This is a genomic window from Flavobacterium sp. (assembly GCF_046153165.1).
In the GTDB taxonomy this organism is placed as follows: domain Bacteria; phylum Bacteroidota; class Bacteroidia; order Flavobacteriales; family Flavobacteriaceae; genus Flavobacterium.
Map to the genome: position 1 here is coordinate 1 of NZ_JBJXEN010000015.1, position 57,671 is coordinate 57,671.

The 57,671-nt window shown below is 31.5% G+C and carries 58 protein-coding genes, 1 tRNA gene and 1 pseudogene (1 of these 60 running past the window's edge); 9 read left to right on the top strand and 51 right to left on the bottom strand.

Features of this window, described 5'->3' with window-relative positions:
- From ACKVOV_RS02230 to ACKVOV_RS02245, 4 genes are all read left to right on the top strand, one after another.
- On the top strand, nt 1–395 hold a 395-nt coding region (locus ACKVOV_RS02230), incomplete at its 5' end, for a hypothetical protein (RefSeq protein WP_409205152.1).
- A gap of 14 nt (nt 396–409) precedes the next feature.
- Nucleotides 410–724 carry a hypothetical protein gene (locus tag ACKVOV_RS02235; protein ID WP_409205153.1) on the top strand — a complete coding sequence of 105 codons (315 nt, stop codon included), beginning with the start codon at nt 410–412 and terminating at the stop codon, nt 722–724.
- A 256-nt stretch (nt 725–980) separates the two neighbouring features.
- Entirely contained in the window at nt 981–1,931 is a 951-nt protein-coding gene (locus tag ACKVOV_RS02240) for a hypothetical protein (RefSeq protein WP_409205154.1), read from the top strand.
- The gene (locus ACKVOV_RS02245; RefSeq protein WP_409205155.1) at nt 1,931–2,659 is read left to right on the top strand and encodes a hypothetical protein; all 729 of its coding nucleotides are present in this window, start codon (nt 1,931–1,933) and stop codon (nt 2,657–2,659) included. The genes ACKVOV_RS02240 and ACKVOV_RS02245 overlap by 1 nt, the downstream gene beginning before the upstream one ends.
- 278 nt (nt 2,660–2,937) lie before the next feature.
- Here the strand turns inward: ACKVOV_RS02245 and ACKVOV_RS02250 are convergent.
- A tRNA-Ile gene (locus ACKVOV_RS02250) sits at nt 2,938–3,011 on the bottom strand.
- A 101-nt stretch (nt 3,012–3,112) separates the two neighbouring features.
- Nucleotides 3,113–3,517 (bottom strand): methylmalonyl-CoA epimerase, encoded by a 405-nt coding sequence (mce, locus tag ACKVOV_RS02255; protein WP_409205156.1) that lies wholly within the window; start codon nt 3,515–3,517, stop codon nt 3,113–3,115.
- A gap of 236 nt (nt 3,518–3,753) precedes the next feature.
- Between mce and rbfA the strand changes: the two genes are divergently transcribed.
- The 3 genes from rbfA to ACKVOV_RS02270 all read left to right on the top strand — a co-directional run bounded on the left by rbfA (nt 3,754) and on the right by ACKVOV_RS02270 (nt 6,571).
- Nucleotides 3,754–4,146, top strand: a complete 393-nt coding sequence (gene rbfA, locus ACKVOV_RS02260; protein ID WP_091475307.1) for a 30S ribosome-binding factor RbfA — start codon at nt 3,754–3,756, stop codon at nt 4,144–4,146.
- A 1-nt stretch (nt 4,147) separates the two neighbouring features.
- Nucleotides 4,148–5,347 carry an ABC transporter permease gene (locus ACKVOV_RS02265; protein WP_409205157.1) on the top strand — a complete coding sequence of 400 codons (1,200 nt, stop codon included), beginning with the start codon at nt 4,148–4,150 and terminating at the stop codon, nt 5,345–5,347.
- Nucleotides 5,348–5,551: 204 nt separating this feature from the next.
- Complete coding sequence (locus tag ACKVOV_RS02270; protein ID WP_409205158.1) at nt 5,552–6,571, top strand: type I restriction enzyme HsdR N-terminal domain-containing protein; 1,020 nt, start codon at nt 5,552–5,554, stop codon at nt 6,569–6,571.
- Nucleotides 6,572–6,576: 5 nt separating this feature from the next.
- On the opposite strand, the gene dusB is transcribed toward ACKVOV_RS02270, so the two are convergent.
- From dusB to hutH, 34 genes and pseudogenes are all read right to left on the bottom strand, one after another.
- Nucleotides 6,577–7,569, bottom strand: coding sequence for a tRNA dihydrouridine synthase DusB (gene dusB / locus ACKVOV_RS02275; RefSeq protein ID WP_409205159.1), 993 nt, complete (start codon nt 7,567–7,569; stop codon nt 6,577–6,579).
- A 196-nt stretch (nt 7,570–7,765) separates the two neighbouring features.
- Nucleotides 7,766–9,064: a phenylacetate--CoA ligase gene (locus tag ACKVOV_RS02280; protein ID WP_409205160.1), complete on the bottom strand. Its 1,299-nt coding sequence runs from the start codon at nt 9,062–9,064 to the stop codon at nt 7,766–7,768.
- Nucleotides 9,061–10,731 carry a C45 family autoproteolytic acyltransferase/hydolase gene (locus ACKVOV_RS02285; protein ID WP_409205161.1) on the bottom strand — a complete coding sequence of 557 codons (1,671 nt, stop codon included), beginning with the start codon at nt 10,729–10,731 and terminating at the stop codon, nt 9,061–9,063. Before ACKVOV_RS02285 ends, ACKVOV_RS02280 begins: the two co-directional genes overlap by 4 nt.
- Nucleotides 10,732–10,737: 6 nt before the next feature.
- Nucleotides 10,738–12,255 (bottom strand): phytoene desaturase family protein, encoded by a 1,518-nt coding sequence (locus ACKVOV_RS02290; RefSeq protein ID WP_409205162.1) that lies wholly within the window; start codon nt 12,253–12,255, stop codon nt 10,738–10,740.
- Nucleotides 12,255–15,929 carry a 1-acyl-sn-glycerol-3-phosphate acyltransferase gene (locus ACKVOV_RS02295; protein WP_409205163.1) on the bottom strand — a complete coding sequence of 1,225 codons (3,675 nt, stop codon included), beginning with the start codon at nt 15,927–15,929 and terminating at the stop codon, nt 12,255–12,257. Before ACKVOV_RS02295 ends, ACKVOV_RS02290 begins: the two co-directional genes overlap by 1 nt.
- A 3-nt stretch (nt 15,930–15,932) precedes the next feature.
- Nucleotides 15,933–17,116: pseudogene (locus ACKVOV_RS02300) on the bottom strand (DUF2062 domain-containing protein).
- A 13-nt stretch (nt 17,117–17,129) separates the two neighbouring features.
- Nucleotides 17,130–17,615, bottom strand: coding sequence for a hypothetical protein (locus ACKVOV_RS02305; RefSeq protein WP_409205164.1), 486 nt, complete (start codon nt 17,613–17,615; stop codon nt 17,130–17,132).
- A 21-nt stretch (nt 17,616–17,636) separates the two neighbouring features.
- Complete coding sequence (locus ACKVOV_RS02310) at nt 17,637–18,008, bottom strand: 3-hydroxyacyl-ACP dehydratase (protein WP_409205165.1); 372 nt, start codon at nt 18,006–18,008, stop codon at nt 17,637–17,639.
- A 6-nt stretch (nt 18,009–18,014) separates the two neighbouring features.
- Nucleotides 18,015–18,653 carry an outer membrane beta-barrel protein gene (locus ACKVOV_RS02315; RefSeq protein WP_409205166.1) on the bottom strand — a complete coding sequence of 213 codons (639 nt, stop codon included), beginning with the start codon at nt 18,651–18,653 and terminating at the stop codon, nt 18,015–18,017.
- Between the two features lie 2 nt (nt 18,654–18,655).
- Nucleotides 18,656–19,285 (bottom strand): hypothetical protein, encoded by a 630-nt coding sequence (locus ACKVOV_RS02320; RefSeq protein ID WP_409205167.1) that lies wholly within the window; start codon nt 19,283–19,285, stop codon nt 18,656–18,658.
- Nucleotides 19,254–19,886, bottom strand: a complete 633-nt coding sequence (locus ACKVOV_RS02325) for a LolA family protein (RefSeq protein ID WP_409205168.1) — start codon at nt 19,884–19,886, stop codon at nt 19,254–19,256. The genes ACKVOV_RS02320 and ACKVOV_RS02325 overlap by 32 nt, the downstream gene beginning before the upstream one ends.
- Complete coding sequence (locus tag ACKVOV_RS02330; RefSeq protein ID WP_409205169.1) at nt 19,876–20,652, bottom strand: polysaccharide deacetylase family protein; 777 nt, start codon at nt 20,650–20,652, stop codon at nt 19,876–19,878. Before ACKVOV_RS02330 ends, ACKVOV_RS02325 begins: the two co-directional genes overlap by 11 nt.
- Nucleotides 20,646–21,710 carry a beta-ketoacyl synthase N-terminal-like domain-containing protein gene (locus tag ACKVOV_RS02335; protein ID WP_409205170.1) on the bottom strand — a complete coding sequence of 355 codons (1,065 nt, stop codon included), beginning with the start codon at nt 21,708–21,710 and terminating at the stop codon, nt 20,646–20,648. The genes ACKVOV_RS02330 and ACKVOV_RS02335 overlap by 7 nt, the downstream gene beginning before the upstream one ends.
- Entirely contained in the window at nt 21,707–22,906 is a 1,200-nt protein-coding gene (locus ACKVOV_RS02340; protein ID WP_409205171.1) for a beta-ketoacyl-[acyl-carrier-protein] synthase family protein, read from the bottom strand. Before ACKVOV_RS02340 ends, ACKVOV_RS02335 begins: the two co-directional genes overlap by 4 nt.
- A gap of 33 nt (nt 22,907–22,939) precedes the next feature.
- Nucleotides 22,940–23,494, bottom strand: coding sequence for a hypothetical protein (locus ACKVOV_RS02345; protein ID WP_409205172.1), 555 nt, complete (start codon nt 23,492–23,494; stop codon nt 22,940–22,942).
- A gap of 172 nt (nt 23,495–23,666) precedes the next feature.
- On the bottom strand, nt 23,667–23,924 hold the full coding sequence (locus ACKVOV_RS02350) for a phosphopantetheine-binding protein (RefSeq protein ID WP_409205173.1): 258 nt from the start codon (nt 23,922–23,924) through the stop codon (nt 23,667–23,669).
- Nucleotide 23,925: 1 nt separating this feature from the next.
- On the bottom strand, nt 23,926–24,543 hold the full coding sequence (locus tag ACKVOV_RS02355) for a 3-oxoacyl-ACP synthase (RefSeq protein ID WP_409205174.1): 618 nt from the start codon (nt 24,541–24,543) through the stop codon (nt 23,926–23,928).
- Nucleotides 24,543–25,679: a beta-ketoacyl-[acyl-carrier-protein] synthase family protein gene (locus ACKVOV_RS02360; protein ID WP_409205175.1), complete on the bottom strand. Its 1,137-nt coding sequence runs from the start codon at nt 25,677–25,679 to the stop codon at nt 24,543–24,545. The genes ACKVOV_RS02355 and ACKVOV_RS02360 overlap by 1 nt, the downstream gene beginning before the upstream one ends.
- Before the next feature lie 2 nt (nt 25,680–25,681).
- Entirely contained in the window at nt 25,682–26,131 is a 450-nt protein-coding gene (locus ACKVOV_RS02365; protein ID WP_409205176.1) for an acyl-CoA thioesterase, read from the bottom strand.
- The gene (locus ACKVOV_RS02370; RefSeq protein ID WP_409205177.1) at nt 26,106–27,389 is read right to left on the bottom strand and encodes an ABC transporter permease; all 1,284 of its coding nucleotides are present in this window, start codon (nt 27,387–27,389) and stop codon (nt 26,106–26,108) included. Before ACKVOV_RS02370 ends, ACKVOV_RS02365 begins: the two co-directional genes overlap by 26 nt.
- The gene (locus ACKVOV_RS02375) at nt 27,379–28,077 is read right to left on the bottom strand and encodes an ABC transporter ATP-binding protein (protein ID WP_409205204.1); all 699 of its coding nucleotides are present in this window, start codon (nt 28,075–28,077) and stop codon (nt 27,379–27,381) included. The genes ACKVOV_RS02370 and ACKVOV_RS02375 overlap by 11 nt, the downstream gene beginning before the upstream one ends.
- 61 nt (nt 28,078–28,138) lie before the next feature.
- Nucleotides 28,139–29,137 carry a BtrH N-terminal domain-containing protein gene (locus ACKVOV_RS02380; RefSeq protein ID WP_409205178.1) on the bottom strand — a complete coding sequence of 333 codons (999 nt, stop codon included), beginning with the start codon at nt 29,135–29,137 and terminating at the stop codon, nt 28,139–28,141.
- Nucleotides 29,137–29,541 carry a hypothetical protein gene (locus ACKVOV_RS02385; RefSeq protein WP_409205179.1) on the bottom strand — a complete coding sequence of 135 codons (405 nt, stop codon included), beginning with the start codon at nt 29,539–29,541 and terminating at the stop codon, nt 29,137–29,139. The genes ACKVOV_RS02380 and ACKVOV_RS02385 overlap by 1 nt, the downstream gene beginning before the upstream one ends.
- Before the next feature lie 6 nt (nt 29,542–29,547).
- Nucleotides 29,548–30,009 (bottom strand): ABC transporter permease, encoded by a 462-nt coding sequence (locus ACKVOV_RS02390; RefSeq protein WP_034099446.1) that lies wholly within the window; start codon nt 30,007–30,009, stop codon nt 29,548–29,550.
- A gap of 12 nt (nt 30,010–30,021) precedes the next feature.
- Nucleotides 30,022–30,456 carry a hypothetical protein gene (locus tag ACKVOV_RS02395; protein WP_409205180.1) on the bottom strand — a complete coding sequence of 145 codons (435 nt, stop codon included), beginning with the start codon at nt 30,454–30,456 and terminating at the stop codon, nt 30,022–30,024.
- Nucleotides 30,457–30,462: 6 nt separating this feature from the next.
- Entirely contained in the window at nt 30,463–31,596 is a 1,134-nt protein-coding gene (locus ACKVOV_RS02400) for a beta-ketoacyl-ACP synthase III (protein ID WP_409205181.1), read from the bottom strand.
- A 17-nt stretch (nt 31,597–31,613) separates the two neighbouring features.
- Nucleotides 31,614–32,516, bottom strand: coding sequence for a dialkylrecorsinol condensing enzyme DarA (locus tag ACKVOV_RS02405; protein ID WP_409205182.1), 903 nt, complete (start codon nt 32,514–32,516; stop codon nt 31,614–31,616).
- A 49-nt stretch (nt 32,517–32,565) separates the two neighbouring features.
- Complete coding sequence (locus ACKVOV_RS02410; protein WP_409205183.1) at nt 32,566–34,221, bottom strand: phytoene desaturase family protein; 1,656 nt, start codon at nt 34,219–34,221, stop codon at nt 32,566–32,568.
- 38 nt (nt 34,222–34,259) lie between these two features.
- The gene (locus tag ACKVOV_RS02415) at nt 34,260–35,141 is read right to left on the bottom strand and encodes a lipid A biosynthesis acyltransferase (protein WP_409205184.1); all 882 of its coding nucleotides are present in this window, start codon (nt 35,139–35,141) and stop codon (nt 34,260–34,262) included.
- Between the two features lie 104 nt (nt 35,142–35,245).
- Nucleotides 35,246–35,497 (bottom strand): acyl carrier protein, encoded by a 252-nt coding sequence (locus tag ACKVOV_RS02420; RefSeq protein WP_409205185.1) that lies wholly within the window; start codon nt 35,495–35,497, stop codon nt 35,246–35,248.
- The gene (locus ACKVOV_RS02425; RefSeq protein WP_409205186.1) at nt 35,490–36,725 is read right to left on the bottom strand and encodes a beta-ketoacyl-[acyl-carrier-protein] synthase family protein; all 1,236 of its coding nucleotides are present in this window, start codon (nt 36,723–36,725) and stop codon (nt 35,490–35,492) included. The genes ACKVOV_RS02420 and ACKVOV_RS02425 overlap by 8 nt, the downstream gene beginning before the upstream one ends.
- A gap of 16 nt (nt 36,726–36,741) precedes the next feature.
- Nucleotides 36,742–37,473, bottom strand: a complete 732-nt coding sequence (gene fabG / locus ACKVOV_RS02430; protein WP_409205187.1) for a 3-oxoacyl-ACP reductase FabG — start codon at nt 37,471–37,473, stop codon at nt 36,742–36,744.
- Nucleotides 37,474–37,484: 11 nt separating this feature from the next.
- Nucleotides 37,485–38,594 (bottom strand): WG repeat-containing protein, encoded by a 1,110-nt coding sequence (locus ACKVOV_RS02435; protein ID WP_409205188.1) that lies wholly within the window; start codon nt 38,592–38,594, stop codon nt 37,485–37,487.
- A 39-nt stretch (nt 38,595–38,633) separates the two neighbouring features.
- The gene (gene hutH, locus ACKVOV_RS02440) at nt 38,634–40,154 is read right to left on the bottom strand and encodes a histidine ammonia-lyase (RefSeq protein WP_409205189.1); all 1,521 of its coding nucleotides are present in this window, start codon (nt 40,152–40,154) and stop codon (nt 38,634–38,636) included.
- Between the two features lie 98 nt (nt 40,155–40,252).
- On the opposite strand from hutH, the gene ACKVOV_RS02445 reads away from it, so the two are divergent.
- Nucleotides 40,253–41,512: an NAD(P)/FAD-dependent oxidoreductase gene (locus ACKVOV_RS02445; RefSeq protein WP_409205190.1), complete on the top strand. Its 1,260-nt coding sequence runs from the start codon at nt 40,253–40,255 to the stop codon at nt 41,510–41,512.
- Between the two features lie 52 nt (nt 41,513–41,564).
- On the opposite strand, the gene ACKVOV_RS02450 is transcribed toward ACKVOV_RS02445, so the two are convergent.
- The 15 genes from ACKVOV_RS02450 to ACKVOV_RS02520 form a co-directional block, all read right to left on the bottom strand.
- The gene (locus ACKVOV_RS02450) at nt 41,565–42,935 is read right to left on the bottom strand and encodes an NADH-quinone oxidoreductase subunit N (protein ID WP_409205191.1); all 1,371 of its coding nucleotides are present in this window, start codon (nt 42,933–42,935) and stop codon (nt 41,565–41,567) included.
- A 54-nt stretch (nt 42,936–42,989) separates the two neighbouring features.
- Nucleotides 42,990–44,429: a NuoM family protein gene (locus tag ACKVOV_RS02455; RefSeq protein ID WP_409205192.1), complete on the bottom strand. Its 1,440-nt coding sequence runs from the start codon at nt 44,427–44,429 to the stop codon at nt 42,990–42,992.
- 12 nt (nt 44,430–44,441) lie between these two features.
- A complete protein-coding gene (gene nuoL / locus ACKVOV_RS02460) occupies nt 44,442–46,331 on the bottom strand; it encodes an NADH-quinone oxidoreductase subunit L (protein ID WP_409205193.1) in 1,890 nt (629 codons plus the stop codon).
- Between the two features lie 6 nt (nt 46,332–46,337).
- Nucleotides 46,338–46,658, bottom strand: coding sequence for an NADH-quinone oxidoreductase subunit NuoK (nuoK, locus tag ACKVOV_RS02465; RefSeq protein WP_394759891.1), 321 nt, complete (start codon nt 46,656–46,658; stop codon nt 46,338–46,340).
- A gap of 1 nt (nt 46,659) precedes the next feature.
- Nucleotides 46,660–47,172, bottom strand: a complete 513-nt coding sequence (locus ACKVOV_RS02470) for an NADH-quinone oxidoreductase subunit J (RefSeq protein WP_409205194.1) — start codon at nt 47,170–47,172, stop codon at nt 46,660–46,662.
- On the bottom strand, nt 47,172–47,723 hold the full coding sequence (locus tag ACKVOV_RS02475; protein ID WP_409205195.1) for a NuoI/complex I 23 kDa subunit family protein: 552 nt from the start codon (nt 47,721–47,723) through the stop codon (nt 47,172–47,174). Before ACKVOV_RS02475 ends, ACKVOV_RS02470 begins: the two co-directional genes overlap by 1 nt.
- Nucleotides 47,724–47,731: 8 nt before the next feature.
- Nucleotides 47,732–48,763: an NADH-quinone oxidoreductase subunit NuoH gene (gene nuoH, locus ACKVOV_RS02480; protein ID WP_409205196.1), complete on the bottom strand. Its 1,032-nt coding sequence runs from the start codon at nt 48,761–48,763 to the stop codon at nt 47,732–47,734.
- Nucleotides 48,756–49,811 carry a 2Fe-2S iron-sulfur cluster-binding protein gene (locus ACKVOV_RS02485; RefSeq protein ID WP_409205197.1) on the bottom strand — a complete coding sequence of 352 codons (1,056 nt, stop codon included), beginning with the start codon at nt 49,809–49,811 and terminating at the stop codon, nt 48,756–48,758. The genes nuoH and ACKVOV_RS02485 overlap by 8 nt, the downstream gene beginning before the upstream one ends.
- 65 nt (nt 49,812–49,876) lie before the next feature.
- Nucleotides 49,877–50,455: a hypothetical protein gene (locus ACKVOV_RS02490; RefSeq protein WP_409205198.1), complete on the bottom strand. Its 579-nt coding sequence runs from the start codon at nt 50,453–50,455 to the stop codon at nt 49,877–49,879.
- An 11-nt stretch (nt 50,456–50,466) separates the two neighbouring features.
- Nucleotides 50,467–51,834, bottom strand: coding sequence for an NADH-quinone oxidoreductase subunit NuoF (gene nuoF / locus ACKVOV_RS02495; protein ID WP_409205199.1), 1,368 nt, complete (start codon nt 51,832–51,834; stop codon nt 50,467–50,469).
- A 1-nt stretch (nt 51,835) separates the two neighbouring features.
- Nucleotides 51,836–52,366, bottom strand: coding sequence for a complex I 24 kDa subunit family protein (locus tag ACKVOV_RS02500; protein ID WP_409205200.1), 531 nt, complete (start codon nt 52,364–52,366; stop codon nt 51,836–51,838).
- 5 nt (nt 52,367–52,371) lie between these two features.
- On the bottom strand, nt 52,372–53,610 hold the full coding sequence (locus ACKVOV_RS02505; RefSeq protein ID WP_409205201.1) for an NADH-quinone oxidoreductase subunit D: 1,239 nt from the start codon (nt 53,608–53,610) through the stop codon (nt 52,372–52,374).
- Nucleotides 53,611–53,634: 24 nt separating this feature from the next.
- Nucleotides 53,635–54,156: an NADH-quinone oxidoreductase subunit C gene (locus ACKVOV_RS02510; RefSeq protein WP_409205202.1), complete on the bottom strand. Its 522-nt coding sequence runs from the start codon at nt 54,154–54,156 to the stop codon at nt 53,635–53,637.
- A gap of 4 nt (nt 54,157–54,160) precedes the next feature.
- Nucleotides 54,161–54,706, bottom strand: coding sequence for an NADH-quinone oxidoreductase subunit B (locus ACKVOV_RS02515; protein ID WP_011964321.1), 546 nt, complete (start codon nt 54,704–54,706; stop codon nt 54,161–54,163).
- Between the two features lie 45 nt (nt 54,707–54,751).
- Complete coding sequence (locus ACKVOV_RS02520) at nt 54,752–55,117, bottom strand: NADH-quinone oxidoreductase subunit A (protein ID WP_394758997.1); 366 nt, start codon at nt 55,115–55,117, stop codon at nt 54,752–54,754.
- 334 nt (nt 55,118–55,451) lie between these two features.
- Between ACKVOV_RS02520 and ACKVOV_RS02525 the strand changes: the two genes are divergently transcribed.
- Nucleotides 55,452–57,671, top strand: part of the annotated coding region (locus ACKVOV_RS02525; protein WP_409205203.1) for an MG2 domain-containing protein (this coding region is incomplete at its 3' end). Its footprint extends 469 nt past the window's final position; 2,220 of its 2,689 annotated nt are in view.

Sequence of the window (57,671 nt, forward strand, 5' to 3'; positions counted from 1 at the left end):
GGTGGAACTACTGGATTGATTTACAAAAGAAAAACGGAATTGTCCCAAGAGATGAAAATTACAAACCCTCTTCCGCTTTCGATGTAAGACAACTAAACTCGAATAACATTAGGTCTATTGCTTCTTATGTAACAAAATACGTCACTAAAAACAATGACAAGTTTAATTGTCAAGTTTGGAACTGTTCGAGGCAAGTATCAGAACTCTATACTGATTTTTATACTGATTCTAGTTTCGTAGATGAGTTTAAAAAACTAAATGCAGTACTTAAAGAATTTGAAGTAAAAGACCATTCCAATAGACCAATTATAAATGTCAAAATGATAAACTTAAATAGGCAGACATTACCGCTTTATAAAAGATTAGATGACAAGAACAAAGCAATTAATATTTAAAACAAAAAAATACCATGAAAAACAATAATATAGAATTTCAAATACAATTACCAAGCAATATAAAATTTGCAACCGAAAACTCAACCAATGAGCGCGATATCTTACTAGAGATTTTTATCGCAAATTTAATTCACAACGGAAGTACTTTTGATGAATTACTAGAACCAACCAAAAAAATAAAAAACATAATAAACAGAGAAATAATGAAAACTAAAATTACAAATACAATTTTAGACTTCGTAAATTTAAATCCACAATATATTTATATACTTAAACAAGGTCGGAATAGTGAATTATTAAATTCTTTGGATATTGATTTTATAATCTAGTTTAAAATAATCATTTGATTATTTGTAGTAGATTTATAATATGTTTGACAAGAAATAAAGTCTGACAAATGTCAGACTTATGCACCAAATATTAAATAACTATGTCTCTAACATCAGACATATAAAAATATTGGTGGCAATACCCGCAAATACCACAAAGTTTGAAAGTTCTTAAATAAATTAATGAATAGTGTAAATCTTTTTATAAATTCGCATCGTTAGTAACGAAAAAATTGATAATTTATCGATAAATTTTATGAGTAAGTTAGAATTTCATATTGAAAAATCTGTACGCGGAGGTGACACCAATCTTGCAGCGCTTACTATTGAAGAGACTAATGCTCTAATTGAAATATTGACCGCACTTCGTAATATAGCTCTACATGAATCTAAAGATGATATCAAAATTGGTGTTGTTGATGGAAGCGCCTGTGCTTTAATGGATGGGGAAATTGAAACAATGGATAAAATCCATCTAAATATTTTAAAAGTTGTTCACAATGAAAGAGATCGTGATAATATATACGTTACAAACTTATTAAAGATAAGAGAACAGGTCAGGGAACGAGATTTAGAAATGAAAATAGTATATCGTCGTGGAGACGATACAAAGGATATAAAAAATTATTTTGACCAAACTTTTCATCAACGCAGACCACATAAAAAGCGTGAAAGTTCATTTATCTTAGAATTTATTGAAGGAGAAATAAAAAAAAGTGGTGAAAATTCTGGTAATTGGGCAAGTTTTAAATTTGAATCTAAAGGAGTAAAAATTAATATTTTATCCAGTGAAACTCAAGCAGGTTTAGCAGGTAAATTTCTATTTAAAAAAGATAGTAAAATTTCAGCTTGGGGAAAAATTGACAGCAATGGTCATGTTCATTATACTTGTGCAGATATTTATGTAGAGGGTACTGATGCTGATTATTATGATGAATTCAAAACATATTTCACTAATTTTTTTAAACTTACTGAAGTTGAAAGAATTAAATCAATTCATCATAAACTTCAAGAATATTATAGTCAGAATAATATTGGTCATGCAAAGAAATTTATTCGTTTGTTTCTTCACAATGAAGTTGAAGTTGGCTATTTATTAAGCATTTTAGTACTTAGTAAAAAATACTCAAAAAGAGATGAACTTATAAGTCTTTTAAATGATGCTGAAAAACTATTATCAAGCAAAAACAAAGGAACACTTTTGTAATGGGAAAGCTATCTGTAACTAAAATTAACAAAGAATTACTACGCTTCGACGACCACGACTTAGACGATGAGTTTTTGGGAGTAGCTGTTCTACTTGACCATCTTGGTAATCCTAAACATACTGGCCTTGCACTTTGTTTTGAAGGTGAAAAACTATTCTTCCATTTTAATGGTGAAGTTTTGCTCGATGATGTAACTGATTCAACAAGTAATATATATTATAAGAAACTTGAAATATTTCCAGATTCTTATTTAACCTACATTCGTGGACATTTTGATTTATTACTGAATACGGTTACTCCTCTGTATGGATTTGTTTTTACAGATTCTTTTTACGATGAATTTGGCACCTATGTTTCCGAAATTGAAAACTTACCAGATTTTTGCACTTGTGTAGGTTTTTGTATTAATGTAATTCGTAGCCTTTTTTTAAAGCCAACTACTAAATACATTGAAATAAATGATTGGACAAATGAGAGTTTAGAAAAAGTAAGTGAGGTTTACATAGAGATGGTAGATAAATATTTATTATTGGTAAAAGAACTTAACCCTCAATTTTTGCCTGAAATTAAAAAAAAGAATTACAAAAGAATTGCTCCTACTGAATTACTTTTATCAGGATTTTTAGCTCAACCCAAAAAACTACCCGTAAGAAAAAGTGATATTAACCCTCACGTATTGGAAACGCGTAAAATCTTGAAAGAAAAATGGATTGCCTCTGAAGATTAAAAATCTCTTCACTGCCAAAAACAGAGGTTTTATAAAATTAGGTTTTTAAGACTAAATTTTAAGGTGATTTTATATATTTGACTCAATCCTAATTGGAAATGATTATGGTGCAAATTTTCCCAACTTATGAAGCCTCGCGACGTTACAAAGCCTCAATAGGGGCTTTTTTTATTTAATAATCAAATTCATTCTTAAATTAATTCGTCCCCTCATTCGTCCCCTAGAAATAAAAAAGCCTTACAAACGCAATGTTTATAAGGCTTTTTAAGTTTAAAATGTGGTCCCACTTGGAATCGAACCAAGCACCTACTGATTATGAGTCAGTTGCTCTAACCGAATGAGCTATAGGACCTGTTTTACTTTACACTTGATACCGTAGTATTCTGTGTTCAGTGAATAAAGCATGCTTTATTTGAGGTTGCAATATTACTACATTTTTTGGGATTCCCAAAATTAATTTTTAATTTCTTGACACAATTCTATTAAAACACCGTTTGTAGATTTTGGGTGTAAGAAAGCAACTAGTTTATTGTCGGCTCCTTTTTTAGGTATTTCGTTTAGAATTACAAAGCCTTCTGATTGTAAACGAGCTATTTCCGAAACAATATCTTCTACATCGAAAGCGATATGGTGTATTCCTTCTCCTTTTTTTTCTAAGAATTTAGCAATCGGACTTTCTGGATTTGTAGCTTCTAATAATTCAATTTTATTTGGTCCGTTCATAAAAAATGATGTTTTTACGCCTTCACTCGCCACTTCTTCTTGTTTATATGATGGCGCTCCAAATAATTTTTCGAAAATTAAATTGGAAACTTCTAGACTTTTTACCGCAATTCCTATATGTTCTATTTTTCTCATTGTCGTTTTGTTTGTTACAAAGTTCGCAAAAATACAATTCATTTCCTAAAATAGCCCTGATTGCTTCGCCAGTTCGCGATGCTCGTGTGAGGCGATATCCCACGCCTTTTTGCGTGGATAAAGACGAAAGCAGGAACGTAATTTCCTGAAAATGCGCAAGCAACTCGCTTCTACTTTTAAGAATCTATTTGTAAAAATAGTTCCTACTTTTCGCTAAAATATCGTATTTTTGCCGTATGGAAACAAATAGACAGAAAAAAATAGGCGGAGTTATTCAGAAGGATTTAGTAGATATTTTGCAAGGTGAGATTCGCAAGAACGGGATTTCGAACCTTGTTATTTCGGTTTCTAAAGTGACTGTAACTACAGATTTAGGTGTAGCAAGAGTCTATTTGAGTGTTTTTCCGCAAGAAAAAGCGCCTGAAATTTTAGAATCTATCAAGTCTAATATGTATTTGATAAAACATGATTTGTCACAACGTGTACGCTTACAGTTGCGTAAAGTTCCTAATTTGGCTTTTTATATTGATGACAGTTTAGATTATATCGAAAAAATAGACAATGCACTTACTGGGAAAGAAAATCCTATCGAGAATCGTGATTTATTAGAAAAAAGAAAGAAAATATAATTTGAATTTCCCTCTTTACATAGCCAAACGTTACGTTTTTAGCCGAAGTAGTAATAATGCGATTAACATTATTTCTAAAATTGCTTTAGGAGGAATTGTAATTGGCGCTATGGTGCTTTTTGTCTTTATGTCAATCTTTAGTGGACTAAAAGAATTTAGCTTATCGTTTAGTAATGACTTCGATCCAGATTTGAAAATAATGCCAAAATATGGTAAATCATTTCTTATTTCGGAAGATCAGAAACGAAGAATTAAAGCCAATAAAGACATCGCTTTTTACAGCAAAACTATCGAAGAAAAAGTATTGTTTTTATATAAAAACAAAGAACAGGTAGCCTATATAAAAGGTGTCGATAGCCAGTACAACCTTGTAAACAATGTAAATAAAGTAATGTACGAAGGGCAATGGCTTGCGCCAAAAACGCCTCAAGTAGTTATAGGGAATATGATAACCCAGAAATTATCTTTGGGATTATTCGATTTAGATAATGCTTTCGAAATTTTTGTGCCAAAACCTGGAAAAGGTGCCATTTCTAATCCCGAAAATGCTTTCAATAAATCTAATTTAGTTCCTATTGGGATTTATGCGATAAATGATGAACTGGATTCTAAATATGTATTTGCCGATTTAGAACTCACGCAAGAACTACTAGAATTTAAACCCAATCAGATTTCTGGACTTGAGATAAAACTATCTCCAAATGCAAAAAGTGAAACTGTTGTCGATGATTTGAATACTATTTTTAACAATCAAGTAATTATTAAAAACAGAGCACAGCAAAACGACAGTTTGTACAAAATGCTAAATACCGAAAACACAATTCTTTACCTGATTTGTACCTTAGTTATTGTGCTTATCTTATTTACGCTGGCAGGTGCTATTATCATGATGATTCTTGACAAAAAAGATAATCTGAAAACCTTATATAGCGTAGGAACTCCTATTCCTGATTTACGAAGAATATTTTTGCTACAAGGCACTTTATTAACTGTTTTTGGCGGATTTGTAGGCTTGTTTTTAGGAATAATAATAGTGCTAATTCAGCAATATTTTAAAGTGGTTATGATTACCGAATCTCTAGCTTATCCTGTAATTTTCAATTTACAAAACGTAGCCATTGTTTTGGTAACCATTATAACATTAGGCGTTATGGCTTCCTTTATTGCCGGAAGTCGTGTGAGCAAAAAATTGTTGGAGTAATAGTTGGGCGTTACCTCGCTGAAAAAGCTCGGTCGGGCTTTCGCCTTTATCTTTTTTCGTTCCTCAAAAAGGATACCACCTCAATCCCTAACGCAAGCTGACAATCTTCAATTAAACATTTCGTAAGAATTCCTCTGTCAAAATAATATAATAAAATCATACATTTATTTTATTATATTTGGTTTACAAACAAACACAATCATAATGACACCAGTAATTCCTAAACAAGCAGTAAATCAGTTAAAAAAATTATTAGATAATTTCAAAATAAATGAAGCTATAGAGCTTTGTTCAAATGAGGCGCAAACAAGAAAATTTCTTATCGAGCCTTTTTTCTTTATGCTAAATTATGAATCAAACAATTTAATTCCAGAATACAATGCTGATTTTGGTGATCGAGTTAGTCAAAAGATAGATTATGCTATTTTGTTAAATAAAAAAGATACTATTCTTGTTGAAGCAAAAAAATATGGTTCAAAATTAACTGATAAAGAAGCTGGGCAACTTAATGGCTATTTTAATAATACAAAGAATTCAAAAATTGCAATTTTAACCAATGGAATTGAATACAGATTTTATTCAGATGTTGTTGAACCAAATATAATTGACAACAAACCATTTTTTACTTTCAATATAATAACTTATAAAGAAATTGATTTAGAAACACTTATCACTTTCGATAAACGATATATCAACATTTTACAAATAGTTAAATCAGCACAAGAAATAGTGTTTGTTGAAAGTTTTGAAACAGCTTTTTTTAAAGAATTAATTGCACCGTCAAAAGACCTTTTGAAAAGCATTCATAAAAACATGACTTTCAACACAAAGTTTAATGAAGAAACGCAAGGTAAAATGATTAACCTTATCAATTCGTCATTTTTAAAATGCATGTATGACAAAAAAGTTTTACTTGAATCAATGTCAAATTCACAAGGTGTTATTACTACTGAAGCAGAAGTTCAAGCCTATCACACAATAAGAACATTATTAATTCAGAATAAGAAAATTCCAAATGAGCGAATAAGTTATAGAGATTTCAAAAGCTTCTTCAATATAAGTGTAGATGATTCAACAAAAAAAGTAATATGTAAACTTGTATTCTCTGATTCTAAAATGAAAGTAATCATTGACAATAATGAATACATATTAGAACACATTGATGATTTACTTAAATATAAAAATGAATTGACTAATAGAGCAATATTATTACTTGAATCATAAAAGAATTAAACAAACTGATAACCCGCATAAACCTCTTCAACTTCACTTAATACCTTAAATAATTCCTCAGGATCATCGAGAGTAACCAATCTTTGTTTGTATTCCTTAAATGAGTGAATTCCTTTAAAATAATTGGTATAATGACGACGCATTTCTACAATTCCTACGCGCTCGCCTTTCCAATCCATAGACCAAGTAAGGTGATTCCTGGTGGCTTCTACCCTATCCGTAACTGTTGGTGCTGGCAAATGTTCGCCTGTGGCAAAATAATGTTTTATTTCATTAAAAATCCAAGGATACCCAATCGCAGCACGACCTATCATCATGCCATCGAGACCAAACTTATTTTTGTATTCTAATGCTTTTTCAGGCGAATCGATATCGCCATTTCCAAAGATAGGCATCGTAATTCTCGGATTGTTTTTTACTCTTTCTATATGCGTCCAGTCCGAATGACCTTTATACATTTGCGCTCTTGTTCTCGCATGAACCGTTAATGCTTGCACACCAATGTCTTGCAAACGTTCGGCAACTTCATCAATATTAATAGAATTATCGTCCCAACCCAAGCGAGTTTTTACAGTCACTGGCAAACTAGTACTTCTAATAACAGCTTTAGTCAACCGAACCATAAGATCTACATCTTTTAGAACGCCTGCTCCTGCTCCTTTACAAACTACTTTTTTTACGGGACAACCAAAATTAATATCTACCAAATCAGGGTGAACGGCATCGACAATTTTTGCAGACATGGCCATAGCTTCCTCATCACCACCAAAAATTTGAATTCCAACTGGTCGTTCGTAATCGAAAATATCTAATTTTTGTCGGCTTTTTATAGCGTCACGAATTAATCCTTCGGAAGAAATAAATTCCGAATACATTAAATCTGCACCATGCAACTTACACAATCTACGAAATGGCGGATCGCTCACATCTTCCATAGGTGCGAGTAGTAATGGGAAATCTGGCAATATGATGTTACCTATTTTAGGCATTGTCTATTTTTTTGCAAAGATAGAAGTTTTCTGTGAGAGATAATAGACTTATTTTCAACCATGATTTACACAAATTACCACGAATTTCTATTTGTAATCTTAAGGATTTTGTCATTTCGACGAAGGAGAAATCAAATAATCCGAATAATTAAATGTGATTTCTCCTTCGTCGAAATGACAAACTTTGCGTAATCAGTTAATAATAATTCTTTCTTTTATCAAAAAAAGTGATTGGTTTTCTACTCATCGGATTAAAAATAAGTGGATTTAGAATCTCTTTCGTCGTAAATTCAATTTTTGGAGTGACTCTCAATTTGGCTCTAAAATGGTCTTTCAATTCTTGCAAAAATGCTTCCGATTTATTTTTGACTGCAATTTTTATTAATATTTCATCCGTTCCTAAATCATTAGTAGAAATTTCGATAATATGACTTTCTATGTTTTCAAAATGAATTAAAACATCATTCATCGCTGGCGGATACAAGGTTGTTCCTTTGTATTTTATCATTTGTTGTTTTCGCCCAATTACTGGTCCAACTCGTAACGTATTTCGCCCGCAAGCACAAGATTCAGTATATAATTGTACGATATCACCAGTTTTGAAACGAACTAACGGCATGGCTTCTACTCCAATTGTAGTGAAAGTTAATTCGCCAGATTCACCATTTTTTACAGGCTTATTATTCTCGTCTAACACTTCAATAATAATTAATTCTGGATGATGATGACCACCAATTGAATGTTCACATTCGGTAAATGCAGTACTCATTTCGGTCGATGCATACGTCGAAAATAACTTAATATTCCATTTATCAGTTATTTTTTTAGACAAAATACTCATCGAAAAATCTTGATTCCGAAGCGATTCTCCAATGCAAATCGCGCCTTTTATACTTGATTTATTATAATCGATATTATTATTTTCGGCATATTCTATCAGTTTTAATAAAAACGAAGGAACTGTTATTAAGTGTGTTGGTTTGTATTTTAAAATAGAATCCCATTGCAGTTCAGGAATTCCTGCACCAACACGAATGACGCCCACTTTCATTTTTCGCAAGCCTAAAAAATAAGCCAATCCAGCCATAAATCTTCGGTCGATTGTGGTCATCATTTGCACCACATCACCTTCTTTTATACCTGCGCAATCGAAAGAAATGGCTTCATTATAAGCCAATCTTTCTAAATCATTATCGGTCAGTCCAAAAGTTACTGGTTCGCCTAATGTTCCAGAAGTTGTAGCATAATCGATTATTTTATTAACTGGAACGCACAAAAAATCATCATTGTATTTTTGCAAATCTTCTTTTGAAGTTACTGGTAACAATTGTAAATCTTCTAGTGTTTTTATGTTTTTTATGTCGATATTCTCCTTTGCAAAAAGTCTTTTGTAATAAGGCGAATTCTGGTTTACGTAAGCTAGTAATTCCAAAAGTTTTTGCTCCTGAAAAGATTTAATTTCTTCGGTTGTTGCGATTTCTATTTTTGGAATCATCTTAGTTTTCTTTCTATTTTCTTTAAATACTTTTCGATTTCTAATTTCTCTGGAAGTGTTGTAATTTCTTTTGTTAACGCTTTTTCGAATTGCTCTTTTGCCAATTGATATTGTTTTTTTTGATAAAAACTCAATCCCACTTTATAATAAACAAACCAATAATTTGGGTTCAAAAATTGATAGTGTGTAACAAAATCCGAAGATAATTCTTTTTTAGCTTCTAAAAACGCATCTGCTTTTCTGTCTTCAATTCTAAACAACTCGTAATTTTTATATTCCGATGTTTCTAGAAAAGCATCTTTGGGAATATTTAAATTTTCTTGCTGTAATGAAACTATTTCTCCTTCAGAATTATTTTTATTAAAAATTTTATTCAAATCATAACAAACGAATTCCCCTAGTTGATACGGATTTGCAGAAACCCAAACCAATCGTTGCTCTGGTTTAAAAATAATTCCGTGGTGCGCAATCATTTGATTTAAAGCCTTTTCATTCCCGTAACCCAAAGGTAAATTATTTAAACCTTCTTTATTTCGTAATATTTCGGAAGCGATTTTTGGGTTTATTTTTGGGTTTTCATCAAATAATTCGACCATTCTGTCGTAACGATATTTAGAATGACTATTGGTTATTTGATATTTATTTCTGTCATCATTTTTTAAATTTTCACTTTGAAAATGATTAGAACAAATCAATTGATTACTGTTTTTAACATCAAAAACGCCAAAATTATTTGGAGAAACTTCAATTAAAATAGCTTTTTTATCATTAGCACTTCCAATCATTATCGATTCTGACACAAAAACTTGACGCTTTTTTGCAATGGTAATGGCTTCGTCAATATTCTTAGCATATTGCAGAATCTCACGAGTAAGAATAGAAATTGGTGTTTTTGCTATAAGTGGAATTTTAGATTTTCCAGCATTTATAGTAACCGTTAATCCTTCGTTATTCATTCCAGAGCAAGCACCAATCATGCCTGCCCAAGTCACCATCATAAACGGATAGCCTTGTTTTGGGTTTACAAAAGCTACGATTTTATCTTTGGCAAAATCATCGCCTGCATAAAAATCGAAATTTCTCCCTAAAATTAAACCTCCATCTTCAGATTTATTTCCCCAAGCGGCAAATGAGGAACAACCAACCAACGCCAAATCCTGCAGTGCGTGGCCAATATCGTGAGCGCCATGCAAATATAAGCTTCGTAAATATGGTGGTGCAATGTTGTCGAAATCATGCGATGAATACTGCGAAATTCCATAAATTTCGGTTTTATATTCTTCTGGCACATTCAAATATAGTTTTCGATTGTACCATTTCAAGAAAGTTCGAAGTAATTTCTGTTTGGTTTTTGATGGTAATAAATCATTAATCTTTGAAAAAAAAACGGTTTCCTGTTTCTTTAACAAACTGTCCGACAAACTCCCAAATGCCAATCCTCTTTCGAGCGCATCACCTTCTAAATAAAGTTCCCAAAGATTTTGTTTGTTCTTAAGCAAGAAATTATTTCCTGTTGAAAAAAGAGTCTTCGACTGTTTTTTTACAATTGGAATCGTATTGTTATAACCATATAATTGCGGCTTATGACGCAATGATTTTGATGTTCCGCAAGAGAAAACCATCAAAAGAAATAGTGATAAAATTGAATATTGAAAAAGTTTTTTCATTTTTATCTATTCTTCTGTAAATTGATTGATTTTATCAACCAAATATTCTTTGCCTACAATTTCCGAACAAGTTACAACAGCACCAATAGTTACGCCTAAAACACCGTGCATATTGATACTTTGACCTGTAAGATATAAGTTGTTTAGTTTGGTTTTTGAAGCTATAAATGTTTTCATTGGGTTATTTGAATCTTTTTCGTAACCATACATATTTCCTTTGTAACCACCTATATAATCACGGTAAGAAAGTGGTGTTGATGTATGAACAGATTTAATACAATCCTTAATTCCTGGAAATTTAAGTTCTATTTCCTCTAAGAATTTTTCTGCTTTTCTAGCTTTAAATTCGTCGTAAGTTTCGCCACGCTCTTCTTTCTCAGCAGTTGTGTTATAAGTATGTTCCCAAGCTTTTAGCTCATCAAATTTCATGTAAGTCATAAATGTCATACCATCTGCCCAAACATCCTCTTTTCCTGCATTCATCGAAGCCATAAATGCTTTTGGCCAAGATTGTTCGTCGTATTCATGGGCTGTCCAAACATCGTCGCTATTTTTGTAATGGTAATAATTATGATTGCGATATTTGAAAGTTTCTGGCTTAAAAACAATATACAAACTAAAGGCTGAAATTACGCCTTCTAAACTTTCGATTCGTTTGATATATGATTTTCTAAATTTGTCTTCCCCAACCATTTTCAAGGTTGCTTTTGGATCTACATTAGATATGAAAATATTCCCAGAAACTGATGTTCCTTCTTTCATAACGGCTCGTTTGACATCGTTTTCTTCCGATTCAAATTTTACAACTTCTTTGTACTTATACACTTCTCCTCCGTGTTTTTTAAGTTGTTTTATCAGCTGTTTTGTAATTTGACTTCCTCCATTTACGCAACGATATGCACTCTGAATATAAGAGTTTACAGACAAGGCGTGAACATAAAAAGGAGATTTGTCGGCAATTCCTGCATACAAAAAATTGGTTCCGCCAAGAACTGCTCGCAATTCTTTATTTTCGGTTACACCATCTATAAATTGCTTGGCATTTACAGCTAAAATTTCGCTGTCGTATTCTCCTTCATGTTGCAAATTATACAAAGGAAATGAATCGCAAGTTGTGGTAACTTCTTTGCAATATTTTTCGATATTATCTTTTTCTTCAGGGAAAAACTTGACTAGTTGATTGGTGAAATTTTGATATCCTTGAGCGTGAGGAAACTCTTTTTTTGTGTCTTCAAAAGAAATAATATCGAAACCGTCTTCGTCCATTTTTTTGAGTTTCAAATCATCCATAATGCCTAAATATTTAAAATATTTATACAAATTCTGACCTTCACTTAATCCTCCAATATAATGAATTCCGGTATCGAAAATAGTTTTATCTCTTACAAAGGTTTGCAAATTTCCACCAAACTGATTGTTTTTTTCCAGCACGCAAACACTATAACCTTCTTTGGCTAATATAATGGCAGAAACTAAGCCTCCCAAACCACTTCCTATAATTACTATGTCGTAATGCTCTTTCATTAAGATTTTTTCTTTAAAACAATCAATTGGTCGTCTTGAAATTCGATTTCAAAACCAATGAATGAATTTAGTGATTTAATATTGTTAATTAATAAAACGTTATTTGTAATATCAACTATTTTTTGAATATTGATATCATTAGTCACATCTGAAATTAAAATAACATCATAGTTATTACCTATTTCATCTTCTGATGTCAAATAATTTATATCTCGCTTATTTGTCCAAAGGTTTTGTTTAGCAACATCTCTATATAACTCATTTACAAGATAACTGTCTATTTTTCTTTGGGCTTCTTGCAAGGTTAATAACACATCTAGTTGACCGAAATCATTAGCTAAATGCAATACTTTCGCTTTTGGACCAATGTGTTTATTTAAGTTAAAATAACACTGTAAATTGGCTTTCAAATCTGCTTTAACAGCATTTACAATTTCAGTTTCTTTATAAGCAAAACTGAGTAAAATCATTTTTTTGAAATAATTTTTTTCCTCAATTTCGTAACGCAATTTTTGAAATTCTTGTTTAAAAAAAGCACCTATTTTTTTTGTTTTTTCTTTGTAATCATTCCCAAAAGCATAGTTTTTTGGTGTGATTCTATCTAAAATTTTAATGGTAATTGAACCATCATAAATAATAAAGTCATTTTTGGGAAGCGCTTCGGAATTTCCGTGAATAAGAATCGGAATAATGTCTAAATTAAAATGTTCGGCAATAAAAAAAGCTCCTTTATGAAAACGCTTCATCACATTACTCTCAGACCTTGTCCCTTCTGGGAAAATAACTATCGAATAACCTTCTTCAATTTTAGGTCGCAAATGTTCTAAACTGCCATCTACTCCTTCAGAAACTGGATAAAAACCAGATGCTTTTACTGCTCCACCAAAAACAGGCGAATTATAAACCCAATCGCTTACTAAATAAATAATTTTTGGACTGAGCAACCCAACAGATAGAATATCTAAAAATGAAGTATGATTGGCGATAATTACAGCTGGTTTATCAAATTTCTCATTCCCATTGTTAATGATTTTTTTAATTACAAAAGGATTGGTATAAAGCACCGATTTCATGAATTTTGACATCACATATCGGAAATATTTCATTTTAACTTCGGTTTTAAATGGTAGTATTTTTAGAATGGTAACACTAAAAATAGACATCAGAAAACCTCCAAAACCATAATAAAAGAACGAAAGAATACCGTGAATAAAAGAACGCAATTCGAACGGTTGTTTTCCTTTTTTGGTTCTATTAGTTACAAAAAAAGCAAAAACCAAAGGTTGAATGACAAACGTAATTATCAAAGACGAAAATATTCCAATAATTCCAATTAATGCAATAGATTTTAATGCAGGATGTTTGGCAAAAATTAAAACTCCAATTCCTAAAATAGTTGTGGCTACCGATAGTAAAATGGAAGTTTTATAGGTTGGTAATTCAATTTTCCCAAAAGTGTGTTCCTTTTGCAAAGCCATAGTCATAAAAATACTATAATCGACTCCTATTCCGAAGATTAGTGTACAAACAATAATATTAATCACATTAAACTGAATATCGAAAATTCCCATAATTCCAGTCGTAAAAATCCAACTTATTAGTATTGGAATAATACTTACAATTGCTAATTCTAATCTTCTAAAAGCAATAAAAAGAACTAAAAATATAATAATGAAAGAATAATTTTCAAGATTTTCGAAATTGGCCTTCAATGAGTTTAAAAACACCTCGTTTGTTTCTTGCCTATCAATTACAACTGTATTTACTTGCTTTTTTATATCGTTTACAAATGAATCTCTTTTATCATTTGGTACTTTTACCAAAGTAGAAATGGTATAAAAATTATGTTTATTAGCAACGAATTCTTCTAGAAAGAATGACTTTACTTTTGCATATTCTTGGAAAGAAATAGCATTAAAATTTTGATTTAAAGTTTCATAAAAAACAGAAAAAGTATGGTCTTTAAACCCATATTTATTCCCATTGGAAATTAAATTTCTTTTAAGACTCAGCTTTTTTTCTGAATCCCAAAAAGAATTCCAATCCTGAATTTTTTGTTTCTGAATTTCTTCAGAAAAAATAATACCACCAATAGAACTAAAATTTAGAATTCTTGCCGCTTTTTTCTCTTTTTCTAATACAGAAAACAACTTATTGTTGTTCTCTAAAACTTCTTCATAATTTTTGCCATGTGTAACCAGATAAATAGATTTTGAAGAAATATTGGCGATATTTTCTAAATATTTTTCTGTTTTTTTCAATTCCGGCGTCATAAAATTAAGTGATGACAAATCATTATTGAAGGTAACTTTAGAATAAGTGAAAAGCGAAATAATTAGTAAAACAAAAACTGAAGCAATTAAAAATTTATTTTTATGATAGGAATAAGAACCTAATTTATCGATAATATTTAGCTTTGGAACTACAATTTTCTCTTTTGTTTTGTACAAAAGTGGAATTAAAACCAATGAGAAAAATGAAGTGGCAACAACACTTAAAGCAGCGAAAATTGCCAAATCCTGCAAAGCTTCCGATTTAATAAAAAACAAGCATAAGAAAGTAATTCCAGTTGTAATTCCGCAAAGCATCAATGGCTTTGAAATGTCTTTATACAACAGTTTAATGTCTTTTTTATTCCGCAAATGTGTCAAGACATAAATAGAATAATCTGTCGTTTCTCCTAATAAAATAGAACTAATTCCGAGCGATATAGCCGAAATTGTTCCTTTAAAAAAGTACAAAACAGCTAAAGCAAAAATAGCTCCAAAAATAGAAGGTATAAAAATCAGAATTGGTGTTGAAATATTTCTGTAAAAAAAAGCTAAAATCAGAATCAAAGTTACTGTTGCAAAAATGGAAGTTTTTTGCACATCTGATTTTATTTGTGTAGCATTCGCAACTGCAACAGGAGTAGCTCCGAAATAACTCATGGCAACTTTATTTCCAAATTTAGCATTCAAATTAGTTTTTATCTTTTCTAATTCACCAATAAACAAAGTGTTTTTATCGGTTTCATTTGCAGGAAGTTTTGTCGTAATAAACAACATTAAATTCTTCTTATCTTTGGTTAAAACGAAGCCATTTTGTAATTCGAAATCATCTCCAATACTTAATTGTTGTAATTTTTTTAGTGCTATGAATGAAATTCCCAACGGATCCTGAAGTATAAAATCTTTAGTAACCATTCCTGTAGGAGAAACTAACGATTTATAATCGGCTTCAACAATTTTTGAAATACTATCGTTATTTATTTTATTTTGAATGGTTGCATAATCGTTTTTATCTAAAAAAAGCGGCAAATGAGCATAAACAAAATCGAAAGTTTCTTGTATATTTTCTTCATCTAATTTTCCTTGAAGCTTACCTACATAAGGCTTACATTTACTTTCTAATTCATTAATAAATTCATTGGCATATTGGGTTAAATCATCAGGAGAACCATTGTTTTTGCTTTTTATAATAATGGTTATTTTATCGGCAAAATTAACTTGTTCCAATACTTTTGATGTAACTCCAGATTGATCATTTGACGGTATGAGTTGTGTGATGTTTTCCTGAAAAGAAATTCTTGAAGCAAAAAAACCAAAAGAAAGTAGTAATGCAAATACAATTGCTGAAAATAGCAATTTATTTTTATTGGCGAATGAATTAACGTTAAAGAAGAAATTTTGCATGCTTTATTTTTTGCCCTTAAAAGTACTAAAAACCATTAACAAAAAATAACCGAAAAGACCAAAAATAATTGACGTTATGGTTGCTAAAACAAAGCTTCCTATGAGATACTGGCTAATGTTGTTTTGAACATCGGCAAATGTCATCGAAGTATCTAGCAATAAAGGTTTTCCAGTCCTCACAAAGTAACTTCCTATTTTTAGAGATCCATAAATTATAAAAGGAATAAAAACAGGAAAACTAACATTCGAAAAAGCAAATGCAATCACTTTATTTAACTTAAAAAAAACAGCTAAAAAAAGCACAATAATAGTCTGAAATCCCCAAAAAGGAGAAATCGCTATAAAAGTACCTAATGCAATTGAAAAGGATTTTTTTGCAATACTATCCTCATTATGCAATATATTTTCTAGTACAAATTTCTTAATTCCTTTTTTTTTTTTAGCCTCAAAAAAAAATCTCTTGGTTTGATATAAAAAAGTGCAATTACTACCAAAATTGTATTCAAAATACTAATTCGTGTAAAATCCTTAAATGGTCTAAAATGCGAAACTCTTTCGGTTGGATCATATAAAACCTGAATCGGTATATTTTTCACATTAATTCCTTTCCAAGCAGCACGCACAATCACTTCAATTTCGAACTCAAATTTATTTGTAAAATAGTTTTTAGGAATCTTTTGCAAAGGATATAATCGGTAACCCGATTGTGTGTCTTCTAACTTGATTCCTGTTTCAAACCAAAACCAAAAATTTGAAAATTTGTTTCCAAAACTACTTTTCTTAGGCACATTTTCCTGTGTCATATTTCGGCTTCCTATGAGTAGAGCTTCTCCATTAAGATTAATTTCATTAATAAAAGAAGGAATATCTGAAGCAAAATGTTGTCCATCGGAATCGATAGTTATTGCAAAATCATAATTAAGCGCTAAAGCTTTTTTGAAACCATTTTGTAATGCGATTCCTTTTCCAGCATTTTTTGGATGGTGTATTTGAGTAAGATTTGAATAGTTTTTTAAAATTTCCGCTGTCGAATCGGTCGAACCATCATTTACAACAATCACATTGGCAGTATATTCTAAAACTGAATCTAAAACACGCGCTAATGTTTTATGATTATTATACGTGGGTACAATAACACAAAAATTTAATGATTTTGTTCGATTTATTTCGGGAATAAAAGTTTCCATTGATGGACTTTAACTATTTGATAGTTTGTTTTTGATCGGAAGAAAAACTTTTAGATTGTAATATAAAGTTTTTCAAATAAGCTTTCAAAACATTAGACTGCTCGTTGTAATGAGACAAAATAAACATAGCATCTTCTTTTTTGTTCTTATTATATTTTACAATTGCAGGTACATTTTCCTGAATACTTAATCGGATTAATCGGATTTCAACACTATTTGGCTCGCTTTCAATGGCAAGCTCTACTAATTTAGCACCTTCTTTAAAATTTTTAATTTTATCAGAAATTTTCTTTGCAAATTTTGAAGAAATGGTAATTGATGATCCTTTGTAGGCTAATAATGTTTTGTTGCTTTCAGTTGTAACCTCTGATAATTTTAATAAAAATTCTTTTGATGTAGCCTCTGAACTTGCTGCATTCGGATACAACTTCCTAACCTCAGAAATATCTGGATTACTGAAAGAAAACAGAAAATAAAAAATAGAAAATAGAAGTTTCATCTTTTGTATTTAAACGTTTAATTAAATTTTCTTATAAACGCTACTCAATTTTAAAGCTACAGTTTCGTTAAAGTAAGTTGTATTTTTTACTTTAACCAACCCTTCCTCAGTTATTGTGACATCTAGTTCTAAGCGCAATTCTGGTGTTACTTCTGGATTTATTAATGCCATGAATTTAACGTTCGTTAAACTTTGCATAATTAGAGAACTCTCTGTGATTTGCTCCGTAAGTTCTTTAATAATTTGCATCATACAAACTCCTGGCATAATAGGATTACCTGGGAAATGTCCTTTGAAAACTTCATGTTTTTCATTAACAAAAATGATAGCCAAATATTTTTGGCTATCATTTTTTTCTAATGAAATTACTTTATAAAAATCTTTTAAAAGCATATTTTTTTATTTTATATCAAATGTATAAGTTGCTCCAATAGAAAATACAACATTTGTATGATCACTACTGTTGCTGCTGTAATAACCATTATTAGTATAATAATTATTATTGTGGTATGAAGGGACTATTCCTTTTTTAATTCTTGCTTCTAGACCAAAGTTTTTTGTGATATCATAACCTGCTCCTAATTGAAATGTTAAATCAATATCGTTTTCCGCTTGCATATTTTTTTCATCTACAACAAACTCTACAGCTGGCCCAAGAAGAACATTAAACTTGTTAAAAGTAAACTTATTTATAACTGCAATCGATAAGTAAGAAACATCTAGTTTTGTGCTTCTAGAAACATTGTTGTCTATATAATTTATTGTTGAACCTTGGTTAGAATAATCTATCTCTGGTTGTAATGTATAAAATTTAGTAAGATGTAAGGCACCATAAAAACCTACATAAAAATCTGTTTTTGATGCAAAATCATTATTATTAGATATCCCTCCGTAATACAAATCATTATTATAGGCATCTCCTTTTGTAAAATGAGTAAAATTCAATCCTCCACGTAATCCTGGTTTGAATGTAACTTGTGCTTGCATTTGTGTAAATCCTAATAAAGCAATAATTGCAACAATAAATAATTTTTTCATTTTTAATTTTTTAAATAATTTAACTCTATTCTTAATTTTATATTATAATGTTGAATAATAATATTTTCGGCAAAAGTATTGTTTTCCGCTTTAAAAGCAATATTTATCTGTTCTTTTCTTTTGGTTGAATGTATAATTTTAAAGAGTTTACCTTCTGTTTTTGATGCAAAAAGATAATTAAACTTAGTTCCCTCTTCAGATTTATATACTTTACTTTCGGTATTTTCTAATTGTTCTTTTATTAAAAATTGATTTTTTAGCAACAATTTAAAATCACTTTTTAAAGTATTAATTAATATTTTTCTATTCAATTCATCTACAATAGAGTTTATTTTAAAATTGTTTTCAGAAATCTCAAAATCTAATAATTTATTTCCAAATTCGGTCGTAAAAACAACTCTGTGTGTCGTTGCATTTATTTTTTTTGCAATAAAAATTCCCGACATATCATTGCCATAAACCGAAATATTTGCTTTATAAGTATAATCTATTTCGGAATTAGCAAAATACGGGACGTTATAAACTGTAGTTTCTAAAGTTACCGGCTTCAGCTCTTTTTCGAGATGATTTGTAGCACAAGAAGTAACTAAAAACAGAATACTAATTAAAAATAGAACTGTCGATTTTTGCATTTAATATTTTATTTTTCAACACAATACGTGTATAATCTTCCGATGATTCTAGCAATTTAACTTGAATTACTGTAGCATCATCTTTATCGAAAGTTAACTCAATTTGCTTAATGTATTTTTTTAGTGCTGCATCTTTTGGGATAAACTTCGTAATGTTATTGGTTTTATTTTTAAAATAAGAAATCACAAATTCCTTATCATCAAACATATCACCACTTACACTTCCCACAATAAGTTTATTTATTTTTCCGAAAATTTTGCTGCTGCTCACGTCCATTGAACTCTTCTTACCTTCGTCATCTATAAAAATCTTTCCATTTTTAAAAACAATACTATAACTATAAGGCTTCTTATATTGCCATTGTAACATATTTGGTTCTTTGAATGCCATTTTCCCTGAAGTTTCTATGTCTTTCGATAAAAAATCTAGGTGTTTGTATTGCACAAAATCCGTACTTAAAGATTTTATTTTTGTCGCTACTTCTTTGACTGTTTTTTTGAAAGAAACAATTTCTGTTTCAGTCATTTTTTGCTCTTGAGCAAGTAGCGAAAAGTTGCAAAAACATAAAATTAATGCAATTATAGATATTTTAATCTTCATAAGCTTTGATCTCTAAAAGTTGCTCTAACGAAACAACTTTATATTCATTTTCTTCAATAAACAGCAATAACTGTTCCAATGCCTTTACAGATTGTAAGGACGTATCGTGCAAAAGTACAATTCCGCCAGGAGAAATTAGTTTTTTTATCCTGTTAAAAACCAGTTTTTCGTTTTTAATAATTCCGTCTAACGAACGAATATTCCAGCCAATAACATGGTGTTTTGTTACCTCTAAAGCTCTTCTGATAGAAGGATTTGTAACACCAAAAGGTGGACGAAACAAAATAGTTTTTTTTTCTGAAATTTTTTCAATTAATGCATCCGTTTTTAAAATTTCGGCTATTAATTTGTCTTTTCTATAAAAATCGAAAAGACGAGAATGATTGAAAGAATGATTCCCTACGATATGACCTTCAGAAATAATTTTTTTTAAAATTTCAGGATGTTTTTCTACATTCTTACCAATACAAAAAAAAGTAGCTTTTGCATTGTGTTTTTTCAAAATATCTAAAACCAATAATGTCATTTCGTGTGGCCCGTCATCAAATGTTAGCGCAACATTCTTTTCTTTTTCTGATGGATTATTACAATACGCTTTCAAGTGGAAATTTAAAGGGATTTGAGAAGATCCTATGACAATAATTATAAATCTAGCTGTAAATAGCAACAGAAATAACCACCAATTTACCCTTACAAAAAAACTAAGAAGTAATAGTAAGGCAAGAAGTACAAAAAAAACAATATTTGTATTTCTGTAATTTAGCATCTTGAAATTAAAGTAAAACTATGATCGATTCCTTTGTATTGATTGTATAAAAGTATGGTTTTATAGTCTATTTTTCCTAAATGATTGACTTTTAGAATTTCAGGAATTTGTTGCGTTTTTATAATCTTTGCGCCAACCCATAATCCAAAAGCGGAAGCTGTATTGTACTCGCCTGACAAATGTTTATAATAAACTTGCTGTGTTTTTGCAAAAGTATTTTCAGCAATATTTTTATAAAAAATATCCGTTTCTACATCACCATTATAACCCAAAACTACCACATCGATATCTGAAATTTGCAAACTATTTGATTTCAAGAAATCAATTATTTTTGTTTCAACTTCATCTATATGAAGTTTATTAATGATTTCAACATCTAAAACCTCAGCATACGAATTCTGTTGTTTTTTATCTTCAAGAACAAAAAAAGTAGCGCCTTCGCTATATACAACTCCTTTTGTAGTTGAATTTAAGACTTTATACGGACTCTCATTGTCTTGTTTTATGAATCCAGCCAATTTAAAAAGCGATGCTGTATAATCGTTCATTTCGTCTATTCCGCCAATTAAAATTGAGGAAGCTTCGTTTTCATCAAACTGTAATTTTGCATCTAAAAGTGCAGATTCAAAAGAGACTGAACCGTTTACATACGTAAAATTATAGGCTTTGCATTGCAATCCTAAAGCAATTTGAGAACCCACTGTATTATGAGTAGATTGGATAAAAGAAGTAGGTGTCAAAAATTCTTCCTTATTATCGATTAATGCTCTTAGGAATTTATCAGAATCGTCTATGCAACCCATTCCAGTTCCTGTAATAATAGCGTCAAAGTTTTCAGTATTCGCTTCTTTCATAGCTAATGTAGAAGCTACAATGCCGTTTTTCACTCCTTTTGCCATTCTTCGAATTGCTGTTGGTGAGATAAAATCTTTGTAAACAGGAATTTCTAATGGTAAAACATTCTCTGTTTCGTTTATTATTGCTTCTTCCAAAAAAATTGTGTCGAACGTTTTTTGCGCCGAAATACAACCTACACCATTTATATATGTCTTTCTCATTCGCTTTTAGAAAAAATTACAGTCGAACAATTTCCACCAAATCCGAATGAATTCGACAAAACGTGTTCGATATTTTTTTGTTTTAAAGTGGTTTGCGGAATCATATTAAACTCTTCCATAGGTGTTTTGAAATTCAAATTAGGAAAAACCACATTGTTCTGTATTGCCAAAACACTATAAACTGCTTCAATTGCTGCTGCTGCTGCTAATGTGTGACCTGTAAATGGTTTTGTTGAACTAAAATCGGGAATATTATTCTCGCCAAAAACTCTAACTATTGCTCTTCCTTCTGATAAATCATTGTTAGGCGTTGCTGTTCCATGCACATTGATATAATCAATTTGCTCTGATTTTAAACCCGAAACTTGAAAAGCTTTTTCCATGGCTAGAAAGGCACCATCTCCGTTTTCGGAAGAGGCGGTTTGATGAAAAGCATCGTTTGCATTTCCGTAACCAGAAACTCTTGCAAGTACTTTTTTGTTTTCTTTTTTTACAATTTCATCGGATTCTAATACTAAAAAAGCTGCGGCTTCACCTAAATTTAATCCTTTTCTATCATTATCAAATGGCATATTATATCCATCCGATAAAATCATCAAGGTTTTAAATCCGTTGATGGTGAATTTTGCCAAAGCATCAGTTCCGCCCACAATCACTCGATCTAGTTTTCCTGATTTTATTAATCTCGCACCTAGCATAATCGAATTGGCTGCCGACGAACAAGCAGTGCTTATTGTAGTTACCATTCCGTTTAAGCCTAATTCATTTGCTATTTTTTGAGCCACATCGCCACCATCATGACAACTTATATATTTGATGGTTTCTGGCTTTTCGAAATAATCGTAATAATATCTTTCGGTCATGTCCATTCCACCAACGCTAGTTGCCGAAATTAGTCCTGTTTTGTATTCATTTATCGAAGTAATTCCTGCATTTGCAACTGCTTGTTTGGCTGCAATGGCACCAATCATAGTGGTTCTCGAAAAATTATTATCCAAAGGAAGTTGAAGTTCATCAGCTAACTCTTGGTTGGTTTTCTTGATTTCACCCACTTTTCTCAAATCAGCATGTACCGTCGAAATATTTTCGATGGTTGTAATTGCCGTTTTGTTATTTAGTAATGAAGCATAATTTTCTTCAACCGAATTTCCGATTGCCGAAATAATTCCCATTCCCGTGATTGCAACTCCTTTCATTTTAATTTTAGATTTCTGTGTTGTAAAAGTTATTTAATTTAGAAATTCTAAATCTAAATAATTTTTATTTTTGTCTTTTAAATCTACGTATAGAATAGTTTCTCTTTTTATAGCAAAATGCATTTTCAATTTAGTCGTTTCCATATTTACGTGAATACTATAATTAATGAATTCACTCCTATATGGAATTTTTATCTCAATCGAATTTAAGCTAATATCAACGTGAGAAACTTCATCTTCATATCTTGACGTTTTTCTAACTTCTTGTTTCCAAGAATTTGAATTTATTTTAACATTTTCAAGATTAACAATTATTTTTTCACCATATTTTTTTAGTTTCTGAATTTCTGCTTTCTCTTCTGTGTTTAACTTTTTCTCTTTTAAGTTTAGAATCAAAAACCAAATTACAAATGGCAATAAAATTAATGTCCCAATTCCAGCAAATAATATATTCCCATCAAGACCTACATATAGAATTATAAATCCTAAAAAAAATATCGATGCTAATATATATCCTAAAAATCTAATTAGTTTTTCTCTAACATTTATATCCATATTGTCAATATAATTTTTCTTAAATCTTGCCAACTGGTTTCTTATAACTCGATGGTTTGCGTTAGGGATTGCAGTGGAAATCCTTTTTTGAGGTTTTTCTTCGAAAAAAAAGATTACTTCACTACACTTCTATTTTCATTTGAGTTCAGTGAACTTTGTTTGCAACGAAAAGCCCGACCCTTGTGGTAACGCCAAAATCAAAAAACTATTTTGTTCTGTTTGCAGTGATATAAGCTGCCATAGTTTCGATAGATTGAAAAATATTTTTTCCTTCTTTTGGATCTACTAATTTGATTCCGTAATCTTTGTCAAGCATAACAATAAGCTCTAAAGCGTCGATAGAATCTAATCCTAATCCGTCGCCAAATAGGGCATCATTATCTGCTACATCTGCTGCATTTATATCTTCTAAGTTTAGAACTTCAATGATTTTTTCTTTTAATTCTTGTTTTAACGCTTCCATATTATTTGTTATATAAATTTTCTATTATTTCTTTATTATGTTCTGTTTTCCCTTCGTTGGCAACCAAATAAAGGAATGCTTTGTATTCTTCGTTATAATATTCGACCCAACCGCAAAGTACTTTTTCTGCTTTTTTTGTATGCAAAAGTACGTTGGCATAATTTGTCATGAATTCCGAATGGAACGCGTCAAAGATAAAAAAAGAATTTTCACTTTTCAATTGGTGCTTAATACTAATTTCTCCGATGCAAATATTGGGTAACGTGTAAACGAAAACTGCTGGAGACGGAAAATAATTTTCCTTATCGGAAATGGAGTTTTGGTATTTTACATCGGTATCCAAACTTGATGATTTATTGGCAAAAACCAAAGCAATATTATTTTCTTTAGATTCGTCTATCTCGTTTTTTAAAAGTAATTCAGCCGCCAGAAAAGCCAATTTACTCAAACTATCCATTTTGAAAAACTTCGGGTAATTAATATCGAAATTCTGATATGCTTTTTTTGAAAAATCAGAAAACAGATCAGAATCTGATTTAAAAATCGATTCCCCATTCAGTATAATTTCATTATTCTGAATGGTGCAGAAGGATTGTATGTAGGTTTTATTTTCTAACATTATTTTATTTTTTCGAATAAAACTGCTGTATTGCAACCACCAAAACCAGAAGCTGTTTTTAAGAAATAGTTGCAGTTTTTATCTTGATTTTCTTTAATAATATTAATGGGTTGAGTAACTCCCATCTCATCAAAACCTAAAGAAACAAATAATTTATTTTGTAAAACAGATTGAATTCCAATAACGGTTTCTAGTAATCCAGAAGCGCCTAAAGTATGTCCGTAAAATCCTTTTAGACTATTTATCGGAACATTTTCTAATTCTAATCTGTTGAATGCGATAGCTTCCATTTCGTCATTAAAAGGTGTTGCTGTTCCGTGAGCAGAAATATAATCGATTTGATTTGCGTTTATTTTGGCTTCCGCCAAAGCCCTTTCGATACTTCGATAAAGTCCTTCACCCGTTCTTGATGGTCCAGAAATATGATTGGCATCGTTTATAGCACCATCACCAATAATTTTTATTTTAGCATTTTCTTTATTAGCTGAAACCAAAACCGCTGCTGTTGCTTCGCCAAGAGAAACTCCAGTTCTATTTTTTGAATAGGGTTTGCATGGTAAATCGCTCATGGCTTGAAAGGAATTGAATCCGGACAAAACAAACTCGGAAACTTCATCGCCAGCCACTACAAATATATTGTCGAACATTTCGCACTGAATCAATCTTTTGGCAACTGAAACTGCTAAAATTCCAGAAACACAAGCATTTGAAACGACAATTGGTTCGGCTCTGAATCCGAAAAAATTAGAAATATTTTTTGCTAATTGATGTAAATGTGAATTTTGAAAACTCTCCTCTGAGGGATTTGCTAATGCTGTAATATTTCCTTTGGTTGTAGAAAGTAGGAAACCAACTTTATTATTCAAATCTAATTTTGAGTTTTCAACTATGGGTTGCAAAGCCAAAATCATCATTTTTTCTAATCTTGTGAAATTCTCTGATGGAGAAATTTTAGCGAAAGCCAAATTTAATTCCTCATTATTGATTGTTGACGCATAAAATGGTTTGTTCAACATGCCATTCTGATGTAATTGAATACCAGAAATGCCACTTTCAATGTTTTGAATATTGGTGATAACATCAAACCCGATCGGTGTAATGCAGTTTGTTTCGGTAATAAATACTTCTTTGACCATTTTTATTTTATTAAACCAACTTTACGTTTCCATTCCTCATAAAAAGGTGGATTGGTTAGCATTAAATCGCCATTTTTATCTAAAAAAACCTGAACAGTTTCTCCTGTACAAGCAATCTCGTTATTGGCATCATAAATAACATATCTATAAATCATTTTGGCAGCAGGCGTATCTACAATTGTAGTTTCTATTCGACCCACATCGCCATAACGTAAAGACAACTTGTGCTCGCAAGTTGATTTGACTATGGGTGTTGTAAATCCACTATCGAAAATATCGAGATATGAAAGCCCGTGTTGACGACCAAATGCTTCACGACCGTCTTCAAAATAAGTAATATAATAACCATGCCACACGATTCCTAAAGGATCTGTTTCATTAAATCTCACTCTAATTTCATGTGAAATTGTTAATTGAGAGGCTTCGTTAAACTGCTCTTTTCTTCTTATCATACTTCAATGCAATGGTTGTGGTAATTATGAAAAATAAAAATAATAAACTTATTTCTGGTAGAATATCTACAATAGAACCATGACGCAAAAGCACATCATAAAAGGCATTCAATCCCCAATTCATAGGAGAAGATTGCGCTATGAGTTGCATCATTTTTGGCATAGCAAAAACAGGAACCCAAATACCTCCTATTGCTGCCAATATAATAACAGAAGTGGCACCAAACGGTGCAGATTGTTCTTGTGTTTTAGCGATTGTTCCTAATAATATTCCGAAGCCAATAGCTCCAAATCCTGAAAATAGCGCTACTATACTCATCAAAAATAAGTTGCCTTCTACATTTAATGATGGCAAGCCAATGTGTGGAAATAAAAAAATTGCCACTAAAATCATCATGTAAAACTGAATCATACAAATAATTAAATACGTAATCGTTTTTCCAGCAATAACAATCACATTAGGAACTGGATTAGTTCTTAGCCGAACAAAAGTCCCTTGTGATTTTTCTTTTACAATATTGATAGACAATGGAATTACAATAAAAAAGATAGCAAACAAAGTCCAAGCTGGTACATTGTGTTGGACAGAATTTGGAATAATTTCTTCATTATTCACTTTTGGAACAATTTCTTTGAATGTGATAAAACTTTTTTGTTCGAAACTGGTTGTTTCTTCTCCTAATTGCGCTTGGAAAGTAGCATAAATCGATTTAGTTTCTATTTGAGAAATCATTTTGTCAATAGAACTCATGACAGCATTTTTGAAACTCATTTGCACCGCAGGATCAAAATACAATTTCACTTCTTTTTGATTGACAATTGTAGTCTTTTCAGCTTTAGCCAAAGTATCGGTCATTCCTAAACTAGCTGTTATTTTTTCAACATTTTGGTCGATTTTAGATTGCAAATCGACACTTAGTTTTTCTGGAATAATAATGGCTAATTGATATTTTCCTTTAAAAACGGCTTCTTTAGCCGATGATTCGGTTAGTTGTTCGTCATTTATTTTGGTAACAACCGTAAAAATATTGCTTTTTTGTAAATTATCGAAAACCGTTTTAGATACATTCCCGTTGTCGTTATCAACCAAAAGAATCGGGATTTTGGCATCGCTAACTGTTTTGAAAGTGCTGTCTTGAATTAAAGTTACTGTAATTATGAGCACCAATGGCATGATAAACAGAATGACAACGCCGCCTATATCTCTTTTTAAGAGTAGGAATTCTTTGTAAACCGACATGAACAATTTATATATCATCTCGCAATTCTTTACCGGTTAATGCAATAAAAACATCTTCCAAATTTCGAGCGTTTGCAGTGGAAGCAATCAAGTTATTTGGTGTTCCTTCTGCATAAATTTTTCCTCTATCGACAATAGCAATATCGGTACAAAAATCCTGTGCTTCGGATAAATGATGTGAAGTATATATTATAGTCGTCCCGTTTTTGTTGAGTTTTTTCAGATAATCGATAATCGCATTTTTAGATTGCACATCGACACCAACTGTTGGTTCGTCTAGAAAAAGCACTTTTGGATTGTGCAAAATTCCTGCGATGAGATTAATTCGGCGTTTCATTCCGCCAGAAAAAGTTTCTATTCGTTTGTCGGCAAATTTTAACAATCCTAAAAAATCAAGGCTTTCGATTACTTTTTCCTTTAAATCATTTCCTTTTAAACCATACATACTTCCAAAATATAGTAAGTTTTCCCTTGCGGTTAATGTTGGATATAATGCATATTCTTGAGGAACTACTCCAATTATTTTTTTTATCTCGCTAGAATTTTTTGCATACGACAAATCATCAATCGAAAAACTTCCTGATGTTGGTTTTACTAATCCGCAAAGCATGGATATTAGAGTTGTTTTCCCAGCTCCATTTGGTCCTAACAAACCAAAAATCTGACCTTCATATATAGAAAGTGTAAAGTCACTCAAAGAATACATTTCGGCATCTTTGTACTTTTTGGAGAGTTGGGTTATTTGGATAATGGGTTTCAAAATAATATTAGCTAATGGCTGCTTTTAATTTTTTAAAAAAAACTTCTTCTTTATTCGCAATATCTAATAGTTGATCGGCGATGGTATTGTAAACATCAGCTTGTGTGCTTCTGTTTTTGTATACTCTAGAGGCATTTACAGCAAAATCTCTCCATAAATCGCCAATTATTGTCATTTCTTGTGATAATTCTTTTAGTTTTTCATTTTCTAGAATTACAGCCGATTCTTGTAGAAAAGCAGCATAAATAAATCGAAAACCACCACCACCAGTGCCTATTTCTTCTTGCATTCTGACCATTTGAGCTAGATAATGGTTGGCTTTTTTGGTTCCGTGTTTTACTGGCCATTTTCTAATTCGACTGGCTACAAACTTTATTCCTCTAACACCAATAATGGGCGCAGGAGCTAACATATCTCGACAACTATTCTTAATACCTTTGATTATAGCACTTTTTAAATCGATAGTAGCAGGAATATGAATTGGGTAATACATTTGTCCTCTTGGCGCAAAAGCTCCTTTAGCAAAACGTACTTTATTTAGTTCTTGGTGTGTGAGTGTCGTCACAGTTTCCATTACTGGATCGCTGATGAGATAATCGGTTTCGGTTTTGCCGTAAACGACTAAATTATGAGCGTTGAAATGAAAACGATACTCGTCTGGGAAATAGGTTAAATTGTAAACGCCCACTTGCAATCCTGTAGGAATTTTATTTTTCAGATTTTCATCCAAAGCTTTTACAGCATTTGCTTCGCTAGAAAATTTTTGTCTTTTTATTTTTAATCCTAATCGTTTTGCTAATTTGTTGAAAATAGCGCCAGGCATTGGTCTATAACTTATTGCTGGGGCATAATTTACTTTTATAAATGGTAAATAAACAAAGAAAAGCCCTGATCCAATACCGAAAACCATAGGTTCACTAATATTCAAACCATTGTTTTTAAGCAAATTAGAAGCTACTCCGTTTTCGCAATGCGCAGATTGATGATGTGTGAAATTGATTTCCATTAATCTGTTTTAAAATTTCTTAATTCATGAACCGAAATATTAAAAGTTTCGGCATATTTCTGTAAAATAGTATCATTTAATTTAGCAAAAATGGTAGGCTTGAAATGTCTTTTTACTCGCCATTGCCACATACCAACATAACTAGACAGCACACCAATATCCATTTTAGAGAATTCCATAAAATAAACAATTGGACTTACTTCTCCATTTTTTACTTGTTCTTTTGCAGTAGCAATTCGTTCGTTTATTTCATCAATAGAATTAGAAAGCGCTATCGTTTTTGGTTCCCAACCTGTGCTTAAAGCCGTTGTATAGTTGCCTTTTTCATCTGTTGCATAAACCAATTCTTTCATGTTGCTTTTAGAAAGATTGCCTTTGTCTTGTGGAACTTCGTTTTCTTTCATAGCTTTCTATTGTTTTGAATGATTTTCTTGAATAAAAAGATTGATCTCTCCTTCTAAAAGTAATTCTTCATTATTGAAAGTTTGACAACTCATCGTACATAAACTATAATCGTCTGTTACGAATTTTGATACTAAAGTTGAAATTGTTTTGATTGTACTTCCAACCTCTGGAAGTTTATGAATTTTTAATGATTTTATTGCACTTATAAATCCAACCACATCTACGCCAGATTTGTCTTCATTATTTTCATCTACAAAATAATCTTTTGCAACAATTGAAGAACAGGTTTGAGCCGCATTTTCTATTAATCCAGCTTCTATAAAAGTATTGTTTTGAATAAATATATTATCGCTTTTTATTTCAAAAATGGTTTCAACTTTTTCTTCATCCATTATCAGAATCATATCAACCATTAAAAAAGGCTTACGATGAGGCAAATAGTTTTTTATGTCTATAGTTGTATCCATTTCTTATTGAAATTATTTGGCTAAAACCGTTTTCATTTGGCCAGTAGCGATTTCTACACCATTTAATTTTGTAACAATATCAACTAAAGTTATTCCTCCAAATTCTTGAAGAATAGAAACTGTTGTTTGAATTTCGTCATCTAATTTTGGCAATTCTTTTATCTCAATATCTTTAATTGAACCTATGTAACCTGTTGGCGCAGGTTCTTGTTTTAAATAAAATTGATATCCTGTGTGTAACGCTACTGATTGCGCCATATGTTCTACTAATCCAGCTTCCACGAAGCTTCCGTTATGATAAAAAATATTATCACTTTGTATTTTTAGTCCTGAAACTAAAGAGGTTTCGGTATAAGAGTACATTTTATCGACCATGACAAAAGGAAACTTTTGTGGCAACAAATTTTCTACAAACTCTTTTTCAAAAATAGCATTTGATGTTTCCATATTTTTCTAGCAAACAGTTAAATAAGCATACGCATAAGAAAAACGGCCACTTTCTGGTACTGATAAAAGAATTTTGTCTCCTTTTTTAAGTTTTCCAGAATTCATTAATTCATTTAATGCCAAATATATTGAAGCCGAACCGACGTTTCCTACTTGTGCAAGGTTCATAAACCATTTTTCGCTTGGAATAATCATTCCGTTTTCGGCGAAAGATTTTTTTAGCCCTTCGACAAAATAATGAGAAGAAACATGAGGCAAGAAATAATCTATTTGATCTGCTGAAACCTTGTTTTTATCCAACGCTTCTTTCATGCTTTGAGCTCCTTTTATTAAAATATTTTTGTCTAATAATTTCACATCTTGTTTGATAGAAAATATAGATTCATTAAGCCATTCCTCTGGATGGTAATCACTCCAAGGTTTTAATTCTCCATTTTCTAATTTATCTCCACCAGCATACATACAAGCTTCAAGCTCATAAGCGTAAGAGAAGGCTTCCATCCATTCTATTTTGAGTGAAATTTCACCTTTTGGTTCATTTTCTAACAAGAAAGCTGCTGCTCCGTCAGATAACATCCAACGTAAAAAATCTTTTTTGAACGCTACTATTGGTTGTTCTTCTAGGTGTTTTAAATTAACAACTTCTTGTTCGTATTTTTCAGATTTCATCCAAGTAGATACTTTTTCTGAACCTGTACAAACTGCATTTTTTGTGTTTCCTGATTTTACTGAAAGATATCCGAATTTTAATGAATTCATTCCCGCACAACAAACTCCCGTAGAAGAATTTAATTCGACTGATTTATTTTTTAACAATCCGTGAACCATTGCTGCGTGAGACGGCAAGAATACATCTGGTGTAGAAGTTCCGCAGGATAATAATTCCATATCTTGAGCTGTAAAACTTTGGTCGAACAATTCCGCTATTGCATTTTTTGTTAATTCAGCATTGCTGTGTGTGCTATTTCCATATTTATCTATAGCATAATAACGACTCACAATTTTATTGTTTCGTAAAATTATTCTTCTTGCTTTAGATGTTGCTTCATTTATAAGTCCCAAGTAGTTCTCCATCTCATCGTTTGAGATAGCTTGATTTGGTAAATATTTTCCAGATTTTGTTATGTAAACATCAAACATAGTATTGTTATTGTATTTTAAACGCCTTGATAATATGCTTTTTCTCTTCTAATTTTGTTAATCACAAAAGGATATGAAAAAACGTGCAAGATATATACAATTGGTGAGATTAACCATATTGCAAGCCATAAATAGATATTAAATATTTTTAGCCATGTTTTTCTTGATTGTTTTTTATTATTGATAAAATTTGCCCATTTATTAAAGATTTTATTAGCCGTTTTATCAACTTTAACTAAATAAGAACTTATTTTTACTGCATTATTTTCCAATAATTGAGTTTGAAGCTGATCAAAATTGTTGTTTTGAAGGTTTTTGTTGATTATTTCTCCAAATTTTGATGATTCAAAAATATCTTTTTCGGAAACTCCTGGCAAGGGAAAGATTCCTAAATATTTCTTTTTTACTCCAGAAAACATCCATTCTACAATAGTAATCACACTTATTAAGTTGCCCACTCTATCTACTAAAGCTACATTTCCTTTTAGTTGTGCATTATTATTATTTAATAAAACTTTAATCTTTTCTTGTGCCATAACCCACATATTTCGAGAACCACTGATAGTTACAACAGGTGTATTATTGAAAAGTATTTTGGCTTCCGAACTTTTTAAAAACGAGTTAATAGGAATAGATGGTGACAAATACCAAACTTGATAATGCAAAAGAATTAAATCGAATTTCTGATTTACTATTTCGGCAGGAATAGGTTTTAATTCTGTTGGAATTTGCAAAAAAGATTCTGGAAAAGCATTAAAAAAAGCTTCTTTATCCCAAGGAAATGGAAAAGGTTTTTCTAATTGAATTTCATGAAATACAACATTAATTTCTTCAGAATTTAATAATGGTTTTGCAATATTTCTAGCGATAGATTCTAATTGACCTGATTGCGAATAATAAATGACAAGAACATTTTTCATTTGAGTAATTGTTTAGCAACGCAAATTTAATTTAAAAAGTGGTAATATTCTAAATTGTATTTATTTCCTTAAAAGTTCTAGCTTTATCTGACCTTTTTACATTTATCCATTCTGGCCAAGTAGTTTTGTCTTCAGCATCATAAATTCGTAATTTCTGGTTTGCATCTTCTATTAGCAAATCATCTTTTGTACAATTAAGAATTCTTGCTGCAGTTTCTATTCCTGAATAGGTTGCTCCAGTTACTCCGTGAGACAATGTACTTGATCCGCAAAGGTATAGATTGTCTATTTCAGATTTATTTTTATATGTAAATGGACCTACTTGATTTAACGTTTTTTCGGTTCCGTATACATTTCCTCTTGTTGCATTTATATAAAACTGATTGGTTTTTGGTGTTCCTAATTCGACTTGAGCAATATTTTGTTTCGCATTTGGAATCATTTTTTCTATGCTATTCATAAATTTTTCGATGATTCGTTCTTTAAATTTCTGATATTCTGGACAATGATAATCATCCATTCCTTCAAATTCTTTAAAACTATCATAATCTACATAAGTAACAGCTTCAAAATTATAATATCTTCCGTTGAAACTTGTAGGATCTTTTAGCGTAGAACAACTAAAGAAAAGAGCCGGAAATTCGTCACCTGAAAGAATATCTCCTTTGGTTAATGTTTCAAAATGTTGATCTAGATTTTCGTCTTTAAACCTCCATATATTACCTGAATCTATTCCCAGTTTAGTTACATCCATATCTAATGTCAAAAAAAGAATTAATGATGTGACTGAATATTTAGTTTTTGTTAATTTTTTATTTAATTTTTTGCTAATATTTTCACTGCCAATTAATTTTAGAAATGTCACGGCAGGATCAGCATTAGACACTACATTTTTTGCTAAAACTTGGGTTCCATCTGCTAATTCAACTCCGAAAGCTGTATTGTTTTTTACTAAAATTTTAGAAACTGATTGTTGCGTTCTAACTAAGCCTCCATAACTTTTTATTTTGTTTGTCATTGCTTTTACAATACCGCCACCACCGCCCATGGGATAAAAACCTCCTTCTAGGTAATGGTTCATCGCAGAACAATGAACAGGAAAACTGGCTTTATTTGGAGGCAAACCGTGATCACCACACTGTGAGTTTAGTACTGCTTTTAGCATAGGATCTTTTATATGCCAATCGATAACTCTTTTTAAGGTAAATAGTGCAAATTTCCCAAAATGTTTTGTTCTAAATGGCACTGTTATATTTTGCCAAAACCCTTTTAAGGTTGGTATTAATTGTAGCTCTTCATTAACTTTTTTAATTAAATGAAGGTATTCCTTTATATTCTTTTCTTCTTTTGGAAATTGTTTAATAAGACTCGCTTCTAGATTTTTTGTCCCCGCAGGAAGATCAAATTTTTTATCATTAATAATACAATGGTCATAACCATTTTTATTCATTCTAAAAAAAACAAGGTCATTTGCAATTCCTAATCCTTTATACAATTCATTTGTTGAGTGACCTTCATCTACCAGGCCCATATAATGAACTCCTGGACTAAAACGTTGCCCTTTTATCGTAAAACTATGACTCCATCCTCCTGGTACATAATGTTGTTCTAGCACCAAAACTTTTTGTCCTGCTCTTGACAAACAAAGAGCTGTTGCTAATCCTCCCGCTCCAGAACCTATTATTATTGTATCAAATTCTTCCATAATATGTTTTGAAGTTTTATAAAAAATGTGTCTTTATTTTATTCTTTCAATTGGGTCCAAAAATCGAAATAATTAAACCATTGTAATGGATATTCTTTTAGCATCGATTCGAGACTTTGTGTATATTCTTTTAACAATGCTTTTTCGTTGCGGTGATTTACCTGTGCTTCTCTGGTATAAAGATGATAATGTAGGTTCTTTTCTTTCATTACATAGACAAAAACCACTGGGACTTTTAGTCTTGAGGCAATAAGAAATGGTCCTGCAGGGAATTTTGCCTCCTGTCCTAATAATTCTTCTGATAATGATTTTACTCCTTCAAAATATCTATCACCTGTAAAACAAACTAATTCGTTTCTAGCTAAAGCAGCATTTATCTCGAAAATATGAGATAAATCATCTTTTATTAAGATTAATTTAATACTTGATTTTTTCGAGATTTTTTCGAGATAATTCTTTATTGCAGAATGCTCTAAGTCGGTAGTTACAAGGTTAATTTGAAAATCGACATCTATTTCGCTAAAGAAATGTTCTGCTATTTCGAAGTTTCCAATATGTGCACTAATAAGTACACCTCCTTTTTTTTCTTCTAACAATTTTTTTAGTATTTCTACTCCATCAAACTCATAAGTGAATCTATTTTGCATTCCTGCAGAAATAGACACTTTATCGAGAATGGTTTGTCCAAAAGTATAATAACTCATGAAAACCATTCTTTTTGATTTGAAATAAGAATAACCTAATCGCTCTTTAAAATAATAAAAAATAGCCCGATTACTTTTCTTAAGAAAGAGAAAATAATAACAAGCTACAAAATAAAGAATAAAATATGCGGACTTGATTCCTGCTTTTTTTATAAAAAAAACAAAAATCTTATAGCCTAAGACTGTTCCCCTAGATTTTCCATCCCATTGAGCCATTTTATATTGCAGATTGCTAGACCTTTTAGACAGTTAGACTTCTTAGATTATTTAGATGTGAAAATCTAAGTATCTAAGAAGTCTAACTGTCTAAGAAATTTAAATTATACTTTAAGCTTAATTTTGTTTTCTATTAAATCATAAAAACTTTGAAAAGAAGCTATACCTACAAAATCTACTTCAACTAGTTTTACACCAAAATTAGATTCGACAGAGACTACCAAATCTACATAATCTAAACTATCTAACCCTAAAGTATCTTTTAGATTAGCTTCTGGTTGAATATCATCTTGATCTACTTCGAACTCATCGACCAAAAAATCATTTATTTTCTTTACTATTTCTTCTTTATTCATCACCCTTTTTAAACTTTTTTATAACTAATGCAGAATTTGTTCCTCCGAAACCGAAAGAATTCGACAAAAATATATCAATTTTTTTATTTAACGTTGTTTTAACTAAATTTAATTTTACTGCATCATCATCTGGATTCTCTAAATTGATGTTTGGTGCAATAAAATCGTTTTGCATCATGAGTATAGAATAAATGACTTCGCTTGCTCCTGCCATCCAACATTCGTGACCTGTCATCGATTTTGTTGAACTTACATAAGGATTACTTTCACCAAAAACTTCCAATATTGCTTTGGCTTCGTTTCCATCTCCAACTGGCGTTGATGTTGCGTGTGCATTGATATAGTCTATCTCGCTAGCTTTTACATTGGCTTCATCTAGCGCTCTTTGCATGGCAGTGGCTGGTCCTTCGACATTTGGTGTGGAAATGTGTCCTCCGTTTGATGAAAACCCATAACCTATTACTTCTGCAATAATATTTGCTCCTCGTTTTATTGCCGATTCGTAACTTTCTAAAATTAAAGTTGCACCTCCACCACTTGGCACTAATCCGTCACGAGAAGCGTCGAAAGGTCTTGATGCCTTGGTTGGTTCGTCTTGTCTTGGAGAAAAAACACCCAAACCATCAAAACTGCTCATCGCATATTTGTTTATTTCTTGTGCTCCTCCACAAATTATCATGTCTTGAAAACCACTTTTTATTAAAAAATAAGCCAATCCTATTGAATGTGATCCACTTGCACAAGCTGCACTAATAGTTAAGTTTATTCCTCTTAATTTGAAGATGGTAGAAAGGTTCATTGTTACGGTCGAATTCATCGATTTAAAAATCGCCCCAGAACCTATGAGTGAAGTGTCTTTTTTTTCACGAATCACATCGGTAGCTTCAATTATTGCTTTAGAAACACTATCGTTTCCGTACATAATTCCTACTTCATTGTTATCAAAAAAAGCATCGTCTATATTAGCATTTTTTAACGCTTCAATAGTTGCCATATAGGCATATTCTGTTTCTTCTCCAAGACTTATTCTCTGTCTTCGAGAAAGTAAATTTTTTAATTCTGGTTTGGGAACCATTCCTGTTAATGAAGATTGAAAACCAAATTCTTCACGTTCTGGATCGATAACAATTCCTGATTTACCTTCATATAATGAATTTTTTACCTCGTCTAATGAAGTTCCTATGCAGGAGTAAATTCCCATTCCGGTAATGACAACTCTTTTATTCATTATTTATATTATTTATTTAAGAATAAATTCCACCATTAATATTAATAACTTCTCCTGTTATATAACTTGATTTTCTTGATACTAGAAAACTTACTAAATCTGCTACTTCTTCCGCTTCTCCGAAACGGTTTGCTGGCACCATTTTTATAAGTTCTTTTTCGTCGAGATCACTTGTCATATCTGTTCTTATAAATCCTGGAGCTACAGCATTTACAGTAATATTTCTCTTTGCTACTTCTTGTGCCAATGCTTTTGTAGCAGCAACAACCGCTCCTTTTGCTGCAGAATAATTAGTTTGTCCTGGAGTTCCTTTTACACCTGAAACAGATACCATATTTACTATTCGTCCGTATTTGTTACGCAACATTTTTTGAATAAAAAAATTAGTTACATTAAAAAACCCATTCAAACTTGTATTTACAACACTTGTCCAATCTTCAGGAGTCATCCACATGAATAATCCATCTTTTGCAATTCCTGCATTATTCACAATCGCTTCAACAATAGCATTTGGATTTGCATCTTGCCATTGTGTCAATACATTTTTTACTTCTTCAAAATCAGCAACATCAAATTGAATTATTTCACCTGTTGCGCCTAATTGTTTTACTTCTTCCAAAGTTTTTTCGGCAGCAACCTTATTCGATTGATAATTTATAAGAATATGATAATCAGAATCCGCAGCTAATTTTTTGCAAATTTCATTCCCAATTCCTCTTGAACCTCCTGTTACTAAAGCACATTTCATACTAAATTGTTTTATTTTTTAAAAGGTTCTGCACTATCAAACCATTGATCTCCTAATACTTTCCCGTCTGGCTTAATAAAGCCATATTTCTTTTTGCTAATTACTCTTGCTAATCCGTTTACAAATCCTTTTTCATCGTCCTTAAACATCGCGAAAAGACCTGCTGTAATACCGTATTCGCAAGGAACAACTAATTTTCCAGTTTCATTAATAAAACCCCATTCTTTGTCTTTTACAGGCGCAAAACCGTCTGTGCTAAAAATTTCAGCATCATTATACACTGGTTCTACGACAAAAGCTCCCTTTGTATTGACATAACCCCATTTTTTACCAATTTGAACTGGTGCTAAATTTTTCACAAACGCCCTTGCTTTGTCAAATTTAGGTTCGATAATCCAATTTCCTTTTAAATCTATAAATCCTATTTTTTCGTTTTTCTTAGCGTAGGTTATGTCTTGCGCTAAGAAATCCCAAATTTTGTCAACACCTTCAATCGCTTTAAACTTTCCTGCAATTACTAATCCGAATGAAGTTCCATTTTTTGCCCAAGTAGTGTTTTTGTAATAATCACCTATTTCGTCATATATTATTTCGACAACAACTTTTCCTGTTTTGTCTATAATTCCCCAACGGTCATTATTTCTTACTCTGGCAAATCCGTTTTGAAAAGATTTTATAACATCATATTTTGGTTCTAGGATTACTAGCATTTTTGCATTAATTAATCCTGTTTTATCCCCTTGTTTTATGAATGCAACACCATCTTCAAAATCATATACTTTATCCGAAGTTGGAGATTTTTGTTCTTCTCCTTTTTTATTTATATAAAACCATTTTTTGTCTTTGGCAACTACACAATACCCATTATTAAAGTATTTAGCGTCATCAAAAGTAGCCGGAATAACCCATTCTCCTTTTGTGTTTATGAAACCCCATTTTTTATTATCCTCGGCAGCAGCCAATCCTTCTGAGAAATTTTTAGCTACTTTAAATTTTGGCTGAATGGCAAACTCTCCTGTTTTAGAAATATAACCAAACTTACCCTCTTTCCTTACTAATGACAACTCTTGAGCATTCGCAAACTGCATCATTAAAACCAAAAAAAATATTACTTTTTTCATAATTTATATAATTTTGAGTGAAACTTAAATACTAATGTATTAATTATTTATCAAATAGTCTTTTACGTTTTGTACAAAAGGATACATTACTTGATCTTGGGTAAACGTTGGGATTATTTTGCGAACATCATTGTATATTTTTCTAGTTACAGATGAAATAGCATCTTTTTGTTCTAAATAATCTATAGCCTGTACGATTGTAATTAATTCGATTGCTAAAACTTCAAATGAATTTTCAATAACTTTTGATGTAATAACAGCAGCATTTGTTCCCATACTTACAATATCCTGATTGTCATTGTTATTAGGAATACTATGGATATACATTGGATTAGAGAGCATTTGATTTTCGGCAGTTGTTGATGTTGCTGTAAATTGAACTCCTTGCATCCCAAAATTAAAACCTAAGGTTCCAAGATTTACAAATGGAGGAAGAATTTCATTTATCTTAGAATTTAATAAATAATTTAATTGTCGTTCTGCAAGCATTGTTAGCTTTGTAATAACAACTTTTAGTTTATCCATCTCAAGTGAAATATAATCTCCATGAAAATTACCTCCATGATAAACATGTTGATTTTTTACATCGATAATTGGATTGTCATTTGCAGAATTAAATTCATCTTCTAAAATTGATGCTACATTATTTATAGTTTCTAAAACTGGCCCTAAAATTTGTGGCACACAACGCAAAGAATAATATTCTTGTACTTTTTCTTTAAATACATCTTCGGTATTTTCTCCAGTATATAAATGGTCTTCTCTTTTTCTAATTAATGTACTGTCAGATAAGTTCTCTCTCATTCTTTGGGCTACTTCACGCTGCCCTTTATGACGTTTTGTATTATTTAATTCTGCCGAAAAATGATCATCATAAGCTTGTACAATTTCGTTTATTGCACAAGAAAACTTAAGCGACCAATCTAACAATTTATTAGCATTATGAACATTTACAACACCAATTCCTGTCATTACAGAAGTTCCGTTCATTAACGCCAAACCTTCTCTGATTTCGACCTGAATAGGCTTTAAGTTTTCTAATTCAAAAACTTCTGGCGTTGGCCTTCTTTCTCCTTTATAAAAAACCTCTCCTTCTCCAATAAGTACTAATGCTAAATGTGCTAATTGCACTAAATCTCCACTAGCACCAACACCACCGTGCTCAAAAATTAGAGGTGTAATATCTTTATTTATTAATTCCTTCATCAAATGAATTAATGATGGATGAACTCCAGAATTTCCTAAAGACAGTGTATTTAATCTTGCTAAAATTGCGGCTTTTACACAAAGTGGATTCAAAGGTTTTCCAGTTCCAGACGAGTGACTTCTAATCAAATTATACTGTAATTGAAGTCTATCTTCATCTTTTATACGGTATTGTGCCATAGGGCCAAAACCTGTATTTACTCCATAAATCACTTTATTTTCTGAAAATTCTTTAAGAAATTCAAAACTTTTATTTACCCTATCTAAAACAACATCGCTTATCTCAACTTTATTATTGTCAAAAATTATTGCCTCAAATTCTTTTAAACTTAAAAACTCATTAATCGTATTCATTTAACCCTTTTTATTTTACTAAATTAATTTTTTATTGAAATTAATGTTGTTAACTTTGAAGCTGCAAATATAGTGTAATAATCAGTAATATTTTAAATATGTTAAAGGAGTTTGTCGATGTTTTGGTAATTGGCGCTGGTCCGTCAGGATGTGTTTCGGCATCACATCTACATAATAACAACATTAAAGTAAAAGTTGTAGAGAAGACAAAATTCCCTAGAATAGTCGTTGGAGAGAGCTTAATACCTCGCGTTATGGATCATTTTGCAGAAGCAGGATTGTTCGAATCTCTAGACGCAATGAATTTTGAAAAAAAATTAGGCGCACGTTTTATTCGTGCAAATGAAATTTGTGTGTTTGATTTTAGTGATAAATATGGTGAGGGTTGGGATTGGACTTGGCAAGTACCAAGAGCTGATTTTGACAACACTATGGCTCAAGAAGTTATACGCAAAGGAATAGATTTAGAATTTGAAAGCGAAGTAATATCAGTTGATTTTGAAGGAAAAAATTCTATCACTGTTGTAAAAGATAAAGAGGGAATTTTCAAAGAGATTCACGCCAAGTTTATTATAGACTCTAGTGGATATGGAAGAGTTTTGCCGAGACTTCTCGACTTAGACACACCATCGAAATTAGACCCCCACTCTGCAATTTTTACACATGTAGTAGATGTAAATAGACCTGAAGGAGAAGAAGGAACTTTAATATCTTTTGATATTTTAGAAACAGAAGTTTGGTTATGGGTTATTCCTTTTTCTAATGGAAATACAAGTTTAGGTGTAGTTGGCCCAACAAATTTTATCAATTCTCTATCTAAAGACAATGATAAAATTGAAGCTTTAAATAATGCCATTAATATGTCAGATTACTACATCAAACGATTTGGAAATGTTGAGTTTGCTTTCGAACCTATTAAGTTAGAAAATTACTCTCGTTCTGTAAAAAGTATGTATGGAGATGGTTTTGCATTAACTGGAAACAGTTCTGAATTTTTAGACCCTGTTTTTTCTTCAGGCGTAGCTTTTGCTACTGAATCTGGAATGCTTGCCGCTAAATTATTTATTAAAGAATCACAAGGAATTACTGTAGATTGGGAAACTGAATTTACAGGATATATGCGTCGTGGAATTAGCGTTTTTACTACTTATGTAAAAGAATGGTATACTGGTAATTTACAAACTTTATTTTTCCATCAACCAGAAAATCCAGATGTGAAGCGTAAAATTTGTGCTGTTTTAGCTGGTTACGTTTGGGATGAAACCAATCCGTTTGTAAAAAAACACGATAATTTAATTAAGAATATGGCTTACATAATAAATAGCGAAAAAGAATTAGCAGAAAAAAACCTTAGTTAACACTAAGGTTTTTTTATATATAAAAATAAATCTAATCTCTTTTCTTGTAAATTTACCCCAACAAATTCAAAACTATATTAGGAAACAATCCCAAAGTAATATTTAAAATCATAGCTAGTATAGCAACAATTTGGTACATTACAGGAACTTTAGGTAAAATTTCTTCATTATCTTTTGCGTACATAGCAAGAATTATTTTAAAATAGTAACCCACACTAATTATAGAACTAATGATTGCTACTATAACTAAAACAATCCAACCAGTATTTACCAATTGATTCAATAAAAAGAATTTTGCAAAGAAACCTGACAAAATAGGAATCCCAGCCATAGATAATAAGGAAGCCGTTAATATTCCAGCTAATAATGGATTTGATTTCCCAAAACCATTGAAGCTATCAATAGTTTCGTTTTCTTTATCTTTAGTAACATACATTACAACTGCAAAAAAAGCAATTCCCGCAACTGAATAAGCCGAAGCATAATACAATAAGGTACTTGCAGCATTATTTGCTAATAAAAGTGTTGAAACCATAAAACCAGCATGTGATATACCAGAAAAGGCAAACATACGTTTAACATTATTTTGACGCAACGCCATAATATTTCCTAAAACCATTGATCCTATTGCTACACAAACAATAATGAGTTGGAAAGAATATGTTTGAATTGGTAAAAGAGACATTATTAACTTATATAATGTTGCCATAGCAACCACTTTAGCTAAACTACTCATAGTTGCAGTAGTTAGCGCTGGCGCACCTTCATAGACATCTGGCGCCCAGAAATGAAAGGGAACAGTTGCTATTTTAAACAACATCCCTATTAACAAAAATATAATTCCTATAAAATACCATTGTGGGTAATTTGTAGTATGTATTATTTGTGATATCGAATTCAAATTAAAACTTCCTGTTGCCCCGTATATTAAACAGATTCCAAAAAGTATAATCCCTGAAGCAAATGAACCCATTAGGAAATATTTCATTCCAGCTTCATTACTTTTTAGATTTAATCTATTACTTGCCGCAAGTACATATAACGAAATAGATAAAACTTCTATTCCTAAAAAGAACATAGATAAATTTCCAAATGACACCATTGCCACTGCTCCTGCTAATAAAAATATTTTTATCCCAACATAATCAGAAATTTTAGTTATCTGATCCTTATAGAATTCATGACTAAGTGCTACTAAAAAAAGAGTAATTATAATAAATAAACTTGAAAATGCTACCGAAAATTTATCGACAACCATCATGTTATTAAAATAAGAACCTAGATGGTTATATTCGGAAATATTAAATCCTAAAATAGCTAAAAGCCCAATAATTGTTACAGGCACAATCACTTTTCTTGCATTAAAAATTTCTGCAAGTAAACTTACAATTCCTAATCCTGATATGTATATAAGAGTATTCATTCTTTATATTTCTTTTTATATTGAGAGGGATTTAAATCCTAATTCCTTAAATTTTTAAACTCTATTAATTTTAAAAACAATTTCTTGTAAAGCAGGTGTAACTAAATCTGTAATAGGTTTTGAAAATAATCCAAAAAACAACAAAACAACAATTATAACCACAAAAACTATCATTTCATTTACAGTTATTGTTTTAAATACTTTTGCATTAGCCTCTCCCAACATAACATGTTGGAACATTTTTAGCATATAAACTGCACCTAATATAATCGTTGTTCCTGCAATAATTGCAAACCAAATATTAGCACTATATAAACTGTATAACAAAGTAAATTCTCCAACAAAATTAAAAGTTCCAGGCAATGCAACCGAAGCCAACATGATAATCATAAACATCGAAGCAAACTTATTATCTTGAATTCTAATACCGCCCATTTCAGATATTTCTTGTGTATTGAAACGTCTTTCTATTACTTCGGCAGCAAAGAAAAGTCCAACAACTACAAATCCGTGAGCAATCATTTGCAAAACTGCACCACGCAAACCATCTAAAGTTAATGTGTAAGCTCCAGCAGCGATTAAACCAACGTGAGCAAGAGATGAATAAGCCAATAATTTTTTAATATTTCTTTGTTGCAAAGCCACAATCGAGCCATATACTACTCCTGCTACACTTAATCCAATAAGAATTGGCATATACATTTTTGCAGCAAAAGGCGCTATTGGTAATTGCCAGCGAATAACACTATACAATCCCATTTTTAGCATAATTCCTGAAAGCAACATCGTACCAACAGTTGGTGATTTTTGATACACATTTGCTTGCCAAGTATGAAAAGGGATAATTGGGATTTTGATAGCATAAGCCAAAAATAAGGCTAAGAATATCCAAAATTGTTCTTGATCGGTTAAATGTACAGCATACAAATCTCCAATCATTAAACTTCCTGCTTTTTGGAACAAATACATAAAAGCAACTAACATGAATAATGATCCTGCTAATGTATAAATGAAAAATTTGATTACTGCTTTTTTGCGTTCTTCAGCATCTCCATTACCCCAAACAAGAGCTATAAAATAAATTGGTATTAATGACAACTCCCAGAAAATATAATACAAGAAAGCATCGGCACTTAGAAATGTTCCTACCATTGCAAATGACATAAACAATACTAAGGCATAGAAATTTCTATTGTTTTTATATTGATTACCAAAAGAAGAAAAGATAATTATTGATGTTAAAACTGTCGTTAAAAGCAACATTGCTAAGGACAATCCATCAACTTTTAAAGCAATGTATAAGTTAGGATTTGAAATCCAATTGGCTTTAAAATCAGAACTGAGTCCGTGATTGTATTGATTTAATATAAATATTGATCCAACAATTGACGCTAAACTGAAAAATAAAGCCACCGTTTTAGCAAATTTATCTCCAGCAAAATAAGTTGCCACAGCACCGAATAATAAAAATATAAGTATAAATGATACGTTCATTGTGTGTAATTATTAAACTAAAAATAAATAAATTAAAATTGAAGAAATCCCTAATACAAAAGCAAAAAGATACAATCCTATGCTTCCATTTTGAATTAATTTTCCTTGATTTCCAATTTCGTTCGTTATTTTCCCTAAACCGAAAACAAATCCAGAAACTGCAGTTTCAATATATTTTCTGAAGAAATGGGATACTTTATATAATGGATTTACGATAACTGCATCATAAATTTCATCAACATAATATTTGTTGTATAAAACTTTAGTAACACCTGCAATTTCAGAATCTTCTGAAGGGACTTCGCTGTTTTTAATATATTTAAAATAAGCAAATCCAATTCCGACTAAAGCACCAACAGTAGCAACTGCCATCAACATATAAGCAGTTCCGTCTAAATGATGTTCTTCAATTCCAACTTTACCAAATAATGGTGCTAAATAATGATTTAACCAACTATTTCCTGGCAAATTAATTAGTCCTCCAATAGCTGCTAAAAACGCTAAAATTATTAATGGAATGGTAATTAAACTAGGACTTTCGTGTAAATGATGTTTTTGCGCATCCGTTCCTCTAAATTCTTTAAAGAATGTCAAATACATTAATCTAAACATATAAAATGCCGTCATGATTGATGCAATCGAACCAATAATCCAAAGAATCATATTTCCATGGAAAGCCGTCATTAAAATCTCATCTTTAGACCAGAAACCTGCAAAAGGAAAAATTCCTGCAATGGCTAATGTCGAAATCATCATCGTCCAAAATGTAATTGGCATGTATTTTTTTAAACCGCCCATTTTGCGCATATCTTGTTCTCCGTGCAAAGCATGAATTACCGAACCCGAACCTAAGAACAAACAAGCTTTGAAGAAAGCATGCGTAATAACATGGAAAACAGCCACTTCATAAGCACCAAGCCCCAATGCTAAAAACATTAAACCCAATTGTGAAACGGTAGAATAAGCCAATACTTTTTTAATGTCATTTTGAACCAATCCTATCGAAGCAGCTACAATTGCAGTAATTGCTCCAACAATTGCCATTATATCTTGAACATACGGTGCTAAATCGAATAAGAAATTCATTCTGGTTACCATAAATATCCCAGCCGTTACCATTGTCGCAGCGTGAATTAATGCCGAAACTGGAGTTGGTCCAGCCATCGCATCTGGCAACCAAGTATATAATGGGATTTGAGCTGATTTTCCACAAGCACCAATAAACAAACATAAAGCAGCCAATCCCAATAAAAATGGCATCGTATTAGTGCTAAAATTGATGTTTGTCAAATATACTTTTAATTGAATATAATCAAGAGTGTTAAATAAATATCCTAAAATAAAAATTCCAATCAACAGACCTAAATCACCAATTCTGTTCATGATGAAAGCTTTTTTTGCCGCATCATTATATTCTTGATTTTTGTACCAAAAACCAATTAATAAATAAGAACACAAACCAACACCTTCCCAACCAATGAACATGACTAATAAGTTACTTCCTATTACCAATGTAATCATGAAAAATACGAATAGATTCAGATACGCAAAAAACTTATGCATATTCTCATCATCATGCATATAAGAAATAGAATATAAATGAATTAATGTTCCAATTCCTGTAACAAATAACAACCAAAGAATAGACAATTGATCTAATAAAAATGAAAGGTTAACATTGAATTTCTCTAAAGAAATCCATTGAAACAAATCAATTTGAATTGGTTTTACATTCGATTGAATAAGTGCAAAGAAGTATGTAGTTGCGAAAAATGATATCAGAATCGATAATGTTCCTATAGCTCCTACAATGGTTTTTCCTGCTTTTTTCCCAAGAAAAACATTAAATAAGAATCCACAAAGTGGCGCTAATAATAATACTAAAGCTAAATTTTTTTCCATTAGTATTTATCCTTTTAAATTTTTTAAATTATCAATATCAATAGAACTTAAGTTTCTAAATATTGACACTAATATTGCTAATCCTACGGCAACTTCGGCAGCAGCAACAGCCATCGAGAAGAATACAAAAACTTGTCCTTGTGCATCTTGATGAAAAGTTGAAAACGCTACAAAAAGTAAATTAACCGCATTTAACATAATTTCGATAGACATAAACATAATGATGGCATTTCTTCTAAACAAAACACCAAAAATTCCGATACAGAACAAAATTACACACAAATAAATGTAATTTTCAATTCCTATTTCTACTAATATATTATTCATTTTATTGAATTGATTTTTCTTTTTTAGACAATAACACTACACCCATCATTGCTACTAACAATAATACAGAAGCAAATTCGAAAGGAACCATATACTCATTAAGTAACACTTTACCTAAAACTTTTATCGATTGAAAATCTTGACCAGAAGTTCTATACGTTTCCATTTTTGGCATTGCTTTAATGAAAACGGCTAACATCACAAAACAAACCAATCCAAAAGAAACAACTGCTGCCAGTTTTGTTGCTATTTTTTTATGAGGTTCGTCTTCTTTGTTTAAATTCATCAACATAATCGTAAATAAAAATAAAACCATTATCGCTCCAGAATAAACTATAATATGAACAATCGCTAAAAATTGTGCGTTAAATAATAAATAATGACCTGCTACGCTAAAGAAGCAAATTACCAAATAAATAGCACTATGAATAGGGTTTTTACTAATGATAGTTAAAAATGCAGTCGCCAATGTAATGGCTGACAAAAAGTAGAAAATAATTAATAATGTACTCATTAGTTAGCGTTTTTAAGTTGTGCATTTTGCATTGCGATATCTAAAGGCATAACCAGTTTGTCTTTTCCGAAGATAAAATCTTCTCTTTCGTAATTAGAAGGAACTAAAACTTTTGAAGTCGTTAGGTAAATTGCGTCTTTCGGACAAGCTTCTTCACACAAACCACAGAAAATACAACGTAACATGTTGATTTCATATATTTCTGCGTATTTTTCTTCACGGTATAAGTGTTTTTCAGAAGGTTTTCTCTCAGCAGCCTTCATTGTAATCGCTTCTGCAGGACAAGAAAGTGCGCATAAACCACAAGCAGTACAATTTTCACGACCTTGTTCATCACGTTTCAACATATGTTGTCCACGATAAACTGGACTCATCTCACGTACTTGTTCAGGATAATGAATAGTTACTTTTTTTCTAAAAAAGTGTTTAATTGTAATAAGTAATCCTTTTACAATCGCCACAAGATATAGGTTTTCTAAAAAAGTCATTTCCTTATTGGAAACTTGTTTTTTTCTACCTGATAATGATATATTTTGTATAGTCGTTGACATAAAATCTTTTATTTAAACAGTAAAAGGCAAACACCTGTAACCATTATATTTAGAATTGCTAATGGGATTAAAATCTTCCAACCCAAATGCATTAATTGATCGTATCTAAAACGTGGAATTGTCCAACGAACCCACATATAGAAGAAAATAAATCCACAAATTTTGATAAATAAAGCTAAGAAACCTAAAATATTGGCGGTATTTACTCCAACGTTTTCCACCATCCATTGCATTCCTGGATAATTGTATCCTCCAAAGAATAAAATAGCTAAAATAGCTGATGAGATAAACATATTTGCATATTCAGCAAACAAGTAAAATCCCATTTTCATTGATGAATATTCGGTATGATAACCGCCAATTAATTCCGATTCACATTCTGCTAAGTCGAAAGGCGTTCTGTTTGTTTCTGCAAAAGCACAAATTAAAAATATCAAGAAAGAAACTGGTTGATAAAATACATTCCAATTCATACCTGATTGTTGTGCCGATATTTCTTTCAAACTTAATGTTCCAGTCATCATTAATAAAGCAATCATAGATAATCCCATGGCAACTTCATAAGAAACCATTTGTGATGCTGCACGAACCGCTCCCATTAAAGAAAACTTATTATTTGATGCCCAACCACCAATCATGATACCATAAACCCCAACAGAAACTACTGCAAATATGTATAATAATGCATTGTCAATATCGGTAGCTTGTAATAAAATATCTCTTCCAAAAAGGTGTAATTTATCACCCCAAGGAATTACAGCACTAGTCATTAAAGCAGTACTCATAGCAATAGCTGGCCCTACAACGAATAAAAATTTATTAGGTGTATTAGGTTCAAATTCTTCTTTCGAAAATAATTTTAATCCGTCAGCAAGTGGTTGTAATAATCCGCCCCAACCGGCACGATTTGGTCCAACCCTATCTTGAAGAAATGCCGCAACTTTACGTTCTGCCCAAGTAGAATACATCGCCATAAGCATTGTTAAAGCAAAAACTGCAACAATCACAACACTTTTTTCTATTATAAATGCACTATCCATTTTTCTTTGAATCTATAAGGTTGCCATCAATTTTTTCGTTGTAATCAATCTCAGACATACTGATTTTTTTATGATCTTCTTCTCTGCCTTCTAATATTAATTTTTCAGTAGCAATTTCAACTTTTTCTAATTTCTGAGTATAATTATTTTGATTAATTACCGAATCTTTCTCGAATTCACGAGGCCCTTCAATAGTCCAATCATTAACATCTTTATGATCAAAACGACATCCGTTACAGATGAACTCTTCTACTTCATGATATTCGTCTTTACGACCTGTTACTCGTTGAATTTCTCCACCAAACATCCAAACAGTTGTTTTTCCGCAACATCCTGGAGTTGTACATTCTCTGTGTGCATTGTAAGGTTTATTGAACCAAACTCTCGATTTGAATCGGAAAGTTTTATCGGTCAAAGCCCCAACAGGACAAACATCGATCATATTTCCAGAAAATTCATTATCAATCGCTTTTGAAATACACGTTGAGATATTAGCATGATCACCACGATCCATAACACCATGCACTCTATTGTCTGTCAACTGATCTGCTACTTGAACACATCTTTGACATAAAATACAACGATTCATGTGTAATTGAATATTTGGACCAATATCTTCTGGCTCAAAAGTTCTTTTTTCTTCAATAAAACGAGATTTTGGATTTCCGTGTTCGAAGCTTAAATTCTGCAAATCACATTCTCCAGCTTGATCACAAACTGGACAATCTAACGGATGGTTAATCAACAAAAATTCTGTTACCGATTTTCTTGCTTCTTGTACTCTTGGAGAAGCTTTACTCGCTATTTCCATTCCGTCTTGACAACCCGTTACACAAGATGCCATCAATTTAGGCATTGGTCTTGGATCTGCTTCGCTACCTTTAGTTACATCAACTAAACAACAACGACATTTACCGCCACTACCTTTTAGTTTTGAATAATAACACATGGCTGGCGGCACTAATTCTCCACCAATCATACGCGCAGCTTGCAGGATTGTTGTTCCTGGTTCTACTTCTATACTTTGTCCGTCTATTGTTACTTTCATTCTATCTTTGTTTGGGAATTTAAAGTTTGTAAATATCAACCTTTAAACATATAACTTTTAATCGCCTACTTTTTATTTAAGAAATAATCATTATATAATTTGATTACCTCTTTAATTTGATATAATTTATAATAATTATTTGAATCCATCCATTTTTGATATAATTCTGGAAAATCCTTAATTTGTTCACCTAATGTTTTTCTTGTATCAAAAACTCCAAATTTTAACAAAATATTATCTTTCAAAACAAACTCATGAAATCCAGAATTTGGACCTCCGCTATATTTATCTTCTTGATACAATTTAAAATACGATAATTTTCCTTTTATAACTTCGTGATAAAAATAACTATAATTATCTTGCTCAAAACTTACAAATTTAAAATCTCCCGATTTTGTGTTTTTAATTAAAAAAGAAGCTAAATCTTTTGGTTTAAAAACAATTTTTTCATTTTTATTATTTAGTATTTTTACTTTGCTTCTAACAGAAACTGCTTTAAATATTGTATTATCAAAAAGGTTTGTTTCAACAAAAAACTTACAATTGATTGTATCATTTGAACTTGTCACCACATATCCATTAAAATTTTGGCTATAAATATTTTTAGAAAAAAAGATTAAAATAATTAAAATAATTTTTTTCATGATTCTTTGAATTACACTATTACTTTTCCTATCAAATGCTTCACTTTCTCAAATGGCTCATTCACAAAATGGTCTCTATTTTTTATTTTTTCTGGAAAACGAACATGGTATTCAAACTCGTCTCTAAAATGACGAATCGCTGCGGCTACTGGCCAAGCTGCTGCATCACCTAAAGGACAAATCGTGTTTCCTTCAATTTTACTTTGAATACTCAATAGTAAATCGATATCTTCTTCACGACCGTGACCGTTTTCTATCCTATGTAATATTTTTTCCATCCAGCCTGTTCCTTCGCGACAAGGTGTACATTGACCGCAAGACTCATGATGGTAAAAACGAGAGAAATTCCATGTATTACGAACAATACATGCCGTATCATCATATACAATAAATCCGCCTGAACCTAACATAGATCCTGTAGCAAAACCTCCGTCTGATAAAGATTCGTAAGACATTAATCTATCTTCGTTATTGGCTGTTTTGTATATTAAATGTACTGGTAAAACAGGTACTGAACTTCCTCCAGGCACTAATGCTTTTAGAGGTCTGTCTGAACTCATTCCGCCTAAATATTCATCCGAATTCATGAATTCGTAAACGCTTAACCCCATTTCTATTTCGTAAACTCCTGGATTTTTGATATTTCCTGATGCTGAAATTAATTTGGTTCCTGTAGAACGACCTATTCCTATTTCGGCATAAGCTGCACCTGAATTATTTACAATCCATGGCACTGCGGAAATTGTTTCTACATTGTTTACAACCGTTGGATTTCCCCAAAGTCCAGAAACTGCAGGAAATGGTGGTTTGATACGAGGATTTCCTCTTTTCCCTTCCAACGATTCGATTAATGCGGTTTCTTCACCACAAATATAGGCACCACCACCAATTTGAACATATAAATCCAAATCGTAACCAGTTCCTAATATATTTTTACCCAACCAACCAGCAGCTTTTGCTTCGGCGATGGCTCTTTCTAAAATTTTGTAAACCCACATATATTCTCCACGAATATAAATGTAAGATAGGTTTGCACCTAAAGCATAACTAGAAGTAATCATTCCTTCGATTAATAAATGAGGAATAAATTCCATCAAATATCGGTCTTTGAATGTTCCTGGCTCTGACTCATCAGCATTACAAACCAAATGACGTGGTTTTCCCGATTTTTTATCGATAAAACTCCATTTCATTCCTGCTGGAAAACCTGCTCCTCCACGACCACGAATTCCAGAAGTTTTTACCTCTTCGACTACTTCGTCTGGTGTTAACGTTTTTAGTGCTTTTTCTACCGATGCATAACCGCCTTCTTTGCGGTATACTTCGTAAGTTCTAATTCCTGGAACGTTTATTTTGTCTAATAATATTTTTTTTGACATCTTATTTATCGTGTAATATTATTTTATTGTCTTTACAATCTGCAATTAACTGATCTATTTTTGCTTCCGTTAGGTGTTCTTGGTAAAAATCACCTAGTTGCATCATTGGAGCATAACCACAGGCTCCAAGGCATTCTACACCACGAACTTCAAATAGTCCATCAGTAGTTGGCTCTCCCACTTTTACACCTAATTTATCACATGTGTAATCCATTAAATTTTCGGTTCCGTTCAAACAACAAGGTGAAGTATGACAAAATTCGAACATGTATTTACCTATAGGTCTTTGGTTAAACATTGTATAAAATGTAACTACCTCATACACTTCAATAGGTTTGATATACAAAATTTCAGCTACTTTGTCTTGCAATTCAATACTCAACCAATTGTCATGAGCATCTTGCACTTCATGCAAAACAGGCAATAATGCCGATTTTCTTTTATCTTCTGGATAATGACTGCACAATTCATTGATACGCGTCATCAAAGCTTCCGTGATATTGATATTTTGTTTGATCTGTGTTTTTTCCATAATTATTAAGCGTCTAATTCGCCCGCAATTACATTAAGGCTTGATAATATTACGATAGCATCCGATAATAATGCTCCTTTAATCATTTCTGGATATGCTTGATAGTATATAAAACAAGGACGACGGAAATGCAATCTGTACGGTGTACGACTTCCATCGGTAGTTAAATAAAAACCTAATTCTCCGTTTCCTCCTTCTACAGCGTGATAAATTTCAGCTACTGGAACAGGAACTTCTCCCATTACAATTTTGAAGTGATAAATTAATGATTCCATATTGTTATACACATCTTCTTTTGGAGGAAGGTAATAATCTGGAACTTCTGCATGGTACACATTTCCTTCTGGCATTTTAGCTAATGCTTGACGAATGATGCTTAAACTTTCCCAAACTTCGGCATTACGAACACAAAAACGGTCATACGTATCACCTGATTTTCCTACAGGAATTATAAACTCAAAATCTTCGTAAGAAGAATAAGGTTCAGCAACACGAACATCATAATCGATACCCGCAGCACGTAAATTTGGACCTGTAAAACCGTAAGCCATAGCTTGTTCGGCAGTAATAGGTCCTACATTTACCGTTCTGTCAATAAAAATTCTATTTCTTTCAAAAAGATTTTCAAATTCTTTCCAACAAGCAGGAAATTCTTCTAAGAAAGTGTTTAATAATTCGAAAGCTTTTGGTGACCAATCTCTTTCGAAACCGCCAATTCTTCCCATATTTGTTGTTAAACGAGCACCACAAATTTCTTCGTAGATTTCGTAAATTTTCTCTCTAAATTGGAATACGTATAAAAACCCGGTATAGGCTCCAGTATCGACACCTAAAATCGAATTACATATAATGTGATCCGTTATACGCGCTAATTCCATTACAATAACTCTTAAATATTGTGCGCGCTTAGGCACTTCAATATCTAATAATTTTTCTAATGTCATCCACCAAGCCATATTATTGATAGGCGAAGAACAATAGTTCATTCTGTCTGTCAACGGAGTGATTTGGTAAAAAGGACGATTTTCGGCAATTTTTTCGAACGCACGATGAATATAACCAATGGTTGGTTCGGCATCAACTATACGTTCACCATCCATCAACAAGATATTTTGAAAAATACCGTGAGTGGCTGGGTGAGTAGGTCCTAAATTCAAGATCGAAAGTTCACTTCCGTCTTCATTTAGTTTCTCTTTAATTATTTTAGCATAGCGATGCTCTGGTGGTAATAATAGTTCTGACATTTTATAATGTTGAATTATTTATTTTTATGAATTTGATGGTGTTCTACCAAAAAATCTGTCGTCTTTGTCTGTTCTTCCTGAATCTTCCATTGGAAATTCTTTTCTCATCGGAAAAGATACCATTTCGTCCATATTCAAGATTCTTTTTAATTGTGGATGACCTATGAAATTGATTCCGTAGAAATCATAGGTTTCACGTTCCATCCAATTGGCACACAAGAAAATATTTGAAATTGTTTTTATTTCAGGTATTTCTCCATTGATAAAACTTTTGATTCTGATTCTTTTATTTTCAATCCAATTGTGCAAATGATATACTACAGCAAACTGCTCGTTTACATCGTTATCTGGATAATGAATGCCGCACAAATCGGTTAAAAAGTGAAAATTTAAAGATTCTTCATTCTTCAAAAATAAAATCACTGAAGTCATTTTATCAGATGCTACTTCGAAAGTAAAAATGTCTTTTTCTTGACGAAAATGCATGACGCTCTCTCCGAAAGTTGCTGTTAATTTATCTTGAATTTGGGTGTTTTCTAAAGCCATGTTCTTATTTAATGTTATAAGATGCTAATAGTTCTTGATATTCTGGCGAGCTACGACGACGAACAGATTCAGACTTAACCAATTCTTGTAAACGCATTACGCCATCTACAATTTGTTCTGGTCTTGGTGGACAACCTGGCACATAAACATCTACTGGGATTACTTTGTCTATTCCTTGTAAAACAGAATAGGTATCGAAAATTCCTCCCGAAGATGCACAAGCTCCAACTGCGATTACCCAACGAGGTTCTGCCATTTGTTCGTAAACTTGACGTAAAATAGGCGCCATTTTTTTTGAAATGGTTCCCATAACCATTAGCATGTCTGCTTGGCGAGGAGAGAAACTTACTCTTTCTGAACCAAAACGCGCTAAATCGTAATGAGAAGCCATAGTAGCCATAAACTCGATTCCGCAACAAGAAGTTGCAAAAGGCAATGGCCACATAGAATTGGCACGAGCTAATCCTACAACATCATTTAATTTTGTTGCAAAAAAACCTTCACCAGTTACTCCTTCTGGAGCTTCTACAATATTTATATTTGAACTCATTTTTTATTATTTTGAATTATAAATGATAAATCATTTAAAATAAAATTAATCCCACTCAAGGGCTTTCTTTTTAATAATATAGAAAAAACCTACCAACAATAATGACATAAAAATTACCATCTTAACCATGCCTTCCATTCCTAATTCTTGAAAATTGATTGCCCAAGGATATAAAAATATCACCTCAACATCAAAAAGCACAAATAAAATAGCAACCAAAAAATATTTTACAGAAAAAGGAATACGAGCGTTTCCAATAGATTCGATACCACTTTCAAAGTTTTTATCTTTATTTACAGATGATCTTTTTGGACCTAAAAAACTTGATCCAATTATAGTTAATACCACAAATCCGACAGCAAGTCCCATTTGCATAAATATTGGTAAATAATCTAATTGATTTGATTGCATTGTTTACAAATTAGTTTTTATCATTTACAAAGATACATGGCTGGAATTAAATCGCAACCAAAAATGGCAATTTCAACTAAAAAAAATCATATTATCTAGTTATTTTTATTGTTTCTAAATAACAACGTGTTAAACATTAAATTTTTATTTGATTTTGAAGAAAAAGAATGAATTAAAATCAATAAAAAACTCAAAATCCAAACAATTAGATTTATTTAAGAAAATCTTTAAAATAAATACAATATAGTCTAAAAAATTAACAAAAATGGTACTAATTTTGATATAGTTTTAATGAAATTTTAACCATCTATTTACTCTTAATTTTTTAATCCAAATGAAAACGAAAAATTTTGTTTATTTGTTTATTGCAGTTCTTATTTTTCAAGCTTGTGGCAGAAAATCAGCCGCCGATTTTAATTCAGATTTTTCATTATTTAAGGGTATAATTTCAAACTTTACTGGAGGTATTGTCTCGGCGCAATCCGACATTCGAGTTGTACTTGCTTTTGATAAAAAAGATTGGGTTAAAGATCAGGTTTTAGACAATGATTTATTTGATATTTCTCCAAGCATAAATGGAAAAGTAGTGGCGTTATCTAGCAACACTATTGCTTTTATTCCTGAAAAAAAACTAGATCCAGATACAGAATATCAAGTCACGTTGAAAGTCGACAAAATCTTAACGACTGTCAAAAAAGAATTAGCAGATTTCAATTTTACTGTAAAAACGCTAAAACAAGATTTTCTTGTCACCACACAAGATATTCAATCATATAGCAAAGATTATCAATACCTAAACTGTACACTAAAAACAGCCGATAATATTGATTTTGAAACTGCTCAAAAATTAGTAACTGCTGAACAAAGTGGAAAAAATGTCGCTGTAAAATTCATCAAATCTACAAGTACATCTACTGAATTCAAATTTATTATTGATAGTATTCAACGCTCAGACAACGATAGTAATCTCGAGATTTTATACGATGGAAATGATTTTGACATAGATCAAAAAGGCAAAATTGACTATACTATTATTGGAAAAGACAACTTCAAAGTGGTCAATGTTTCTATTCCAGAAGGTGACAATCAAACCTTGTTAATCAATTTTTCTGATGCTTTACAAAAAGGACAAGATTTTAAAGGATTGGTATCTATTCAAAATACAAAAAATTTAAAATTTAGCACACAAGGCAATTTATTGAAGGTGTTTTTCAACAACGAAGTCGAAAAAGCACCAATAAAACCAGTTGTTACGGAAGCAATTGTTGAAGCGGTAGATTCTGCTGCTGTTGCTGTCGATTCGGCTGCAGTTGCAGTTGACGAAGCTGTCGAATATGTAGAACCAATCGAAGAAACGACAACTCCAGAACAAATACTATCTGGGAATGTTTTAGTAGAAGTTTTTCAAGGAATTGAAAGTGAGAATGGTTATAAAATGAAACAAAATTTCTCAACAACCGTTTCGTTCGACCAAATAAAACCAAATGTAAAGTTCACTAAAAACGGAACTATTCTGCCAAGTTCTAACAATTTAAAACTAAACTTTGAAGCCGTAAACTTAAGTGCTGTCGATGTTAAAGTGTATAAAATATATAAAAACAACATTCTTCAGTTTTTGCAATATAATGATTTAAATGGCGCGCAAAATCTAAAAAAAGTAGCACAACCAATTGCTAAAAGCACCATAAATCTGAAGGAAAACAAATTGGTGAATTTTGCAGAATGGAACACTTTTGCACTCGATTTATCAAAAATTATCACACCCGAACCAGGTGCAATATATCGTGTCGAATTTTCATTCAAAAAGAAATACTCTCTTTACAAATGTGATGGTTCAACTGACGAAGAAGAAGCTACTGAAGAGGAAGAAACTGATGAAAACGATGTGAATTATAGCGGAAACAGCTATGATGACTATTATTATGAAGATTATGATTGGCGAGAAAGCGAAGATGCTTGTTCGCAATCTTACTTTTATAATACAACAATAGGAACCAATATTTTAGCTTCCGATTTAGGAGTAATTGCAAAACGTGGCGAAAACAAGTCCTATTTATTTGCTGTAAATAATATTGTGACTACTGAACCAGTTTCGAATGCAAGAGTTGAATTATACAATTTTCAGCAGCAAAAACTAGCCACCGAAGCCACAAATAGCGAAGGAATTGCAAAATTTGAATTGGATAAATTCGCTTATTTTGCCATCGTTACTCTTGGAGACCAATCTACTTATGTAAAACTAGATGACGGAAATTCACTTTCGGTTAGTAATTTCGATGTCGCTGGAGAAGCTTTGCAAAAAGGCTTGAAAGGTTTTATATATGGAGAACGTGGCGTTTGGCGTCCTGGTGATAATTTGTACTTGTCCTTTATTTTTAATGATGCCGCGAATAAAATTCCAAATGCGCATCCAATAAAATTCAGACTTTCTGATCCTAACGGAAAAACAACGTATCAAACGATTCAGAAATCGAACGAACTCAATCATTATAGTTTTATAGTTCCTACCGATGCCGATGCGCCAACAGGAAGTTGGGAAGCGATGGTTAGCGTA

What these genes read in the sequence shown, in the direction of transcription:
- ACKVOV_RS02235 (WP_409205153.1), top strand. Translation starts at nt 410, where the DNA reads ATGAAAAACAATAATATAGAATTTCAAATACAATTACCAAGCAATATA.
- ACKVOV_RS02240 (WP_409205154.1), top strand. Translation starts at nt 981, where the DNA reads ATGAGTAAGTTAGAATTTCATATTGAAAAATCTGTACGCGGAGGTGAC.
- ACKVOV_RS02245 (WP_409205155.1), top strand. Translation starts at nt 1,931, where the DNA reads ATGGGAAAGCTATCTGTAACTAAAATTAACAAAGAATTACTACGCTTC.
- mce (WP_409205156.1), bottom strand. Translation starts at nt 3,517, where the DNA reads ATGAGAAAAATAGAACATATAGGAATTGCGGTAAAAAGTCTAGAAGTT.
- rbfA (WP_091475307.1), top strand. Translation starts at nt 3,754, where the DNA reads ATGGAAACAAATAGACAGAAAAAAATAGGCGGAGTTATTCAGAAGGAT.
- ACKVOV_RS02270 (WP_409205158.1), top strand. Translation starts at nt 5,552, where the DNA reads ATGACACCAGTAATTCCTAAACAAGCAGTAAATCAGTTAAAAAAATTA.
- dusB (WP_409205159.1), bottom strand. Translation starts at nt 7,569, where the DNA reads ATGCCTAAAATAGGTAACATCATATTGCCAGATTTCCCATTACTACTC.
- ACKVOV_RS02280 (WP_409205160.1), bottom strand. Translation starts at nt 9,064, where the DNA reads ATGATTCCAAAAATAGAAATCGCAACAACCGAAGAAATTAAATCTTTT.
- ACKVOV_RS02285 (WP_409205161.1), bottom strand. Translation starts at nt 10,731, where the DNA reads ATGAAAAAACTTTTTCAATATTCAATTTTATCACTATTTCTTTTGATG.
- ACKVOV_RS02290 (WP_409205162.1), bottom strand. Translation starts at nt 12,255, where the DNA reads ATGAAAGAGCATTACGACATAGTAATTATAGGAAGTGGTTTGGGAGGC.
- ACKVOV_RS02295 (WP_409205163.1), bottom strand. Translation starts at nt 15,929, where the DNA reads ATGCAAAATTTCTTCTTTAACGTTAATTCATTCGCCAATAAAAATAAA.
- ACKVOV_RS02305 (WP_409205164.1), bottom strand. Translation starts at nt 17,615, where the DNA reads ATGAAACTTCTATTTTCTATTTTTTATTTTCTGTTTTCTTTCAGTAAT.
- ACKVOV_RS02310 (WP_409205165.1), bottom strand. Translation starts at nt 18,008, where the DNA reads ATGCTTTTAAAAGATTTTTATAAAGTAATTTCATTAGAAAAAAATGAT.
- ACKVOV_RS02315 (WP_409205166.1), bottom strand. Translation starts at nt 18,653, where the DNA reads ATGAAAAAATTATTTATTGTTGCAATTATTGCTTTATTAGGATTTACA.
- ACKVOV_RS02320 (WP_409205167.1), bottom strand. Translation starts at nt 19,285, where the DNA reads ATGCAAAAATCGACAGTTCTATTTTTAATTAGTATTCTGTTTTTAGTT.
- ACKVOV_RS02325 (WP_409205168.1), bottom strand. Translation starts at nt 19,886, where the DNA reads ATGAAGATTAAAATATCTATAATTGCATTAATTTTATGTTTTTGCAAC.
- ACKVOV_RS02330 (WP_409205169.1), bottom strand. Translation starts at nt 20,652, where the DNA reads ATGCTAAATTACAGAAATACAAATATTGTTTTTTTTGTACTTCTTGCC.
- ACKVOV_RS02335 (WP_409205170.1), bottom strand. Translation starts at nt 21,710, where the DNA reads ATGAGAAAGACATATATAAATGGTGTAGGTTGTATTTCGGCGCAAAAA.
- ACKVOV_RS02340 (WP_409205171.1), bottom strand. Translation starts at nt 22,906, where the DNA reads ATGAAAGGAGTTGCAATCACGGGAATGGGAATTATTTCGGCAATCGGA.
- ACKVOV_RS02350 (WP_409205173.1), bottom strand. Translation starts at nt 23,924, where the DNA reads ATGGAAGCGTTAAAACAAGAATTAAAAGAAAAAATCATTGAAGTTCTA.
- ACKVOV_RS02355 (WP_409205174.1), bottom strand. Translation starts at nt 24,543, where the DNA reads ATGTTAGAAAATAAAACCTACATACAATCCTTCTGCACCATTCAGAAT.
- ACKVOV_RS02360 (WP_409205175.1), bottom strand. Translation starts at nt 25,679, where the DNA reads ATGGTCAAAGAAGTATTTATTACCGAAACAAACTGCATTACACCGATC.
- ACKVOV_RS02365 (WP_409205176.1), bottom strand. Translation starts at nt 26,131, where the DNA reads ATGATAAGAAGAAAAGAGCAGTTTAACGAAGCCTCTCAATTAACAATT.
- ACKVOV_RS02370 (WP_409205177.1), bottom strand. Translation starts at nt 27,389, where the DNA reads ATGATATATAAATTGTTCATGTCGGTTTACAAAGAATTCCTACTCTTA.
- ACKVOV_RS02375 (WP_409205204.1), bottom strand. Translation starts at nt 28,077, where the DNA reads ATGTATTCTTTGAGTGACTTTACACTTTCTATATATGAAGGTCAGATT.
- ACKVOV_RS02380 (WP_409205178.1), bottom strand. Translation starts at nt 29,137, where the DNA reads ATGGAAATCAATTTCACACATCATCAATCTGCGCATTGCGAAAACGGA.
- ACKVOV_RS02385 (WP_409205179.1), bottom strand. Translation starts at nt 29,541, where the DNA reads ATGAAAGAAAACGAAGTTCCACAAGACAAAGGCAATCTTTCTAAAAGC.
- ACKVOV_RS02390 (WP_034099446.1), bottom strand. Translation starts at nt 30,009, where the DNA reads ATGGATACAACTATAGACATAAAAAACTATTTGCCTCATCGTAAGCCT.
- ACKVOV_RS02395 (WP_409205180.1), bottom strand. Translation starts at nt 30,456, where the DNA reads ATGGAAACATCAAATGCTATTTTTGAAAAAGAGTTTGTAGAAAATTTG.
- ACKVOV_RS02400 (WP_409205181.1), bottom strand. Translation starts at nt 31,596, where the DNA reads ATGTTTGATGTTTACATAACAAAATCTGGAAAATATTTACCAAATCAA.
- ACKVOV_RS02405 (WP_409205182.1), bottom strand. Translation starts at nt 32,516, where the DNA reads ATGAAAAATGTTCTTGTCATTTATTATTCGCAATCAGGTCAATTAGAA.
- ACKVOV_RS02410 (WP_409205183.1), bottom strand. Translation starts at nt 34,221, where the DNA reads ATGGAAGAATTTGATACAATAATAATAGGTTCTGGAGCGGGAGGATTA.
- ACKVOV_RS02415 (WP_409205184.1), bottom strand. Translation starts at nt 35,141, where the DNA reads ATGGCTCAATGGGATGGAAAATCTAGGGGAACAGTCTTAGGCTATAAG.
- ACKVOV_RS02420 (WP_409205185.1), bottom strand. Translation starts at nt 35,497, where the DNA reads ATGAATAAAGAAGAAATAGTAAAGAAAATAAATGATTTTTTGGTCGAT.
- ACKVOV_RS02425 (WP_409205186.1), bottom strand. Translation starts at nt 36,725, where the DNA reads ATGAATAAAAGAGTTGTCATTACCGGAATGGGAATTTACTCCTGCATA.
- fabG (WP_409205187.1), bottom strand. Translation starts at nt 37,473, where the DNA reads ATGAAATGTGCTTTAGTAACAGGAGGTTCAAGAGGAATTGGGAATGAA.
- ACKVOV_RS02435 (WP_409205188.1), bottom strand. Translation starts at nt 38,594, where the DNA reads ATGAAAAAAGTAATATTTTTTTTGGTTTTAATGATGCAGTTTGCGAAT.
- hutH (WP_409205189.1), bottom strand. Translation starts at nt 40,154, where the DNA reads ATGAATACGATTAATGAGTTTTTAAGTTTAAAAGAATTTGAGGCAATA.
- ACKVOV_RS02445 (WP_409205190.1), top strand. Translation starts at nt 40,253, where the DNA reads ATGTTAAAGGAGTTTGTCGATGTTTTGGTAATTGGCGCTGGTCCGTCA.
- ACKVOV_RS02450 (WP_409205191.1), bottom strand. Translation starts at nt 42,935, where the DNA reads ATGAATACTCTTATATACATATCAGGATTAGGAATTGTAAGTTTACTT.
- ACKVOV_RS02455 (WP_409205192.1), bottom strand. Translation starts at nt 44,429, where the DNA reads ATGAACGTATCATTTATACTTATATTTTTATTATTCGGTGCTGTGGCA.
- nuoL (WP_409205193.1), bottom strand. Translation starts at nt 46,331, where the DNA reads ATGGAAAAAAATTTAGCTTTAGTATTATTATTAGCGCCACTTTGTGGA.
- nuoK (WP_394759891.1), bottom strand. Translation starts at nt 46,658, where the DNA reads ATGAATAATATATTAGTAGAAATAGGAATTGAAAATTACATTTATTTG.
- ACKVOV_RS02470 (WP_409205194.1), bottom strand. Translation starts at nt 47,172, where the DNA reads ATGAGTACATTATTAATTATTTTCTACTTTTTGTCAGCCATTACATTG.
- ACKVOV_RS02475 (WP_409205195.1), bottom strand. Translation starts at nt 47,723, where the DNA reads ATGTCAACGACTATACAAAATATATCATTATCAGGTAGAAAAAAACAA.
- nuoH (WP_409205196.1), bottom strand. Translation starts at nt 48,763, where the DNA reads ATGGATAGTGCATTTATAATAGAAAAAAGTGTTGTGATTGTTGCAGTT.
- ACKVOV_RS02485 (WP_409205197.1), bottom strand. Translation starts at nt 49,811, where the DNA reads ATGAAAGTAACAATAGACGGACAAAGTATAGAAGTAGAACCAGGAACA.
- ACKVOV_RS02490 (WP_409205198.1), bottom strand. Translation starts at nt 50,455, where the DNA reads ATGAAAAAAATTATTTTAATTATTTTAATCTTTTTTTCTAAAAATATT.
- nuoF (WP_409205199.1), bottom strand. Translation starts at nt 51,834, where the DNA reads ATGTCAAAAAAAATATTATTAGACAAAATAAACGTTCCAGGAATTAGA.
- ACKVOV_RS02500 (WP_409205200.1), bottom strand. Translation starts at nt 52,366, where the DNA reads ATGGAAAAAACACAGATCAAACAAAATATCAATATCACGGAAGCTTTG.
- ACKVOV_RS02505 (WP_409205201.1), bottom strand. Translation starts at nt 53,610, where the DNA reads ATGTCAGAACTATTATTACCACCAGAGCATCGCTATGCTAAAATAATT.
- ACKVOV_RS02510 (WP_409205202.1), bottom strand. Translation starts at nt 54,156, where the DNA reads ATGGCTTTAGAAAACACCCAAATTCAAGATAAATTAACAGCAACTTTC.
- ACKVOV_RS02515 (WP_011964321.1), bottom strand. Translation starts at nt 54,706, where the DNA reads ATGAGTTCAAATATAAATATTGTAGAAGCTCCAGAAGGAGTAACTGGT.
- ACKVOV_RS02520 (WP_394758997.1), bottom strand. Translation starts at nt 55,117, where the DNA reads ATGCAATCAAATCAATTAGATTATTTACCAATATTTATGCAAATGGGA.